41 protein-coding genes and 12 pseudogenes (1 of these 53 only partly in view) are annotated in these 57,671 nt (G+C 56.1%); 22 read left to right on the plus strand and 31 right to left on the minus strand.

The window, feature by feature from the left end; translation table 11 throughout:
* Nucleotides 1-88 precede the first annotated feature (88 nt).
* The 4 genes and pseudogenes from CUJ84_RS33920 to CUJ84_RS38495 form a co-directional block, all read right to left on the minus strand.
* A pseudogene (locus CUJ84_RS33920) lies at nt 89-545 on the minus strand (IS66 family transposase); the annotation flags it as partial.
* A 293-nt stretch (nt 546-838) separates the two neighbouring features.
* On the minus strand, nt 839-1,918 hold the full coding sequence (locus CUJ84_RS33925; RefSeq protein WP_105009891.1) for a lysine-2,3-aminomutase-like protein: 1,080 nt from the start codon (nt 1,916-1,918) through the stop codon (nt 839-841).
* A 242-nt stretch (nt 1,919-2,160) separates the two neighbouring features.
* A pseudogene (locus CUJ84_RS33930) lies at nt 2,161-2,343 on the minus strand (ATP-binding protein); the annotation flags it as partial.
* A gap of 46 nt (nt 2,344-2,389) precedes the next feature.
* A pseudogene (locus tag CUJ84_RS38495) lies at nt 2,390-2,569 on the minus strand (IS3 family transposase); the annotation flags it as partial.
* Nucleotides 2,570-2,911: 342 nt separating this feature from the next.
* Between CUJ84_RS38495 and CUJ84_RS38500 the strand changes: the two are divergent.
* Entirely contained in the window at nt 2,912-3,109 is a 198-nt protein-coding gene (locus tag CUJ84_RS38500) for a hypothetical protein (protein WP_197728458.1), read from the plus strand.
* Complete coding sequence (locus CUJ84_RS33940) at nt 3,099-5,162, plus strand: recombinase family protein (RefSeq protein ID WP_105009893.1); 2,064 nt, start codon at nt 3,099-3,101, stop codon at nt 5,160-5,162. Before CUJ84_RS38500 ends, CUJ84_RS33940 begins: the two co-directional genes overlap by 11 nt.
* Before the next feature lie 23 nt (nt 5,163-5,185).
* Here CUJ84_RS33940 and CUJ84_RS33945 read toward each other — a convergent pair.
* The 14 genes and pseudogenes from CUJ84_RS33945 to CUJ84_RS34015 all read right to left on the minus strand — a co-directional run.
* A pseudogene (locus CUJ84_RS33945) lies at nt 5,186-6,094 on the minus strand (IS3 family transposase); the annotation flags it as partial.
* 415 nt (nt 6,095-6,509) lie between these two features.
* Complete coding sequence (locus CUJ84_RS33955) at nt 6,510-7,745, minus strand: ATP-grasp domain-containing protein (RefSeq protein WP_105009896.1); 1,236 nt, start codon at nt 7,743-7,745, stop codon at nt 6,510-6,512.
* A gap of 107 nt (nt 7,746-7,852) precedes the next feature.
* Nucleotides 7,853-8,944: a KamA family radical SAM protein gene (locus tag CUJ84_RS33960; protein WP_245457629.1), complete on the minus strand. Its 1,092-nt coding sequence runs from the start codon at nt 8,942-8,944 to the stop codon at nt 7,853-7,855.
* Between the two features lie 165 nt (nt 8,945-9,109).
* On the minus strand, nt 9,110-10,381 hold the full coding sequence (locus CUJ84_RS33965; RefSeq protein ID WP_105009897.1) for an ATP-grasp domain-containing protein: 1,272 nt from the start codon (nt 10,379-10,381) through the stop codon (nt 9,110-9,112).
* A gap of 345 nt (nt 10,382-10,726) precedes the next feature.
* Nucleotides 10,727-12,361 carry an MFS transporter gene (locus CUJ84_RS33970; RefSeq protein ID WP_105009898.1) on the minus strand — a complete coding sequence of 545 codons (1,635 nt, stop codon included), beginning with the start codon at nt 12,359-12,361 and terminating at the stop codon, nt 10,727-10,729.
* Nucleotides 12,362-12,608: 247 nt separating this feature from the next.
* Nucleotides 12,609-13,073 (minus strand): annotated as a pseudogene (locus CUJ84_RS33975) (UPF0262 family protein).
* A gap of 365 nt (nt 13,074-13,438) precedes the next feature.
* Entirely contained in the window at nt 13,439-15,082 is a 1,644-nt protein-coding gene (locus CUJ84_RS33980; RefSeq protein ID WP_105009899.1) for an MFS transporter, read from the minus strand.
* A 946-nt stretch (nt 15,083-16,028) separates the two neighbouring features.
* Nucleotides 16,029-16,756: pseudogene (locus CUJ84_RS33985) on the minus strand (acetyl-CoA C-acetyltransferase); the annotation flags it as partial.
* Nucleotides 16,755-17,102 (minus strand): annotated as a pseudogene (locus tag CUJ84_RS33990) (CoA transferase subunit A); the annotation flags it as partial. The pseudogenes CUJ84_RS33990 and CUJ84_RS33985, both read right to left, overlap by 2 nt.
* Nucleotides 17,103-17,471: 369 nt before the next feature.
* Nucleotides 17,472-18,653, minus strand: a complete 1,182-nt coding sequence (locus CUJ84_RS33995; protein WP_105009900.1) for a M24 family metallopeptidase — start codon at nt 18,651-18,653, stop codon at nt 17,472-17,474.
* Between the two features lie 32 nt (nt 18,654-18,685).
* Entirely contained in the window at nt 18,686-18,994 is a 309-nt protein-coding gene (locus CUJ84_RS39060; protein WP_245457630.1) for a hypothetical protein, read from the minus strand.
* Between the two features lie 570 nt (nt 18,995-19,564).
* Nucleotides 19,565-20,746, minus strand: a complete 1,182-nt coding sequence (locus CUJ84_RS34005; protein ID WP_105009901.1) for a M20 family metallopeptidase — start codon at nt 20,744-20,746, stop codon at nt 19,565-19,567.
* A gap of 190 nt (nt 20,747-20,936) precedes the next feature.
* Entirely contained in the window at nt 20,937-21,488 is a 552-nt protein-coding gene (locus CUJ84_RS34010) for a carboxymuconolactone decarboxylase family protein (protein ID WP_105009902.1), read from the minus strand.
* 9 nt (nt 21,489-21,497) lie between these two features.
* Nucleotides 21,498-22,823 carry an aspartate aminotransferase family protein gene (locus tag CUJ84_RS34015; RefSeq protein ID WP_105010024.1) on the minus strand — a complete coding sequence of 442 codons (1,326 nt, stop codon included), beginning with the start codon at nt 22,821-22,823 and terminating at the stop codon, nt 21,498-21,500.
* Between the two features lie 230 nt (nt 22,824-23,053).
* Between CUJ84_RS34015 and CUJ84_RS34020 the strand changes: the two genes are divergently transcribed.
* From CUJ84_RS34020 to tnpC (CUJ84_RS34035), 4 genes are all read left to right on the plus strand, one after another.
* The gene (locus tag CUJ84_RS34020; protein WP_105009903.1) at nt 23,054-23,938 is read left to right on the plus strand and encodes a MurR/RpiR family transcriptional regulator; all 885 of its coding nucleotides are present in this window, start codon (nt 23,054-23,056) and stop codon (nt 23,936-23,938) included.
* A gap of 576 nt (nt 23,939-24,514) precedes the next feature.
* Nucleotides 24,515-24,922: a transposase gene (locus CUJ84_RS34025; RefSeq protein ID WP_245457544.1), complete on the plus strand. Its 408-nt coding sequence runs from the start codon at nt 24,515-24,517 to the stop codon at nt 24,920-24,922.
* Entirely contained in the window at nt 24,919-25,263 is a 345-nt protein-coding gene (gene tnpB, locus CUJ84_RS34030; protein ID WP_105005955.1) for an IS66 family insertion sequence element accessory protein TnpB, read from the plus strand. Before CUJ84_RS34025 ends, tnpB (CUJ84_RS34030) begins: the two co-directional genes overlap by 4 nt.
* Nucleotides 25,264-25,338: 75 nt before the next feature.
* Complete coding sequence (gene tnpC, locus CUJ84_RS34035; protein WP_105005954.1) at nt 25,339-26,958, plus strand: IS66 family transposase; 1,620 nt, start codon at nt 25,339-25,341, stop codon at nt 26,956-26,958.
* A 66-nt stretch (nt 26,959-27,024) separates the two neighbouring features.
* Here tnpC (CUJ84_RS34035) and CUJ84_RS34040 read toward each other — a convergent pair.
* Nucleotides 27,025-28,107 (minus strand): annotated as a pseudogene (locus CUJ84_RS34040) (IS4 family transposase); the annotation flags it as partial.
* Nucleotides 28,085-28,606 (minus strand): annotated as a pseudogene (locus CUJ84_RS34045) (IS110 family transposase); the annotation flags it as partial. The pseudogenes CUJ84_RS34045 and CUJ84_RS34040, both read right to left, overlap by 23 nt.
* 85 nt (nt 28,607-28,691) lie before the next feature.
* Between CUJ84_RS34045 and CUJ84_RS34050 the strand changes: the two are divergent.
* Nucleotides 28,692-28,882: pseudogene (locus tag CUJ84_RS34050) on the plus strand (ISNCY family transposase); the annotation flags it as partial.
* A 48-nt stretch (nt 28,883-28,930) separates the two neighbouring features.
* Here CUJ84_RS34050 and CUJ84_RS34055 read toward each other — a convergent pair.
* The 3 genes from CUJ84_RS34055 to CUJ84_RS34065 are packed head-to-tail and all read right to left on the minus strand — an operon-like array spanning nt 28,931 to nt 33,505.
* Nucleotides 28,931-30,076: a response regulator gene (locus CUJ84_RS34055; RefSeq protein WP_105009904.1), complete on the minus strand. Its 1,146-nt coding sequence runs from the start codon at nt 30,074-30,076 to the stop codon at nt 28,931-28,933.
* A complete protein-coding gene (locus tag CUJ84_RS34060) occupies nt 30,057-30,530 on the minus strand; it encodes a response regulator (RefSeq protein ID WP_105009905.1) in 474 nt (157 codons plus the stop codon). Before CUJ84_RS34060 ends, CUJ84_RS34055 begins: the two co-directional genes overlap by 20 nt.
* Nucleotides 30,527-33,505 carry a hypothetical protein gene (locus tag CUJ84_RS34065; RefSeq protein WP_158687006.1) on the minus strand — a complete coding sequence of 993 codons (2,979 nt, stop codon included), beginning with the start codon at nt 33,503-33,505 and terminating at the stop codon, nt 30,527-30,529. Before CUJ84_RS34065 ends, CUJ84_RS34060 begins: the two co-directional genes overlap by 4 nt.
* Nucleotides 33,506-33,942: 437 nt before the next feature.
* Between CUJ84_RS34065 and CUJ84_RS39065 the strand changes: the two are divergent.
* From CUJ84_RS39065 to nifT, 12 genes and pseudogenes are all read left to right on the plus strand, one after another.
* Nucleotides 33,943-34,630: pseudogene (locus tag CUJ84_RS39065) on the plus strand (IS66 family transposase); the annotation flags it as partial.
* Between the two features lie 413 nt (nt 34,631-35,043).
* Nucleotides 35,044-36,252, plus strand: a complete 1,209-nt coding sequence (locus tag CUJ84_RS34080; protein WP_105009909.1) for an aspartate transaminase — start codon at nt 35,044-35,046, stop codon at nt 36,250-36,252.
* A gap of 418 nt (nt 36,253-36,670) precedes the next feature.
* Nucleotides 36,671-38,194, plus strand: coding sequence for an AAA family ATPase (locus CUJ84_RS39070; protein WP_245457631.1), 1,524 nt, complete (start codon nt 36,671-36,673; stop codon nt 38,192-38,194).
* A 248-nt stretch (nt 38,195-38,442) separates the two neighbouring features.
* On the plus strand, nt 38,443-38,739 hold the full coding sequence (locus CUJ84_RS39075) for a TlpA family protein disulfide reductase (RefSeq protein ID WP_105009910.1): 297 nt from the start codon (nt 38,443-38,445) through the stop codon (nt 38,737-38,739).
* Between the two features lie 116 nt (nt 38,740-38,855).
* A complete protein-coding gene (locus tag CUJ84_RS34095) occupies nt 38,856-39,707 on the plus strand; it encodes an electron transfer flavoprotein subunit beta/FixA family protein (RefSeq protein WP_105009911.1) in 852 nt (283 codons plus the stop codon).
* A 17-nt stretch (nt 39,708-39,724) separates the two neighbouring features.
* Entirely contained in the window at nt 39,725-40,825 is a 1,101-nt protein-coding gene (locus CUJ84_RS34100) for an electron transfer flavoprotein subunit alpha/FixB family protein (protein ID WP_105009912.1), read from the plus strand.
* 18 nt (nt 40,826-40,843) lie between these two features.
* Nucleotides 40,844-42,151, plus strand: coding sequence for an NAD(P)-binding protein (locus CUJ84_RS34105; RefSeq protein ID WP_105009913.1), 1,308 nt, complete (start codon nt 40,844-40,846; stop codon nt 42,149-42,151).
* 12 nt (nt 42,152-42,163) lie between these two features.
* Nucleotides 42,164-42,460, plus strand: a complete 297-nt coding sequence (locus tag CUJ84_RS34110; RefSeq protein WP_105009914.1) for a ferredoxin family protein — start codon at nt 42,164-42,166, stop codon at nt 42,458-42,460.
* Nucleotides 42,461-42,650: 190 nt separating this feature from the next.
* Nucleotides 42,651-44,210: a nif-specific transcriptional activator NifA gene (gene nifA / locus CUJ84_RS34115; protein ID WP_105009915.1), complete on the plus strand. Its 1,560-nt coding sequence runs from the start codon at nt 42,651-42,653 to the stop codon at nt 44,208-44,210.
* A 197-nt stretch (nt 44,211-44,407) separates the two neighbouring features.
* The gene (nifB, locus tag CUJ84_RS34120) at nt 44,408-45,886 is read left to right on the plus strand and encodes a nitrogenase cofactor biosynthesis protein NifB (RefSeq protein WP_105009916.1); all 1,479 of its coding nucleotides are present in this window, start codon (nt 44,408-44,410) and stop codon (nt 45,884-45,886) included.
* A 29-nt stretch (nt 45,887-45,915) separates the two neighbouring features.
* Complete coding sequence (locus CUJ84_RS34125) at nt 45,916-46,110, plus strand: 4Fe-4S binding protein (protein WP_017958634.1); 195 nt, start codon at nt 45,916-45,918, stop codon at nt 46,108-46,110.
* Nucleotides 46,111-46,369: 259 nt separating this feature from the next.
* Entirely contained in the window at nt 46,370-46,576 is a 207-nt protein-coding gene (nifT, locus tag CUJ84_RS34130; RefSeq protein ID WP_027667872.1) for a putative nitrogen fixation protein NifT, read from the plus strand.
* A 214-nt stretch (nt 46,577-46,790) separates the two neighbouring features.
* Here nifT and CUJ84_RS39340 read toward each other — a convergent pair whose 3' ends face one another.
* The 4 genes from CUJ84_RS39340 to tnpA form a co-directional block, all read right to left on the minus strand.
* Nucleotides 46,791-47,096 (minus strand): hypothetical protein, encoded by a 306-nt coding sequence (locus CUJ84_RS39340; protein ID WP_105009805.1) that lies wholly within the window; start codon nt 47,094-47,096, stop codon nt 46,791-46,793.
* Nucleotides 47,096-48,661 (minus strand): IS66 family transposase, encoded by a 1,566-nt coding sequence (gene tnpC / locus CUJ84_RS34145; RefSeq protein WP_105010013.1) that lies wholly within the window; start codon nt 48,659-48,661, stop codon nt 47,096-47,098. Before tnpC (CUJ84_RS34145) ends, CUJ84_RS39340 begins: the two co-directional genes overlap by 1 nt.
* A gap of 72 nt (nt 48,662-48,733) precedes the next feature.
* Nucleotides 48,734-49,081 (minus strand): IS66 family insertion sequence element accessory protein TnpB, encoded by a 348-nt coding sequence (tnpB, locus tag CUJ84_RS34150; RefSeq protein ID WP_105009804.1) that lies wholly within the window; start codon nt 49,079-49,081, stop codon nt 48,734-48,736.
* Nucleotides 49,078-49,458 carry an IS66-like element accessory protein TnpA gene (gene tnpA, locus CUJ84_RS39470; protein ID WP_105009803.1) on the minus strand — a complete coding sequence of 127 codons (381 nt, stop codon included), beginning with the start codon at nt 49,456-49,458 and terminating at the stop codon, nt 49,078-49,080. The genes tnpB (CUJ84_RS34150) and tnpA overlap by 4 nt, the downstream gene beginning before the upstream one ends.
* 21 nt (nt 49,459-49,479) lie before the next feature.
* Between tnpA and CUJ84_RS34160 the strand changes: the two genes are divergently transcribed.
* Nucleotides 49,480-50,571, plus strand: coding sequence for a class I SAM-dependent methyltransferase (locus CUJ84_RS34160; protein ID WP_432444936.1), 1,092 nt, complete (start codon nt 49,480-49,482; stop codon nt 50,569-50,571).
* 83 nt (nt 50,572-50,654) lie between these two features.
* Here CUJ84_RS34160 and CUJ84_RS39080 read toward each other — a convergent pair.
* Nucleotides 50,655-50,913, minus strand: a pseudogene (locus CUJ84_RS39080) (DUF982 domain-containing protein); the annotation flags it as partial.
* Between the two features lie 1,038 nt (nt 50,914-51,951).
* On the opposite strand from CUJ84_RS39080, the gene CUJ84_RS34175 reads away from it, so the two are divergent.
* Both CUJ84_RS34175 and CUJ84_RS34180 read left to right on the plus strand, forming a co-directional pair.
* On the plus strand, nt 51,952-53,055 hold the full coding sequence (locus tag CUJ84_RS34175) for a pyridoxal phosphate-dependent aminotransferase (RefSeq protein ID WP_105010026.1): 1,104 nt from the start codon (nt 51,952-51,954) through the stop codon (nt 53,053-53,055).
* 411 nt (nt 53,056-53,466) lie between these two features.
* Complete coding sequence (locus tag CUJ84_RS34180; RefSeq protein WP_105009920.1) at nt 53,467-54,495, plus strand: LLM class flavin-dependent oxidoreductase; 1,029 nt, start codon at nt 53,467-53,469, stop codon at nt 54,493-54,495.
* Nucleotides 54,496-55,115: 620 nt separating this feature from the next.
* Here CUJ84_RS34180 and CUJ84_RS34185 read toward each other — a convergent pair.
* The 3 genes in view from CUJ84_RS34185 to nodC are tightly spaced (at most 37 nt apart) and all read right to left on the minus strand, a layout consistent with a single transcriptional unit that may run on beyond the window.
* Nucleotides 55,116-55,895 (minus strand): ABC transporter permease, encoded by a 780-nt coding sequence (locus tag CUJ84_RS34185; RefSeq protein ID WP_105009921.1) that lies wholly within the window; start codon nt 55,893-55,895, stop codon nt 55,116-55,118.
* A 3-nt stretch (nt 55,896-55,898) separates the two neighbouring features.
* Complete coding sequence (gene nodI / locus CUJ84_RS34190; protein ID WP_105010027.1) at nt 55,899-56,933, minus strand: nodulation factor ABC transporter ATP-binding protein NodI; 1,035 nt, start codon at nt 56,931-56,933, stop codon at nt 55,899-55,901.
* A 37-nt stretch (nt 56,934-56,970) separates the two neighbouring features.
* Nucleotides 56,971-57,671 carry the 3' portion of a chitooligosaccharide synthase NodC gene (gene nodC, locus CUJ84_RS34195; RefSeq protein WP_105009922.1) on the minus strand. 577 nt of this gene lie beyond the right edge of the window, so only the last 701 of its 1,278 coding nucleotides appear in the window; the start codon falls outside the window, past its right edge — the gene reads right to left on this strand; it ends in the stop codon at nt 56,971-56,973.

Raw genomic sequence — 57,671 nt, forward strand, 5'->3', positions numbered from 1 at the left:
AGACAAGCCTCAGGCTATGTAAAGCTCGTACTGATCGCCGCCCTGCAATTCTTATGTCAGCTCGTTGCCTGCCCAAGCGGGCGTCAGTGACGCGGGCACGATGATGGGTGGGCCAGGTCCGCATGTCCGCGATTAACGGTGTTGATCGTTTCTCCCTTTCGGCCAGCCGGACGTCGGGGGAACTGCGCAACTCGGCTTCGACGCGATAGAGTTCACCGATCCGCTTCACAGCGTCCTCAGCAACCGGCGCTGAGCCGGTGCGGGTGATCTCGGCCAGCTTGCGCCGGGCATGTGCCCAACAATAGGCGAGCCTGATCGCACAGGACGGACACGGTCCTTTGCGATCAGGCGGTTGTATCGGCATAGCCGTCCACCTGCAGAACACCTGAGAAACCCTGCAATGTTCGTTCGGCGTGCAGTCCTCTGCGAGCGGGCGCATAGGTAAAGGCGACTCCTGGAGGTGCTGTGCCGCCCCATGGACGGTCATCACGCGCCAGCGCCCAGAAATACCCTGTCGTGGTTTTGCGGGAACCGGGATCAAGCACCGTTTATCGGCTGTCGCAAGCATGATGAGCCTCCGGAAAGATTTTAGCGAAGCCACTCTGACACGGTGCAGGACGTTATCCACTCTCCATAGGATCTTGTGGTGAAAACGTCGCCGGAAGCGCGGTGTAGGCGGACCCTTAAAGCCCCGCTCCATTATTTTGTATTGCTCGACGAATTTCGTCAGTCGTCGTGGCGCGCCCCGTGTAAAATACGGTACAGCTTCCCTCTACGACAAAGAAAATGATGCGCTATCAAAACCCGGATCGAACATCTAAATGAGTGAATTATCTACTCAATCTGCAGGCGGATAGGCATGCCCACGGCCCTTGAAGTCCGAGACCGTAAAGCAACCTGCATAGTCCTGCCGGATGGCATTCGGTCCGATCACCGCCTTCCCGTGCCCACCTGGAATGTCGAGGATGTAGGTCGGCTGGCACAGTCCCGAAATCCGACCTCTCAGGCCTGCGACCAGAGCCCTGCCTTGCTCGATGGTCAGACGGAAATGGCCTGTGCCGAGAGCAAGGTCCGGATGGTGGAGATAATACGGCTTTACCCTCGCTTCCACGAAGGCGCGCATGAGGGCTGCGAGCGTGTCGGGGTCGGCGTTGACGCCCTTCAGCAGAACCGACTGACTAACCATCACAATGCCTGAATCGACGAGCCGGCCGCAGGCCGCCCGAGCCGCGGGCGTAAGCTCGCGCGCATGATTGGCGTGGAGAGCCACATAGACCGCTTTCCCGCATGACTTCACGGCCGCAATCAAAGCCGAATCAATCCGCTCTGGCTCGATCACAGGAACGCGGGTATGGAAACGAACGATCTTCACGTGATCGAAAGCAGCCAGCCTCTGCATGATTTTCGCGAGGCGGCGGGGCGAGATCATGAATGGTTCCCCGCCGGTGAGGATGACCTCCGAGATATCTATGTGATCGGCGATATAGCCCAAGGCCCTGTTCATAGCCTCGGGTGATAGGGTGCCGAGCCCCTGCGGGCCCACCATTTCGCGGCGGAAGCAGAAGCGGCAATAAACCGGACAGACATGGACGGCCTTGAGCAGCACCCGATCGGGATAGCGGTGAACGATGCCTTCAACGGGGCTATGCGCCAGATCCCCAATGGGGTCGTCGCGCTCCTCGGCCGTCGCGTTCAGCTCAGCCGCATCCGGCACGAATTGACGTGCGATGGGGTCGTTCGGATCGTCCCGGTCGATCAGCGCAGCCATGGCAGGGCTGATCGCTATGGCATAGCGCTGTGCTACGGCCTCAATACCTGCAAGGTCTTCAGCCTTGACGAGGCCAGTCTCGACCAGCTCCGCAGGCGTGCGGATGGAACGGGCGCTGGTCGGCTCAACATGAGGGCGTTCTCCTGACATTTTACTCTCCTCTCATTTTTCGGCCAATGCGCTATGAGTTACGCGATGACTGCCAGATGCAGCTGCGGCCACCGTTTAAAATGTTGCAAAGTTCGTGCCAATCTCGTGGCTTGAGCCGATGCGGGCAAGATCGTATTGGGATTCATATTGGGACTGGTATTGTCATCGACTTGAGCCCCTCTTCTGCTTGTCAAGCGAAGTGAAGATTTGACCCCGTAGGCGAAACGAAGAACTGACCCCCTTCATTGATTTGCTGTTTCGTTTGTCTCGAGCGCCGTTCCGACCTTCTGCAGAAGGCCGGAACGGCGCTTTTCGCGAAGCCTGTAGCTATCACCTCGGATGGTGATCACTGTCGAATGGTGCAGCAGGCGGTCCAATATCGCGGTGGCGACGACAGGGTCTCTGAAGACGCTCCCCCACTCTCCCTCAAAGGGCCACACGCCTGTTAAAAGCTGACCTTGCCCCCAAGTTTTATCCAGTTTTGAGTTCGCTCCAGCGGTTTTTGGTTGCTGTTGTTGGGTCGGTAGCGGCGGGTTGCGGTGCGGAGCCATTTCGGCTGCGCAGCACCGCATCACGTCGCGGATTGATGGTCTGAGCGAACTCGGCGGGCGTCAGCCAGCCAAGGCCGGAGTGCGGTCGATGATCGTTGTACAACACGACGACAGAACACTCACGGGACCGAGGTTCGCGAGCTTTTGTATCCGTGGCACCCCTGGTCGGGGCGGCTCGTTCACGTCCATGAGGCGCTGTCCAAAGGGACGCATATTTTCCGCTGCAGCCTTTCTGGTTCTTCTTGTGATCGACTTCTTGAAGTCCCGGCATGGATGTTCGACCGCTCCGTGAGCGGATATTGGCGCAGCCTGCCGGTTCCGCACGTCGATCTCGCAACCCTTCATGCTTTGGCAAAGTTACTGGAAGACGCTGATGCCTCATCGCAAACAGCGGTAATGGGCGCAGCATTGGTCTCTCACGAAACGAGTCGGAGAGATGTCCATGCCTCGCCAGTCCATGACATACCAGTTCGATCTGTTCTCGGCCCCGCAGCGCGGGAAGACGGCAGGGACGCCGCAATGGCCGGAGTTGCCGGAGGAGACCCGCCAAACGCTGACGGTGCTCATCGTGCGGCTGTTCGTCGATCACGCAAACTGCGGGCGCGTCTCCCAGCAGAAGGAGACCGGTCATGATGCATGAGAAGATCGGACCGCACCATCTCGAGCGGAAGGCCATCCTCTATGTTCGGCAGTCCTCAGCTCACCAGGTTCTGCACAATCGCGAAAGCAGCGCCCTGCAGTATGCCATGCGGGACCGACTGGCAGCACTCGGATGGTCACATATAGAGACGGTGGATGATGACCTTGGTCGTTCGGCCGCCGGCGGCGTGACCCGCGCTGGATTTGACCGGATGGTGGCGGAAGTCTGCCTTGGCAAGGTGGGCGCCGTGGCCGCGCGTGAGGTATCGCGCTTCGCCCGGAACAGCCGGGACTGGCAGCAACTCATCGAGATGTGCCGTGTTGTCGATACCGTTCTGGTCGATCAGGAAGCGGTTTATGCGCCCCGCCAGGGCAACGACCGCCTGCTCTTGGGTTTGAAGGGCAGTCTCAACGAGTATGAGCTCGATCTCTTGCGTCAGCGTTCCCTTTCCGCCCGCTATGAGAAGGCTCGCCGCGGTGAACTCGTCGTCGCTGTTCCCGTCGGTTTTGTAAAGGCCGGTGACAGGATCGAGAAGGATCCCGACCGACGCATCCAGGAAGCCATTGCACTCGTCTTCAACAAGGTTGCCGAACTCGGCAGTGCGCGGCAGGCTCTGCTATGGTTCCTCGAACAGGGGCTGGACCTGCCGGTCAGGTACGCCAATGGTGACGTCATCTGGCGCAGGCCAAATTATGCTACCATCCACCGGATGATTGCGAACCCGATCTACGGCGGAGCATACGCTTATGGTAAGAGTCGCGCCGTGCCGGGATACGATGGCCGATCTGGAATTCGTCGCAAGACGCGTGATGAATGGTTGGCGCTGATCCCGGATGCACACGAAGGTTACGTCAGTTGGGAACGGGCGGAGGAGATCCGCAAGATGGTCAGCAACAATGTGCCGTCCAGCCGCCATCACGGAGCGCCGAAGCATGGTGACGCTCTGCTTACCGGCCTTTTCCGTTGCAAGAGGTGCGGTCGGAAGCTGACGGTCCGGTACACCGGAAACAATCATAATATTCCGCGCTATTCCTGCTGGCGTGGTCTGCTCGATAATGGCGAGCCCCGCTGCATTGCTTTCGGCGGTCTGCGGGTCGATGACGCGATCGAAGAGGCACTGCTTGGCGTGGTCGAACCAGGAGCCGTTACCGCCGCCATCGAGGCGGAACGTAATATGGCCAGCCAACGCGACCAGGTTCAGGATGCCCTTCTGCGCGACCTCGAGGCGGCGCGCTATGTCGCCGACCGGGCATTCCGACAATACGACGCGGCTGATCCGGAGAACAGGCTGGTGACGTCGGAGCTCGAAGCGCCCTGGAATAAGGCGCTTGCTCGCGTCGGCGAGATCGAGGCCAAGATTGCCAAACATCGGACAGTTACGCCGCAGCCGTTCGCCATGTCCGCATCACAGGTAACCGCACTTGCGGGAAACCTTCGCACTGTCTGGACGGCGCCGACAACCGATGCAAGGCTTAAGAAGCGCATCGTGCGCACGCTCATCAATGAAGTAGTCGCCGATCTCGATGATGGAACCTCTGAGATTGTCCTCGTCATTCATTGGGTTGGTGGTGTCCACACCGAGCTGCGTCTGCCGAAGCGGCGCCGCGGGCAAAGAAACGCGACGCCTGACGATATTGTCGACGCCGTACGACAGCTTGTCCTTATCGCCAATGACGATGTGATTGCCGGTGTCCTCAATCGCAACGGACTGACGACCGGCAATGGCAATCGCTGGACACGGGAGCGGGTCACTGCGCTGAGGTCATATCGCAAGATTCCGGTCTTCCGCCCCCAGATCGACGGGGTCGAGCCGTGGCTTAATCTGGGCGGGGCGGCGAAGTTGCTCGGGATAACGCCAAAGACGCTGCGTCTGGCGGCCGAGGCCGGCGAGATTGAGGGGACTCATCCGCTACCCGATGGCCCATGGATCTTCAGCCGTTCAAAACTCGCGACCTCACAAGCACGTCAGATCCTCGATCGCGCCCGGCAGAACCCTCGACACCCCACAGGATCGCATCCAGATCAGGAAAGCTTATTCCCTTCAACAACATAGAAAGATGGGCGTTATGAAACAGGATTGTAATCGCTGCGCCAGTCTGAAAGAGCTGATCGAGCGTGGGTCAGTGACGAGAAGAGCGTTTCATTCAAGAGTTCGTCGCGCAGCCGACCATTGAAGCTTTCGATGAAGGCGTTCTGGATCGGTTTGCCTGGTGCGATGTAGTGCCAATCGACTTTGGTCCGGCCGGCCCATTGCAGGATCGCGTTGCTGGTGAACTCGCTGCCATTGTCACTGACGATCATCTTGGGTTTGCCACGTTCCTCGATAATCCGATCAAGCTCACGGGCAACCCGCAGGCCGGAAAGCGAGGTATCCGCGACGAGGCCAAGGCATTCTCTGGTGCAATCGTCGACGACCGTCAAAACCCGGAACCTGCGACCATCGGTGAACTGATCCGACACGAAGTCCAACGACCAACGGTCGTTGGACGCCATCGGAACCAGCATCGGTGCTCGTGTGCCTATCGCTCGCTTTCGGCCGCCACGCTTGCGCACCGTCAGCTTCTCCTCGCGATAGAGCCGGAAGGGCTTCTTGTGGTTCACAAGGTGTCCCTCGCGCCTGAGCAGCACATGAAGGCCCTGATCGTCGCTGCGTTTAGTGTCATAACGGATCGTCATCCGGCAAAAACCGATGGCTTTACACGCCCGCCGTTCGCTCATCGCATGTTGGTTCATGAGATGTGCGACAGCTTTCCGCTGGGCTGCGGGCGTCACCACTTCTTTCCCAAAAGGTCTTTCAAAGCGGCATTGTCGAGCATGGCATCCGCCAGAAGCCGCTTCAGCTTCGTGTTCTCACTTGGCTTTCCATTTATAGATGCTGGCATCGATGACACCGTGCTTGCGGCAAAGCTCCGCGACCGGCGTGCCCGCCTCGTGCTCCTTCAGAATGCCGATGATCTGTTCGTCCGTGAAACGGTTGCGCTTCATTCTCTGGTCCTCTCAATGGGCCAGAGCTTACTTCAAAATGGATTATTTCAACGGGGCAAGGTCACGCACAGTGAACGAGTGAACGGGAGCTGAGCAGCGTCGCAGCCAGGCGGCCCACGCGAGCCTAGGTACTTTCGGTCTTTCTCCAGCGCCACCCGACCGGAAACGGGCGGCACTGGTGCCAGGTTTTCACCAGCGGCGAAGCCGCTTCATCTCAGAGAGCATCCGACCGGCGTATTTTTACACCTGCATTTTTGCTAGATGCGATGCGAGTGATGGTCCTTGTGTCGAAGCTGGCAGTTTGCATATTGGCTGCATTGGCTACACCTTGTATGTCCATCATCGGGGCTACAGCATGAAATACCACCTGTCCTGTGGCAATGCTGCGCGGGTGTGTTAAGGGCGCGAATTGGTCCTACTCAACAAGGGCCGGAAATGGTGTGATCGACCAGCCAATTAGGTCCACGGCGCGCTGAAGTGTCGCCTTCGTCGCAGCTGGGCTCGTTGAAGCGGCGATGACATGTCCGATCATGTCCTGGTAATCCCCTTTCCTGACGATCGGCGTGTTGGGTGCGACATAAAGTCTGACATCAACCACACCGGGTACAGCAGCCGCCAGACCGGTGCCCTCGATCCGATCTAGAATGCCATCTCGATCAGGAACCAGGAAGCGCGCGGCCGCAGTGCGGGAATGCCTTGCGCGCAAGTCGCATTCGTCGCCGATGACAAGCTTGATATGCTCATTGACAAGATCGATGCCGTAGGCGAGCTCAATGAGCCGAGGTGTGGTCCAACCCGGTAGACGCGGATTGACTTCAATGACGACGGGGCCGCGCCTTGTCCATCGGAATTCAATGTTGGTTGGTCCCCAGCTAAGGCCGAGAGCTTGCAAGCAGCTCAGCGAAACATCAACGATACGCGCATGCTCGTCTTCAGTCAGCGGAGCCGGAAACATGCTCCCGCAAGGGACGAAGTGCGGCAGGCGGTTGAAGTCGGCGTGGCCAGCCGCAATGACCGCTTTGCCCATTGTATCAGTGCTATAGAGTGGGCCATGCGCAAATTCTTCGACCAGAATCCGGGGCGCTGACTGGGATACGTGCGTCCCGACCAACAGATAATTCGTATGGTCAGACACCTCATCGATGGTGCGGCACAATCGGACACCGCTGCTGCCGCTGCCGACGGCTGGCTTAACGATCACCGGCAAGCCGATCTCTGCGGCGGCGCCTTCGGCCTCTACCGCATTTGCTGCCAAGCGGTAAGCCGGCATCGGAACGCCGGCTTGCGCGAGGAGCTGACGTTGAACGTACTTGTCGCAGCATTGTTCTATGGACGCGGGGTCGGGCCCCGGCAGATTGAAATGCCGGCAGAGCTTGCCAACTGTCACATAGAGCGACTCTTCGAAGCCCGGAAAGCCTGTAATGCCGGCAATGTCACACGTCGCACGCAGCCGAGAACACTCGCTGATCAGCGCCTCGAGATCGTTGGTATCAACCCGGATGGCTTGGCTGCCTTCTGCCACGAGATAGTCGTACTGAGCTGGATCAGTCGCCAGGGTAATTGGATGAAGACCGAGACGCTTAGCCTCTCGGACGTAGAGCGGACCATTGCCCTTCGAACCTTCAAGCAGGATGAGTGCTCGTTTAGCCATTGGTAATGACCTTTCGTTGTGTTCAATAATGTGCTCGGAGCGCAAACTGACATCGGCTTTTTATTCTGGGCATTTGGGTGCCAATTAGCGCAGCACGCCTTTCGGTCTCATGCTTCCGGCAAATCGTCCAACCAGCAGGCGCCCTCCAGGTATGGTCGGGAGAACACCTTTCCGATCTCTTGTGAGCACTTGTTCTGATGGTACCGCATATACAACCGGCCATCTGCTCCAAGGTCGAGAATCTCGATCTTTCCTGTATAGTGGGACATGATGTATTTAAATGTCTTTTCCATTCCGCTGACACGTTGATTGATGGCGTGGGCAATCTCCAGTCCGCGGCGGAGGGGAACCTGAAAATGTGACCCGCCTTTCACCGGCCTGCCTTGAAAGAGGTAATAGGGGCGGACACCCATTTGATGGCACTTAGCGAAGGTAGCAGCCAAGATTTCGGGATCATCATTGACCTTGGCGAGAAGCACAGACTGATTGAGGAACTGCACACCTAGTGCGCGTAACGAGCGAATGTTGCGCTCCGCATCGACCGAGATTTCACCGATGTGGTCGAAATGGGTCACTATCACTGCGGCCTTACTTGCTTCATGGATTCGTCGGAAAAAAAACGCGAGGGTTGGATCCTCAAACCGTTTGGGCTCGTAGGCGACCATTTTTGTGCCAATGCGAATGGAATTCAAATGTGGAATAGGCAGCAGATAATCGAGAATTTCATCGAGCTTGGTAGTGCTAAGCACGAATGGATCGCCCCCTGATAGGAGCACATTCGTTAACTCAGGATGACAGCCAATATATCGCGCAATCTGGGCAAAGTCAGTTGCAATTTCCTCGGAGTCTTTGCCAACAATGCGTTTGCGAAAGCAATAGCGGCAATATGAAGCGCAACGGTCAGTTACCAACACTAACCCCGTCTCAGCGTACTTGTGCTGAAATCCGGGCACAACCGTGTTGTCGTGCTCGCCACTCGTATCCAAATCACCGTGGCTCTTGAACTCTTCGAATGAGGGCTCGACAATGTGCTTGAGCTGCTCGTAATAGCCACTGTTGGTGATCTGTTCCCGATAGAATTCTGTAGTCTTATAAAGAGTAAAGCTGTTCGCTTGCAGCTCACGCAGGGCAACAGCGCGCGTCCCCTCAAGGAACTTGATGACCTTGAGATCGGTTCGGTTTTTTCGAGCAGTTTTCATATAAACCCCTAAGCCTGAGACGGAACAGTCGCAGCAGTTCCTACTGTGTTTAAGGAAGGTGTTCAGGTCGGCTGCATGCGGCAACCAAGTTTCACGGCGAAGTCGGCAGTTTGCATATTGGCTGCATTGGCTACACCTTGCATGTCCATCATCGGCACATACCACCTATCGCCTGCGCGGGTGTGATGAGGGTGCGAATTGGTCCTGCTCATCAAGGGTCGGAACTGGTGTGATCGACCAGGTAACCATGTCGACGGCTCTTTGAAGTATGGCCTTCGTCTGAGCTGGGCTCGTTGAAGCGGCGATGACATGTCCGATCATGTCCCGGTCGTTGCCTTTCCTAACGATCGGCGTTTTGGGTGCGACATAAAGTCTGACATCAACGACACCTGGTACAGCAGCCGCCAGACCGGTGCCCTCGATCCGATCGAGAACGCCATCTCGATCAGGAACCAGGAACCGCGCTGCTGCAGTGCGGGAATGCTTTGCGCGCAAATCGCATTCGTCGCCGATGACAAGCTTGATATGCTCATTGACAAGATCGATGCCGTAGGCGAGCTGAACCAGTTCAGATTCTCCAGTCGCAAGACGCGGATTGACTTCAATGACGACGGGGCCACGCCTCGTCCATCGGAATTCAATGTTGGTTGGTCCCCAGCTAAGGCCGAGAGCTTGCAAGCAGCTCAGCGAAACATCAACGATACGCGCGTGCTCGTCTTCAGTTAGAGGGGCAGGAAAAAGGTATTCACAAAAGACGAAATGCGGTGGAGGGCCGAAGGCCGCGGTGCCAACCGCAATGACCTCAATTCCCATTATGTTGGCGCCGTAATATGAGCCTTGTGCGAATTCTTCGACTAAAATCCGGGGCGCTGACTGCCATACGTGCGTCCCGTGCAATAGATAGGTCGCATGGTCAGACACCTCATGGATGGTGCGGCACAATCGAACACCGTTGCTGCCGTTGCCGACAGCTGGCTTAATAACTACCGGTAAGCCGATCTCTGCGGCGGCGCCTTCGACCTCTCTCGCATTTGCTGCCAAGCGGTAAGCCGGCATCGGAACGCCGGCTTGCGCGAGGAGCTGACGTTGAACGTACTTGTCGCAGCATTGTTCTATGGACGCGGGGTCAGGCCCCGGCAGATTGAAATGCCGGCAGAGCTTGCCAACTGTTACAAAGATCGACTCGCCAGGGTTTGCAAAGCCTGTAATGCCGGCAATGTCACACGTCGCACGCAGCCGAGAACACTCGCTGATCAGCGCCTCGAGATCGTTGGTATCAACCCGGATGGCCTGGCTGCCTTCTGCCACGAGATAGTCGTACTGAGCTGGATCAGTCGCCAGGGTAATTGGATGAAGACCAAGACGCTTAGCCTCTCGGACGTAGAGCGGACCATTGCCCTTCGAACCTTCAAGCAGGATGAGTGCTCGTTTAGCCATTGGTAATGACCTTTCGTTGTTTCCCCACTCCCCTCAGAGCAAGGCCCGTGCCACTTTGGCGAATTGAGCCTCACAAGACATTCTTCTTCCTGGTCAACGATTTAGGCTGAGCCAAACGAGGCAATTCACCAACTCGATCGCGCGGCCCAGACAAAACCCGACAGCTGATCTCCGGCTTGCCGACATTTGTCGAGAGGACGGACGCGGCGTGATGCCCTGGACTGGCGTGCTGCGCGCCGGCATTGTAGGTGGTGCGAACGCGGCAACCCCATTGGGTCACATGCCACATTGTGATCCTCCAAGGCATCAGCGCGGCTGCAATGGTTGGCTGAGCCCATACCTACATCACCTCACGGACGCGAAAATCGCCCGCTCGACCGGCTTGGCGTTCGCCGTTCGCTCGATTGCAAGATCGGTTTGAGGGGGGCGGTCGCCTTCATGTAGAGCGGAAAGGAGTTCCGATATCTCCTGATCCGCCGGCGAGAGCCGATGGTTCAGCCGCAGGAAGTCCATCCAGGTCGGTGTGCGGAATGTCTCCGCCCATTGCGCGGGGGTTCGAATGTCTCGCTGGAGTGTCCAATCACGCGCTCCCGCTCGGCTCATGGCGAACCGGCGTGCCCGCATGTGACTAAGAAACGTCTCGAGGCTCTCCTCCGCGATGAGATAAACCGTCCTTGCTGCGATTGGGCCACTGCGGGGTTTCAGGTCAAGCGCCAGTTGCGGGGCGGGAAATTCGGAGCCCTGCTGGTCGCCATCAGCACCGAGAAAGACTGGCAAAACAAACCCGAGAGCTCCTACGAGGAACAGGGCTAAGGCGGACAACTCGAAAGACGACGCCAAGGAGTAGGATTGTGCGACAGTGCCCCAGATCCAACTGCCGGCTGCTATGCCGCCAGAAAGGCAGGCACAGTAGATGGAGAGAGTGCGACCAACGACCCATCTTGGGCTTGCCAGTTGGACCCATACATCGAAACCGGTCCAAGTTATGACCCAGCCTGCGCCGCCGAAAACCAATGCAAGGGTGGCAATAAACGGGTTGGAGGTGAAGGCGAGTGAGAGGCAGCAGAGAGCACAAGCGATTGACGCAAGCGCCATCAACCACTCCTGCGGGACCACCTCCCTCAGGACTCGGTTGCTCAATCCGGCGATGCAGGCGCCAGTCCCAAAGCCCGCGAACAGAATGCCGTAGAGGATGGGGCCGCCAGCCAGACGATCTCGGGCAACAACGGGTAGAAGTGCGAGGATCGATATGGCGGCGAGCCCGAACAGGGTCGCGCGAATGATCGCCGCCCTTATACCTGACGACAGCGCGGTGAACCGCATTCCATCGTGAATGGCCGTTGCGATCCGCTCCCGCGGCAGGGGAGACGGACGTACATGCCATTTGTTTTGCAACACGGAACTGAGAGGCGCCAGATTGGTAACTGCCGCAAAGCCGAAAGCGGCCAACGGCCCGAGGAAAGCCAGAATCGCTCCGCTCAATGCGGGTCCTATGCTTCGCGTCATGTTGTAGCCGAGCGAATTAAGCGTTACTGCCGCTGGGATATCTCGCTTGTCGAGGATATCCCCCACCGAAGCATGCCAAGCAGGATCATAAAGCGCGAAGCCGCAGCCAGCCAGAAACCCCAATCCGAGAATGAGCCAGGGACTGACAAGGAAAAAGCCGGCAGAAAGCAACAGCACGATTGAGGCAAGCGCGATCAGAAAGAGGCCAGCGATCATCACCGACCGGCGGCTGAAATTGTCTACAACTGCTCCAGCCACGATCGAGAGGATGAACGCTGGCAGGGTGGTTGATGCCTGAACAAGCGCGATCATCAGGTCGGATGTGGAAATCGTCGCCATGAGCCAACTAATTGCGACCGTTTGCACGAGCCAACCAAGATTGGCGACCTGTATGGAGGTCCAGATCGACCGAAACGCCGCATTGTGGAGGGGAGCGAAAGTCGAGCTCGCTATAGGGAGGTCTTCGCGCCGCATTTCTGTGACTTTCCAAAACAATTAACTAGGCGTGGCATGATCAGCAGAAATCATGCCAGTCGTAGAGTTCTTTAAAATGGTCAAGTTGCTTTTCTTCCAGACAGTTAGATGGGTAAATTGAACATATGGTCGAGGCGATCTGTGTCGCGGAGCCGACAAGGCGACGGACAATGTCCCCGGGTCGTTACGCCCCGGACGGCAAAGGTCCAAAGTTCGATGGGGCGGAAGGCATTTGCCTTCTGGCTCGTCATCGTCGAACAAGTTGGTCGACGAGCGAAGCGGATCGTACGCTTTTCGGCCGCAGTGGTTCTAAGAGCAGCTCGGATGCTTGGCTGTGAATGGCCCGGCGCCCCATGTCGATGGCCTCGAGCCTCTAGGGCTCCGAGCCGGCCATTGCATCAGAGTAGCTGTCGCAGACAAGACTGTAATCCCTAAGCAGCCGGCGGAAGGAGGTGAGCGAGAAATGGTGACAAAGGACTGGCGCCCCGTTCTGGGTGGTGACGGTCATGACCAGCCGCCTGTCGGCCAAGACTAGGCACAGCCGATAGGGTCCACCGTCGTGACCAACGGGTGCAAAGCTATTGTTGTCCAGAAGGTCGAAGATCGCGACACCCTGTTCACGTTTTTGGTCTTTGTCCGACTGCCTTCCGAAAGACCCGTCGAGAGAGACCGCGGAAAGCCGAAAGCTGAATGGAGATGTGGTCGCTGTCATCGAACGCTCCGGTTGGGTGCTTCGGTTGCCTTTACGTGTTCGCCAAACCGTCTTGCGATGCGGTGAGACGTGGCTGCCGTCGCAACTGGTCCGACGACAGCCACCTTGCCTTGGGGGCGGACGGGAAAGAAGATCTGGTTGAGCTTAGCGCTGCCTCAACGCACCGAGAAAAAGCGGCTGCCGTTGGAAGAGGATCAACGGCAGCCGAGTGGCCCTGCGAGGCATGGGGTATTGCCATCCGCAGGTCAGGAGCTGAAGCAGGCGACGTTGTATCGGCTTTGGTCGAAGTGATGTTCGCCAGACTTCCGCGGCCGGAAGCCCGCTGCAAGCCCAGCTGTTCATTGGTTGATGGGATCATGTCGACATCACCTCAGGGGCCGCGAAATGACTTCGACGGGCCGGGTGCGGGCTGCGTCCACCGTACGCTCGATCGAAAGCACCGTCTGCGGCGGACGCTCCCCATCATGCAGGACCTGGAGCTGCTCGACGAGGTCCTTATCGGCTGCCGTAAGCCGATGGTTGAGGCGAAGAAAATCCATCCAGGTTGGCGTGCGGAATGTCTCCGTCCAAACTGACGGCATTTGCAGGTTGCGCTGCAGCGTCCAGTTTCGGGCACCGGCACGGCTTTGAACATGCCGTCTGGAGCGCATGCAAGCCAGAAACGCCTTGATGTTCTCTTCGGATATGGAATACTCGATTTTGACGCCGATCGGACCACTCCTGGGCTTCAGATCGAGCGCCAGATTGGGGGCAAGGAAATCCGAACTTTCCTGGTCCGCTTCTTCCCATGGACGCACGGGGAACAGCAGTCCCGCTGCCGCGACCAGCAGCAGAGCCCCCGCCGCGCCCTCCAGAGCCCAGGTCAGGGAGTAGTTCTGGGCGGCGGTTCCCCAGACCCAACTGCCGGCCGCCATGCCGCCAGCGCTCAAGGCGTAGTAGATGGAGAGTGTGCGGCCGACAACCCATCTTGGACTGGCCAGCTGCACCGAGACGTCGATGCCCGTCCAGGTAATCAGCCATCCGGCACCCCCGAGTGCTAGGGTAAAAGCCGCCACCGCAACCGACGACGTCAGGCCAAGGGAAAGGCAGCACGCTGCACAGGCAACAGAGGCGACCGCCACCAGCTTGTTTTGAGACATGATCCGCCGGAGGAAGTTGTTGCACACGCCCGCGGCGAAAGCCCCGCCGCCGAAGCCGGCCAACAGAATGCCATAGACGATTGGCCCGCTTACCAACTGGTCGCGGACGACGAGAGGCAGCAGTGCGAGGATAGAGATGCTGGCCAAGCCGAACAGGGTCGCCCGGACGACCGCTGATCTGATCTCGAAGGACATTGCCGTGAAGCGCAGACCGTCATGGATTGCCGTGGTCATTTTCTCACGTGGGAGAGGCGAAGCGCGAACGTGCCATTTGGTGCGCCAGATGGCACCAAGCGGCGTCAGATCGCACAGCGCGGCCAAGGCGAAAGCGGTGAGTGGTCCGAAGAAAGCCAGGATTACGCCCCCAAGAGCCGGACCAACGCTGCGCACGATGTTGTATCCGACAGACGTCAGCGTCACCGCGGCCGGAATGTCGCGCTTGTGCAGGATATCGCCGATGGAAGCGTGCCAGGCAGGATCATTCAAGGCGAAGCCGCTGCCGGCGAGGAAACCCAGTCCGAGGATGAGCCAGGGACTGATAAATCCCATTCCCACAGAAATCACCAGCGTCGTCGACGCCAGCGCCAACAGGCAGTGTCCTGCAAACATCACCCATCGGCGGCTAAAATTGTCGGCGATGGCGCCGGCGAGGATCGACAGGAAAAATACCGGCAATGTCGAAGCAGTCTGCACCAGGGCAACCATCAGGTCGGACGCCGAAATAGTCGCCATCAGCCAACTGATGGCAACCGTTTGCACGAGCCATCCGAGACTGGAAATTTGCGAGGCCGTCCAGATCGCGCGAAACGCGGGATTCCGGAGAGGAGCCAACGTAGTCGAAACACCGGACTGCGGATCAGCATGCTGCATTTCGTCGTGTCTCTTTCAAACTCCCGAGGCGTCGCTGCGATGCAGCAGATTACCCAACATCCGAGAGCGGATTTCGCCGTTTTGTAGCCTATCGCTGCAGGAACTCTGCATTAAACGTCTCCAAAAGCACGCGATAGCGGCCGATAGGGTACTGAGATCTTCTGACTAGCTTTTCGGTGCCATAGGCGACAATACCCGGCCTTGCGCTCCTTTACTCACCGGCATACTGCAGGGGGATGTTCGGCGAACTGCACGACTGGCTTCAAACCGAGCGGGCAAAACTGTCGCGCAGTTCTCCCGTCGCCGCGGCGATCGCCTACATCTGAGACCCGCCGCGTAAAGGCGACGAACACAGACCTGGGATGCAAGCGGCAATGAACTTCCACTTCATTGCCGACATGGGCAGAATGAACGGTGATGGCGCTCGGAGGTAAGGCATGGCTCTTCGCGGATCCCGCCGCCCTTGACGCTAAGCCGGATAATCTGCGGCCTTCACCAATCCTGACCGGATGGTTACGGGAGCTGTGCTAACTTATTCGTTGAGGCAAGTGCCGCTAATGTTCCGGTTCAGAGGAAATCTGATTTTCAGCGGCGGATAAGTTACAGCGGCGAGAATTACTGAGGGATCAAGGTCTGCTATTTGCACGCAGCCAATTACAAAACTTTGCGACTTCCTTGCGGGGCTTCGTGTCATTTAGTCGAACGAGATAGTATTGAAATCCCGGTCGGATGGGGGCTGATCTGAGAATAGCCTAACCAATCGACCGGCCTCTATGTCAATTGCAGCAATTCTGCTGCTAAGTGCGATACCAAACCCAGAGATCGCAGCATCTAATGCCATCATCTCGCTTGTAAATCTACGACCTGAGCATCAGGGTGCGAGATATTCGCCGCTTTTAACCACATTTACCATGAGGATATATTCGTCCTGATCGACGGTTACGTCGCCCAAGATCTTCGGATCGACGCCGGCCGTTGCCCACGACACGATGCGCGCCAGGGGCTGAATGGCGCGGCGCGCAGCTTCCGCTTCGGTGATCAACAGCGCGGCCGCCGCCCCGTCGTTGAGGCCGGAAGCATTGGCCGCGGTGACCGTGCCTTCCTTGTCGAAGGCGGGTCGCAGCTTGGTCATCGATTCCAGCGTCGCGCCATGGCCTTTTCGACTGGTAATCACAAAGGGAACGATCTCGTCGGCAAAACGGCCGGCCTTCTGCCCGGCCTCGGCCTTGTTCTGCGAGCCAAGGGCAAACTGGTCCTGATCGTCGCGCGACAACTGCCATTGCTTGGCGACATTTTTTGCCGTGATGCCCATGTGGTAGCCGTTAGAAGGCATCGGTCAGGCCGTCCTTGATCATCGTATCGATCATTTGAAATCACCCATCTTCACACCTGAACGCAGATGGCCGCAATGGGGGCCATAGACATGGATTCCATGCCGCCGGGAACGATGATCCTGGCATTGCCTGTGGCGATCTGCTGCATGCCGAGTGCGACGGCACGCAGGCCGGAGCCGCAGAGATGGTTCATACCCCAGGCGGTTGCCTCGTGCGGAACGCCTGCCTTCATCGCCGCCTGACGGGCCGGGTTCTGTCCCTCGCCTGCGCCCAGCACCTGCCCGAGAATGACCTCATCGACCTCGGCTGCCTCGACACCGGCTCGCGACAGCACGGCTCTTGAGCACCTTGCCTTCTGCAACCACCGTACCGACGCCAGTCTTGGTGTAGAAGCCGGCGATCCCAGCGCCCCCTGCCCGCATGCGTTCGGCGAGCGTGCCTTGCGGATTGAACTCGAGCTCAAGTTCACCGCTCAGATACTGCCGCATGAACTCCGCGTTCTCGCCAACGTAAGACGAGATCATCTTACGGATCTGTTTTCTCTTCAGCAGCACGCCAAGGCCAAAGTCATCAACGCCGCAGTTGTTCGAAGCTATTGTCAGATCCTTGGCGCCAGCCTCACGGATGGCATCGATCAGCAGCTCCGGGATGCCGCAGAGGCCGAAGCCTCCAGCCGCGATGAACATCCCGTCGAAAATCACGCCGTCGAGGGCGGCCTGCGGGCTTTCACAGATCTTATTCACAATCTCCCCTTGAGTTGCGCCAGATGCATTTCCGCCCCGCCTCTTCGCTTCGAAGGACCGAAGAGCATCCAGCGCTGAGCCGCAATTCAAGTGTTCCGTTGACTGCACAAGGAGCAGATTGCAGCCTGTGATGGGAGGCCAAGGATTGCTGCCCTTGTTCGCAACGCCGGGGGCTGCATGTCAGGGCCAGGCCCTAACGGAGCGAGCCCATATTCTCAAGATGCCGCAGATGCGCAGCGTTCATCCGTGTACCGGTTGGGGTGCATTCCGCGACAATGCTCCTCTGTCAATTGCATTCTGAAGCTCCTGCTATCAGTCGATAACAAGCAGCTTGCGAGGAACACTCGAGAGAAACTCGACGCCACCCTCGGCAATAAGAAAGCTCTCTGTGATTTCGATTCCCCAGTCGCCGTACCATAATCCGGACATAAAGTGGAACGCCATTCCTGGCCGCAGCTCCGTTGTGTCGCCCGTTCTAAAGCTTGCAGAGTTTTCTCCCCACGCCGGAGGATAGCCGATGCCAATCGGGTATCCCGACCTGCTCGTCTTCTCGAACCCATACCGCGCCAACGCCGCCGCGTAGGCCTTCGCAATGTCTTCGCAGCAATTTCCAGCAACCGCTTTCTCAAGACCAGCTTCCATACCGTCCAGAACTGCTGTTTCCGCGTCGAGTACCTGAGGCGTTGGCTTGCCCAGATAATAAGTCCTTGAAAGCGGGCAATGATAGCGCTTATGCACGCCTGCTAGTTCGAAGAAAATGGCTTCGTCGCCTCGTATGGGCTGGTCGGTCCATGTAAGGTGCGGAGCCGAAGCATCCGCACCGGCACCTAGGTTCGGCACGCATGCCGGATAGTCGCCCCAGTAGCCATCGACGCCTCGCGTTCCCACGAGCGAAAGCTCAGCAATCACGTCAGACTGCTTGATCCCAGGGCGCAAGACCTCCGAAATTCGTTGATACATTGCTTCAACGATTTTCCCCGCACCACGCATATAATCGATCTCTCGAGGTGATTTGACGAGGCGCTGCCAATTTATGAGCCTATCGGCCTTCTGAAATCTCGCGTTGGGCAAGGATGCAGCAAGGGCCTCGGAGGAGGCAGCAGAAAAGCAGGGGCTGTCTTTCTCAACACCAATGATCGACGAGCCATACCCTTCATTTGAAATAATCTCACCAAGAGCGGACATTGCGTGGAGAGTATCGGATTGTACGTATTCATCACCGTACCACCTGATCCTATCCTCGCTGATATACGCGGTGCGGCGACAACCGTTTGCGTCCATGCGTCGCCCGAACCACAATGGATCATCGCTCTTCGTCACGACCACGCACTGAGGCACGTAATAAGAGCATCCGTCGTAGCCGGTAAGCCAATGCATGTTCGCCGGATCGGTGACAACCAAAAGATCCAAACCGGACTGCTCCATTGCGTTGCGAGCCTTATTCAGGCGTATTTTGTATTCGGACAGTTCGAACCGAAGCGTCTCAGCGCTCATTTCTAAATCCTTTATTAATATTATCAGAAGAGCTAAATCAGATCCCGATTGACCACAGTGGATAGCGTCAGTTTGCAAAGATCCGTAATGTCGTAGATTGGAAGCCGTGTTTTGCGCCGCAGCGCTTTCGCGACGATTGGAAAACCTGTGCACTCGAAGAGTAACATGGCAATTTCGGAATGGTAAGCACGAAGACCCGCAATCCGATCACCAACTTCCTGTTCGATATGATCGACATCGGTCGGTACAAAGGGATGCGCCAATGCATTGCGCATATACGCACTGTCTTGGAGCCCACCTACGACTGTCCGCTCGCGGTCGACCACATCTTGGATACCCAAGAGGTCGTCGCTTAAATGCCGTGAATCAGCTGTTAAGACGGCGAGCTTTCTTCCAGGAGCTAGTTGGCGAAGCAGACTCGGTATGAGGAGGAGGCTCGAGGTTATCACTGGCACATCCACTGCTGCGGAAATCGCTACCTGATGACGGATTTAAAAGCCGCAGTCCGCGGCAACTACGCTGGCGCCTCGCTCTGCGAGCCTTTTAGCGGCGGCTACGCAGGTTGTTTCAAGTGAGGTGTCACCTCGGATGACAACCTCAGCCAACGCACCTTTCACCATTTCGGTTATTATGGGTCGTCCAAATGTCGAGGGATTCTCAGAGATCCATCGCGCGGAGCAGTAGAATAGCTCTCTGGCTGCAAACCTTCGTCAAGCTCGAGAATACCAAGAATAGCACCGGTTTGCGAAGGCATGAATTAGCTCCTTGTTCAAAGACTGTTACCCAGTTCAATTGATCAATAACCAGCTTCTGCATTCCGAGTAGCCGGTCGCGATCATCCAAATCACCACTAAGTCGACGCTCTTACGCAGCGCTCCTCGTGGGCGGTATTTAGGACGCCAGTCAGCAATCTACGAGCGCAAGAGCTCCAAGCAGTATCTGATCGCTACCTCTGTCGTCGGAATCAAAGTTGTGTCGGAAACACCGAACGTCGGAGTGTGGACGCCGGATTCGTTGCCAGGCTCCTTACTGCCGAACCAGAAATAGATCGACGGAAGACACCCGGCATAGAAGCCAAAATCATCGCTGCCGGAGCTGGCTGAGCCTTCAACAAACATTTGCTCGCCCACGGATTGCACGATGATCTGCCGGAAAAGAGCGACCATCGCCCCGTCGTTTACAACAGGTGGCTCGCCGGCGTGTGAGCTAAAATTCGCTCGGCCCCTGTGTACTGCGGCGATACCCTCGGCAATCTCGCGCACACGCTCGACGAGCAGCATCCGGCGCTCCGCGCTGCGTGTTCGGATGGTGCCTGTCAACGTCACCAAAGGGCAGATGATGTTGGTAGCCTCCCCGCCATGAATGGTGCCGATGGTAACGATAGCCCCATCGTCAACGGGAATTTCCCTCGAAACGACTTTTTGCACTTCATTGATGAACGCACCGGTTATGGCAATTGCATCCACCCCGAGGTGGGGTTTAGCACCGTGTGCCATCGTGCCGGCAAATTCGACAGAGAACTGGTCGGCCGACTTCGTCACAGCGCCCGCGCGGGCGCCGTACGAGCCGGCAGGAATGTCCGTGCGAACATGAAAACCAACTGCCGCGTCGAAGCCTCCCAGGAGATTTTCTTCTACGACCGTTCTCCCGCCAAGCGGCTCTGCTTCTTCAGCCGGTTGGAAGAATACGCGCACCCTTCCAGAGAAGTTCTCGCGCATGCGATGAAGCGCAAGGGATGTTCCTAGCGCAATTGACCCATGCATGTCGTGGCCACACGCGTGCATAACGCCGGGTACCTGAGATCGGTAAGATAGGTCATCGCGTTCTTCCTGAATCGGAAGAGCATCGATGTCGCCGCGCAACGCAATCGACCGTTTAGGGCCGCCGGCGGCCCCTTCTATGTCAACGTACACGCCGGTCTTGTGAAACTTGTTTACCTTTGTCAGACCGAAACGTGCCAGCGTCTCGATAATTCGCTTCTGAGTATTCCACTCATTGTTTGAGAGCTCAGGCTCCCGATGCATCGCGTGCCGCATTTGCACGACTGCTTCACGTTCGGCTTCGGAGGTGAGTTCGTCGATTGGCATCTTCATCTTGGATATCAACCTCTATTTGACGAACAGTTTGCGGGGGTAAGAGTCAATGGTTCAAAACCGGTGGCGGAAATCACGAAGCTCTGCGTTATCGTAATCCCAACGTTGCCGAGCCAGAGACCTGGCATCATATGAAAGGCCATGCCAGGCTTTAGCACCGTTTCGTCATCACTGGATTCTGTTCATAATTTCAAACCGAGCGCTTTGCGATCTCATCTGCAATGAATTCATCGATAGGCGTGTTGAAGGTCATCAATATGTAGCCGAGCACAGAATAGAACCCGACCGTCGCCATGAGGTCGAATACTGCTTGTTTTCCCAAGGCTGCCGAAATCTCATGCTCGATATCTGGCGTCAGGCGTCCTGCATCGAAAAGAGCATCGACCGCGCGCGCAATTAGCCCGTCCTCTCCAACAGGAGAGGCGCGCAAATCGCAAATTCGAGCATCCGAAATACCTAAGGCACGAGCGCGGCTGACATGGTGTGCCCATTCATATGCAGAGCCTATCCGATGGGCCGCTCGCAGGATAACAAGTTCAGACCGGACCGGCCCCAAAGCGCTGCCTTTGACGATATGCTGGCGTAATGGAGCCCAGGCCCTCAACAATGCCGGATGGTGGGCCATGGTGCGGTATATATTGAGGTCTCCCGCAAATCCTGCCCTCATATCCGCGATTTCGGCCGGCCAGTTTTCGTCGGCTATCGGCAGACAATGCGATTTCGTCTTATGTGAGATACTCATGGCAACGCCTCAGCTTGCGATGGCGGCATTGATTGCCGCAGCAAGCCGCTCCACAATCATGTCGATCTGCTCGGGCTGAATGATGTAAGGAGGTGCCAGCAGTACGTGGTCGCCATGGACCCCGTCAATGGTTCCCCCCATCGGGTAGCACATCAGACCTCGTTGCATTGCTTCCTTCTTGATCTTGAAATGGATTGTGCGAGTGGGGTCAAAAGGTTCTTTCGTATCCTTGTCCGCCACAATTTCCACACCACGAAAAAGGCCGCGACCACGGATGTCGCCAACGTAGGGAGATTGACCAAGCGCGGCATCAAGTCCCGCCTGGAACCGTTCGCCCATCTTGATGACGTTGGCCATGACATCCGGACGTTTGAGGATCTCGACCACCTTGTTGGCGGCGGCCGCAGCAATAGGATGACCGATGTAGGTATGTCCGTGCTGGAACAGACCTGATCCTTCCGCAAATGCACGATAGATTTTTTCAGATAGGAGCACTGCGCCAATCGGCTGAAAACCACCGCCCAAGCCCTTCGCAATGGTCAACAGATCGGGAACTATCCCCTCCTGTTCCACCGCGAAAATCGTACCAGTGCGTCCCATGCCGCACATTACTTCGTCGAGGATCAGCAAGATGCCGTACTTGTCACAGATCTGGCGGACCCGCTTGAAGTAGTCAGCGACGGGCCCCACGGCACCGAGTGTCGCACCCACCACGGGTTCAGCCACGAACGCCATGACCTTGTCGGTCCCCAACTCGACAATTTTAGCTTCGAGCTCGGTGGCAAGCCTCTCGGCGTATGCCTCAGGTGTTTCGCCCGGTTGCATATCGCGATAGGCGTAGCAAGGAGAAACATGATGGGTCTCCGGTAAGATCGGCTTGAACTGCGCGCGTCGCCATGCATTTCCACCAGTTGCGAGAGCGCCGATCGTGTTTCCGTGATAGCTCTGCCGGCGTGCGATGATATGACGTCGCTGAGACTGGCCGATTTCCACAAAATATTGGCGTGCCATCTTCAACGCGGCCTCGACAGCTTCGGAACCGCCGGAGACCAAGTAAACATAGTCGAGGCCTTTCGGCGCCAGCTTCACAAGTTGCTCAGCAAGTTCTTCAGCGACATCAGTCGTAAAGAACGAGGTATGAGCATAAGCGATCCGGCCCATCTGCGCCTTCATCGCCTCTAGTACCTCTGGATGGTTGTGACCAAGGCAGCTCACAGCCGCCCCCCCTGAGCCATCGATATAGCTACGGCCTTCGCTGTCGCTGATGTGGATCCCGTCGCCGCCAACGGCTCTGGGCAAATTTGTACCGATCGAACGATGGAGAATTTTGGTCATACTTATCTCGGGCTGATTGTGGCCGACGCTCCGGCGCTTCATGTCTATTGATTTGCAGTTTTCGCAAAAAATTGCAACAAGTGTTTTACACGATCAATATCTGATGCATTTGTTTTCGACCCGATCCGGCAGGATACAGGCAATTTCGCGACTATAGAGTTTGTTGAGTTTGACTTTTGCGCGTGCCGGAGGGATGGTCCGGTTGATTTATCATAGCCATTGTGAGGCAAATGTTGCAAAAGGGTCCTCTCCACGCTCATATCATTGAGCGGTTTGACGATATGTCTGAGCAGTTACAGCAGGCAGCACGTCACATTCTCGAACATCCGCAGGAGGTAGCACTCGTTTCCATGCGAGAGTTGGCGCGTAATGCGGGCGTTCAGCCGTCCACCATGACGCGCCTCGCAAAGTTTCTTGGTTTCTCCGGATACGAAGACCTTCGCGGCCAGCACGCCGATGTTATTCGGGTCAGCGCGGATGGATTCGCCGCCCGCGCGATGCAAGGAGACGAAGCTGGAACGAGTGGTGAGGGTTTGGCGCATCGCATGCTCCAAAGCCTGTCGGCACAGATAGGCCGGCTTTGTGAACCTGAGGCGCTTTCCAGGCTGAGCCAGTTAGCAGAGCGGTTAGCCAGAGCCCGTAGGATCTACGTTCTCGGGCTACGGTCCTGTCATTCTGTAGCTTGGCACTTTCACTATGTGATGACGTTATTGGGCGAAAAGACCGTGCATCTAGATGGTCCCGCCGGTACGGGAGGCGATGCACTTATTCGCGCAACCGCCGATGATATTCTGCTTGCTATATCCATAAATCCCTACTCCCGTTACACGTTGGAAATCGCGGAAACAGCCCTTGAAAAAGGAATGGGGGTCGTTGCAATCACTGATAGCGAGGTTTCTCCTCTCGTAGCGATCGCGGAACACTCGGTTCTTTTCCCGACCGAGAGCCACACCTTTTTCCACACACTCACGCCAGCCTTGGCAATTTCGGAGGTCCTTTGTGGGCTTCTGGCAAGCCATGACCGTAAGGCTGCTCTTCAAGAACTTAAACGCGTCGATAGCTATCTCTCATCGATGAATACATACGCTGCGTCCATTCCACGTCGAAAAATTTAAAAAGCGAATGAAGGACCGTAAGTCGGTATGTCCATCTTCGTCCCTGAAGTGTCTCGCCCTACACTGTCCTTCCGAGGGTTGCTCGAATACGAGCCGGTTCCCGAGGAGGGCGAGATACGGCTTGCGAAGAATCGATCCTGGGGAGGTTTCGAACGCCTTTCTGTAAAGACGGATGTGCCAGTTACAGTATGCGGACTAGGACCCGCCAGAGTCAGGCCATCAGGGTAAAGTCATAGCCGTTGATGGCCCGCACTCCCAGCGCGTGACATTTAGATATTGGCACCGCTCGAACGCACGTAAGTTCAGTAGGTCTCGTTGACTTTGTCGGAAAAACTGGAAGCAGCCAGTCCCACTCTTTACAGTGGGACTGGCAGTCAGACTTTCGCATTTAAGGTAAGCATTCGGCGTAGCTTGCAATTACCCACATCTGAGTGTGGCCGCCATTTCGGTTCCGAGGCGAATGTCTGTCAGCCGGCTGAGGCCGCGCCAGACGACCGTATTTCCCGGTGGCGGATCTGATGTAAGCGCGTAGGCCATCCCACGTATCTTTCGGACTGCTGATCAGCGATTTTCTGCATGAATCATGCGGAGAATCCTATGAGCGATACTGTGAATCACCATCGAACCTTTGAGGTTTTGACGGCTGAGCCCGTGCGACAAAGACGCAAGCCCCGGGAATGGTCGGATGACGAAAAGACGCGGATCGTCGCCGCGGCGCTGCAGCCTGGGGCCAATGTCTCGGCGGTTGCCCGGTCTGAAGGCTTGGATCCCTCGCAGCTTTATGGGTGGCGTCGCAAGGCACTGGCATCGGGAGTTGTTGCGCCGCTGACGGAGGAAACGGGCAAGCAGATCAAGTTCGCGCGCGTTGAAACGGTAAGCAGCGGCTCGGTAGATATTGTCATTGCAGATATGGTGGTGCGCGTCGGCGGCGATTTTGACCCCGATCACCTGGTGAAGGTTCTGCGGGCGGTTCGCAAGGCATGATCGCGTCTGGTGTTGTGGTCTATGTGTCGTGCCAGCCAGTCGACTTCCGCAAGGGGTCCGCGTCTTTGATGGCGCTGGTGCGCGATGGCGGTCTCGATCCCTTCAATGGCGCGCTTTACGTCTTCCGGTCGAAACGGGCAGACAAAATTAAGATCGCGTGGTGGGATGGCAGCGGGGTCTGCCTCTATTTGAAAACCCTGGAAGATCAAGGCTTCTGCTGGCCGGGCATATCGGCGGCACGGATACGTCTTGACCATTCTCAGCTCATGGCGTTGCTGGCCGGAATGGATTGGAAAAAGATCCGCCCGACCAAGGTCAGGCGACCCTTGTTGACGGGCTGACAGCGCCTGCGGCAAGATGAATCATGCCGCTGTAATGGTTGGGAAAACGGCTGTTTTTGTGCTCTACTCATTCCCATGGATTTGCCCCTTCACGACCTGCCGGACGACGTTGACGCGCTGAAAGCGATGGTTCTTGCGCTGGCCCGCGAACAGGCCGCGAAGGAAGCCCGGCTTGTCACCGCGGCAGCCGAGATCGCCCGGTTGGAAGCGGTGGAGAAGAGTGCCAACGAGCGGATTGCCAACCTCACATCGATCCTGAAGGTTCTGCAGCGCACCCAACACGGCACCCGTTCCGAGCGACTGCGCCTTGGCGTCAATGACGAGCAGGTGTCCTTTGCCTTCGAGGAAGTCGAGACCGGCCTTTCGGCAATCCAGAGCGAGCTTGATTACGCGGCCAAAGACAAGCCGAAACGAGCACCACGTCCGCGCAAGGGTTTTGCCGCTCATCTCGAACGCATCGAGGAAGTGATCGAGCCAGAGATCCCGGCCGGCTGCGAGGGGCTGGAAAAGGTCCTGATCGGTGAGGATCGCTCCGAACGATTGGATGTCGTGCCGCCTCAGTTCAGGGTCATCGTGACGCGTCGCCCCAAATATGCCTTCCGGGGCAACGATGGCGTGATCCAGGCTTTGGCACCGGCACACATCATTGAAAGTGGCCTGCCAACAGAACGGCTGCTCGCCTATATCGCCGTCTCCAAATACGCCGACGGCCTTCCGCTTTACCGGCAGGAGGCAATCTATCTACGCGACGGTGTCGAGATCAGCCGATCGTTGATGGCCCAGTGGATGGGGCATCTGGGCTTCGAACTGCAGATATGCGCCGACTACATTCTTGAGCGCGTCAAGGAGGGCGACAGGGTCTTCGCCGACGAGACGACATTGCCTACCCTCGCACCGGGTTCGGGCAAGACGACGAAAGCCTGGCTTTGGGCCTATGCTCGCGATGATAGACCCTTTGGTGGAACCAGTCCGCCGATGGTGGCCTATCGGTTTGAGGATAGTAGGGGCGCAGATTGCGTGGCGCATCATCTCTCCGGGTTCAACGGCATCCTGCAAGTTGACGGATACTCGGCCTATACCAGTCTGGCCAAGACGCGTGCCAAAGCCGGCAGCAATGAAACGATCCAGCTCGCAGGGTGCTGGGCGCATCTTCGCCGCAAGTTTTACGATCTTCACATCAGCGGTGTCTCCAAGGCCGCAACGGACACGATCGTCGCGATGACCGAGTTGTGGGGCATCGAAGATGAGGCCCGCGGTCGGGATGCCGACAGCCGCTCCACGCTGCGTCAGAAGAAGTCGGTGACCATCGTCGCCAACCTCTTCGATCTTTGGGAAAAGGAACTGGGCAAGGTCTCTGGCAAGTCCAAGACCGCCGAAGCTATCCGCTACGCGCTCACCCGGCGCGAAGCACTGGAGCGCTTCCTGACGGACGGCCGGATCGAAATTGACTCCAATATCGTCGAGCGCGCAATCAGGCCCCAAACGATCACGAGGAAGAACAGTCTATTCGCCGGTAGCGAGGGCGGTGGACGGACATGGGCGACGCTGGCCACGCTTCTCCAGACGGCCAAAATGAACAATGTTGACCCGCTCGACTGGCTCTCCCAGACATTGACCCGCATCGCTAAAGGCTGGCCAGTATCCGAGCTCGAGGCGCTTATGCCATGGAACTTCAGGCCTGACGCCATCAGCTAACCGCTTACGATCTGATGTTCTTGCAAGGTAACCACCTAAACGAGCGAGTTTGGTGAGATAGAAGTTTAGCGATCCCGGCGTCGCTTGCCGGTTGCCTGCGTTGCTGACCATTTGATCGAGGATTTCAATTTCCTGTTCGGTGAGGGCCGCGGTTGGCGGTGTTTCGGGCGCTGTGCACGCGAGCATTGTCAACCAGAGCATTCTCCAGCTCATGATGCAAAACACGGCGACGAGGTTTGCCAGTCGATCGGCCGTTCGTAGTCTTGCATCTTCAGCCCGGCAACCGGACTTGAGGATCTTAGGGAAGACCTCAATCTTCCAGCGCATCGCGTACCATTTGATTTTTTCGACTGCCTCCTCGCAGCTATGCACCTCAAGATCCGTCAATAGCTTCCACTCGATGCGCTTGCGGCCGGCCGGAGGGTCGGGCTCTACCGCGTGGATGACGGTAAGGTCCAAAGCAGGGTATCGCTTCTTCTTGCCGATGGGCGGCAGCACCCGGATCCGTTTGAATCGGATGTCCAGGTGGACTTTGGTGACCTCATCGGTGTCGGCGCGAACTTCGATGAGATGCCGGCCGACAGTTTCAACATCGCGCATTTCAGCCGATATCGTGTGATCCCCGTTGCCAGCCAGCCGGTCGACGACGGTGCGCACGACGAAGTGCGTGCCAAGCTCCTTGGTCAGGCAGTAGAGTTCGTAGATATCACTTTCGCGATCGCCTACATGAATGCATCGGTCTGGCTGACCGAGAAGCGTGAGGGATTGGCACAGATTTTCAAGCCAACGGATGCTTTCCTTGGTTTCGATCGGAACACGTGTCGGATTGACCTTGCGTTTGAGCTGAGCCGTACCCTTGAACTTGTCGCGGCTCCAGAACTTGACGGCTGCCAACCCTAAGGGTAGCCCATCCAAGGTCACCGCAAGGCTCGAATGCATCAATATCCCGCAGACCGTATGGTGGCGCAGCCGCTCCTGTTTGTCACGGCCACTGTTGACGGTCTTCGTAAAGCCAACGGCATGCGGATTGCGGCGCTGATAGGTAAACTCGGTCGTGTCCTGCAGCACCAAGATCGGACCATTGGAAGCATCGTAGCGTTGAGCGGTCGCGGCGAAATGGCAGCGGCGGGATGACATCGTGATCACCATCTTCGACCAACGCGATAAGCATTCCGACGCCGGCAATGCCTTGTCGCGCCACGATGCCGAACTCGGCCAAGTGGCCGCGCAAGGCGTTCATAAGCATTGTCCGCTGCCGGATCAAAAGCTCGCGGACCCGATGCAGCATCAGCACACTCTGTTGCTCTTCGCTCTTCACCGGAACGAAGCGCATAGTTGGCCGCGTCACCGCCTCGCAGATCGCCTCGGCGTCGGTCGCATCGTTCTTCTGCCGCTTCACGTAAGGCTTGACGTAAGACGCCGGCATCAACCGAGCCTCGTGACCCAGTGCCATGAGAACCCGAGCCCAGTGGTGTCCGGTCGCGCAGGCCTCGATTCCGATCAGGCACGGCGGCGATGCCTTGAAGAATCCAACGACATCGTCGCGGCGAAGCCTGCGGCGGCACACGATCGCGCCAGCACCATTGACTCCGTGAACCTGAAATATCTGCTTAGCGATATCCAGACCAATTGTGGTAACCTTCTCCATGGACGCCTCTCCTGATGTGGCTTCGACTGCCACACTTTGGCATATTGCGATGCCGGGAGCGGAGGCCGTCCACCACATCAGGTCAGGCATGACCCAGTTCGGGCGTGCGCTCTCAGAGCTAAACATCGAGATTCTCCGCGCAAATTGCAGGCAGGTCAAGGGTCGCATCGAGCGGATGAACCGGACGGTGCAGGATCAACTGGTCAAGGAGTTACGGCTGGCTGATATCGGCGATGTGGAGACTGGCAACGCATTTTTCCTGGCTGCATGGAGCACAACTGAAAGTGCAGCCAAAAAGGAGGCCTGCGATTCTTAAACCTACGATCATCTCGCGCTCAAAAGGGCACGTAACGCTGTGATTGTGAATTGAGCGGAAACGAAGCTCCCATACTCATGCAATTCATCGTCTTTTGATTCATTTGCCTTATCAACCACCACTTTGCAGCTAAATACATTTGCTTTATTTATGGAGAGCTCTGCCGCACGATGAAATCCATATATTTCCATATCGATGCCTTGGATTTTTCGGTGTTGCTGCTTCACAGCTTCAAGGCGTTTTTCGCTTGCGATTACAGCTGATCCGCTGGAGAAAATCGCCATCTTGGGGTTAGATTTGATGCTCGGCCGCACCTCGCCTGCATATTCTTTCTCCAGTGTCTTCAAAAGATCAGTTTCCTCAACCAATTTCGCGAGCGTACCTCGTGTATTCTGATCGACACTAACCTGATAAGGTTCGGCTTCCATAATATCACCTAGCCACTTGCCTGACTGATATTCCCAGCAGAGATCTGTGACCAAGAGTTGACCGAGTTTCGCATCCCCAACCCCCGCACAAATACCGCTCATGGCAAGTACGCTCGGAGCGTACAGTTCAAGAATTCTTGCCGTGATCGCTGTCGCGTTTACTAATCCCATTCGCGGAAGTTTTACAATTGCACCTTGTCGACCATCAATCTCACAATCCCAAAGATCAAGGCCGTGGCGCTGTATGCTCTCAAATTTGAAGCTTGGATCGCTAGCAAATGCGTCGCGTTCCTTTTTGAGCGCGGCCACGACCACAAACTCGTAGCGACCGCGGTCTCTAGCTTGCGCGAGGAAGATGTCTAAAGCCCGAGACCATACATCACGATTCTCAAAATCGTAGATTATACAGCCTCTCGCGGCAAACTGTTCACGGTATCGTTCGGCCTCCTCCGGGAAAGCCGTGATAGCGAGTAAAGGTACTCTTTGACGGCCGGAATAATCAAGCATCCGAAGAATTTCTGGGCCCGAGGCTCTACGGGTACCCCCATCCATACCTGGCATCCGGATATCTATGATGCAAAGGTCGAAGTCCTTATCCCCGAGAAGAGCGAACTGAGAGACATTTTCCACCCGCAGTATGCTGTTACGGTTCACGCGCCGTTCGATAAGTGCATTTCGAACCGAGTCGAACTTGTTATGATCATCTTCAAAGACTACGACGCGCATTAAGAAGTCCTAGCAGGCCATCGAAGGCCGCTTCCCATTTCGGTGTGTTGAACGAATACAATACCCCTCCAAGAACGTTCTGCTCATATCGCTGAGATATAATCTTTGCGACATTTTGCAGCTTTACTTTTTCACCGTTCAAAATGATATCGGGATACTGGGTGACAATGATGATCGCGGCTCTCTTTCCTGAAGCTTGCATAGCGCGCAAAACTTCGACTCCGCCGACCGCTTGAGCTAATCCTCCTCCCCCCTCGTCCGGCCGGACTTTGGAGAAAGTCGGCAAAGCCATATCAAGTACGACGAGGTCAAAGGTTGTCGTTACCACCGCAAGGACCGCTTCGCGGACGCTTTGAGCAAACGTAAGGTCTGAATCGGCAACGCCGTGAACGCGAAGCCGGTTTTTCAAATCAACTGTCTTATGCTCTTCATCCTCTACAAGCAGTACTTTCACGCGGCCTCCTTGTTCCCCACCTCACCAAGCTCGACAGTGAGCAAGAATGAGATCGTACAATCATTTCCCTCAAGAGCGTATGAAACTGTTGCTCGTCCCTCGCTGTTTTGAGTGATGTACCTGACTTTTTTAATCCCTGTGTATCCCTCCTTAACCATCGAAGCACCTAGATCATCATCCTTGAAACTTTGCTCGAGGCGAGCGAGATGTTCACTCTTCTCAACGCCGTCGGTCAGCGTTGAGGTGACCGAAACGATAAGCTGCGCGATGTTGGCTTGTGAGATTGTCAGGCCCTCTACAGACACCTTGATCGGCGCGTCAGGGTTTCCGTACATTAAAGCGTTCCGAATAAGAACGGAAAGACAGTCGTACATCCTATGAACAGAAAGGCCCTCCATCATCAGATCGGCATTTGCGCCTATCCAGCTGATGGCTGGATTTCGTGAATCCGGGCGCTCAACAGCCTCAATTACGATCAGGTCGCCAAGCTGCCGTGTGTTTGCGCTGACAAAGCCGCTTTCTGGCTGGCGAAACCAACTCGACAACCTACTGAATCTCTCGTGAACGGCGTTGCGCAACTCGTGCCTGAAATGCTTCTGAGCATCATCGGTGAAGTCACCTAGCAACGATTCCATCGAAGAAACAGCATTGTTCAGCAGCTCAACGCCAATGTATTTAGCTGCAGCCTTCAATTGCGGGTCGATTTCCGTCCAGCAAAATCGAATAAGAAGGTCATTGAACAACTCGCTGCTGCGTGCCGATTGGTTCATATTGCGTAGCACAGTCAGGTTTGTTCGGGTTCCTTCGTCCTCAGCATTCAGTTCAGATCTAAAAATGCCCCGCGGTTTTTGCGGCGTCTTGAACTGAAGAAATTCTCTACGCATATCCTCGATCATTTCACGGTACTCATCGCGCCATCGAAGATAAGCATCCATGAATTGTTCATCATAGGTGAGAATTTGGTACTGCGGCTTCTCAAGAATCGACTCCACGCCCCCCCGCATGATGCCGGTCAGGGTGTTGTGCCGGATGCGCCTGCCAAGATATGATTCGATACCGAAATTCGTATTTGTGCAAAACTGGTGAAACGCGTTCTTTGCGATCTCGAACAGCACGTAATCGAACGACGCAAGGACGACGATTTCGGCACCTTGCGCATTATTCACGCTCTTGACCTTGATAGTAGTAACGTTATCTCCTGGATCAATTAATCGAAGATATTGTTGCGTATAAGAAGTTGGATTTTCAACCAGCCACGTTTTCATCGCAAATCCGTCTACGTACATTCTGCTATCGTCGAAGTATTTCTGTAGTTTCGAGACTTGTCTCTGAGCTTCTATCGAGTCAGCTTCGATATAATACTCAATCCGCTCTCGCTGCTTGCCGACTAATCGCAATATGTCCTGTCGAACACGATCAGCCTGATCCGGATTGTTGATCAGCCAATACATCTTCTGCAAAGTTGGTCGATCCAGGATAGAAAGAAGGAAATTTGCAACTTCCGGAGTGGAGGGCAATAGCCAGTTGAAGAACGCCGGTATACTCGCAGCAAAGCTCGCCTCAATTGTCATCGAGAGATTTAGTCGGAATTTGAAATCGACGTCATCGTTATTTGAGCGCGCCTTGTAGAGAGCTAACGCGAGAACCGTGACTAGCGGCTTTGATTCCTCATCCGCAGTGCCGTATAGGCGTTCCAGTTCGTGCTCGGTCATCAAAACAGCGAGCCCTGTCGTATGCTCAAAGATGAAGCGTATATCACGCTGGTCCAGAGCGGCGAGATCACGCGCTCCTTGGAGAAATATGAGGAAGTAAATCGTTCGCAAGAATTTTCCGCCAGCTTGAATATTGAGATAATCGTCTGCTCGGACAAAACCTAAAAGTGCTTTATTCAAATCTTTTCGAGATGGTATTTTGTAGTCTTTAATGGCGGGCTGTAGGTTTGAAATTGTTCGTAAGAATCGCGGACCTAGTACTCTGTCTACAAAGCTCCTGTACTTTGCTGGCCTAGCAAACTCGAGAAAAGCGCAAGACCTGCGATAATAGACGATATCTGCGTCTTCTTGATGGCAATCGTCGAATAGTTCTCGCTCATTGAACGCAACGGCCGAAAAATGTTCGAATGCGGCCCTGAGGGCCGGCGACATATGGCGATCAATCGTCGCGTTCAAGCTTGGCCACTGCTCGCTGAGATGTCGGATTGTCTGGACAGCCACTATCGTATCCACAAGCGACATTGAGCTTGCTTTGCGCAGGTATGAGCCAACGTCAGCCAGAGCGACAGGCACGGCAGCTATATTGTGTAACGGCAGCAATTGACGGAAGTCATCCTTCACATACTTCGCGACCAGTTGAACGCGACTTGCGGTGCCGTTGATCAGTGGAAATTCGTTATCGATCGCTTCCATCGCCGAAAAGAAGGGAACAGAGTATTCGCTCTGGTTGAGTAGCCCGGCGATTTTGGCTAGCTCCTCGGAAAGATCATTCCGGTTGGCGTCCTTTGAAACAATATACGCGATTTTCTTTGCGAGGAAATTTGATGCGCCGCACTGCTCCGCTAAAGTAAGCAGCGATTTTAGAGCATCTTTCGATCTAGCATGCACAATGTGCCTTAACTCGGAAATTAGTCCGATCGTCGCTTGCACCTCTTCGGCCCAGCCATTGAGATATCCAATAGTAAATGTCAGTTCTTCGTGGGGCGGGAGCTCGTTGAGAGAGTGAGGCTTGAGGAGCGATTGATAAGTGTTGCTTCTGTTTGGAAATGGAAACGCCCCGTCGTACCCAAGAAGCAGTTCAGCTGCGATCGCAAGATTTCGTCCGCAAGCGGCGTGCCGCAGCAGATTTACGCTGCTTGAAGAGATTGATCGTTCGGTTTCTCGAGAAATTATTCCGCGAAGCAGATTTCGAATTCGATCGTCTCGGATACGGCGTAGTTGCAAATAAAACGAGCGGTGGTGTGCATTCCCACCTTTGTTCACTATCTGTCTAAAGGGATTTCTTGATCTCATTTTGTCCGCGAATCAGTGCTTGCAACATTTATCTCTGCACGTTAATGACTGCTGCGAATGTTTCAACTTCTATTATGCGCAGTGCGTTTGCTGTCTTTGTGAAGTGTTGAGTTGTGCTTTAGCGGGTGAACATGATACTGGACTACCGGTCCGGAGAACCCTGCAAATCGCCACCGAAGCGGGAATGAAGATCCGACCAGGTCCTTAGTTTAAAATCTTTTTCCGAGGCTCTTCGGGCGCGAAAGCGATCGCTTCAATTTAACCTGCTGGGTGAGCTCGGCCAGCTGATCACGATCGGCAGGACGGAGGATGCCGCGGCTACGCTGTCGCCGCCAGGTGGGCATCGCCTGCCGCCTAGCGCCTTGATGACCCTAAGACACGTGTTCAACGACGCCGTTAGCGACGTGTCTTGCTGCCCGGGATGCGGGGGTTAATTGCGTCTTGTCAGTGAGGACGTTAGCGAAATCTTCGACATGAAAAACCGCGCAGATGGAAGTCTTTGAGGTTGCTCGACTAAAGAACTCCTGCCGCTGCTGCGAGAAAATGGTGCAGGTGGCACACCCAGCCGCCCGATACCGGCCAGTATGGCGGGCACTGGCCTCTTGGCGTACATTCTGGTCTCAAAGTTCGACGACTATTTGCCACTGTACCGTCTAAACGAGACCTTCGCCCGTAAGGGCGCCGACATTCCCGATAGCACGATGGTTGATCGGTGTGTTCATGCCATGCAGGTGCTTCAGCCTCTCATCGAGCGGATCGAAACGGCGATCATGACACGTGACCTCCGTCATGCCGACGACACCCGATCCGGGTGCCGGATCCCTCGCTGCCAGGCAAGGGCTGGGCAAGGGTGTGAAGAAGGGCAGGACCTGAACTTTGTCCGCGATCAGCGTCCATGAGTGGGGACTTCCCCCCCGGTGCAGTCTACCTTTTGCCCCTGACTCGAAAGAAGAGCGCTTCCACCGCCACTCAAGCAATCAAGCGGCATCCTTCAGGCTAACGGCTACAAAGGACACAACAAGCTATGCTTATCTGGAGCGGAGGCTTCCTCGCTGCAAAGTGGCTGCGTGCTGGGCGCATTGGCGACGGGGGTTCCTTGAAGCTCAGTTGTCGCGAATTGCCCATTTCATTGGCGGGGTTGTCGAACACTCAGACCGATTGCGCATGGAGTTTTGCCGAAGTTCTCCTCTAAGCTTTTGAACCAATTCGTAAGAATTCTCATCAGTACGACCCGTCAAAATAGGCACGGATTTTGCTGCCTGTAGAGCGAGCGGTTTAGGGGGTGGGTCTTCAAAGGGGCAATAACGCAATCTGGAACTTAAGTCCTGATGCTCTGAGTTCGTCGGGGGTCACCAGATTGGCAATCAACTTTCTCAAGCTTTCGGCGACCTTGATCCTGCCATCAACCATCACGGATTCGTCGACCTTTTCTGACCGGAAAGATGCGCGGCGAAACCGACGCCGTTCACTGAGGCCTATCCAGCCTCTCCAGAACCGAGGAAATCCCAATGAGCACCTTCGTGCCTGCATCGCGTGTGTCCAATATGAAGATCTCGCCGAGCACCGCTGCGGCAGCCCGGGCTCGCGAACTGAAGGCAGCCGGCCGCGATATCGTCGACCTGACGGTCGGCGAGCCGGACTTCGACACGCCAGACAGCATCAAGGCCGCGGCGCACGCAGCCATCGACAGGGGCGAAACCAAATATACCGCCGTCAACGGCACGCCGGCGCTACGCAAGGCAATCATCGGCGATATCAAGCGCCGGCTCGGCCTCAGCTACGCGGACAACGAAATCTGCGTGGGCGGTGGCGCCAAGCAGGTTCTGTTTCTGGCGCTGATGGCGAGCGTGGAAAACGATGCAGAGGTGATCATTCCCGCACCATACTGGGTTTCCTATCCCGATATGGTCATTGCCAACGAAGGCAAGCCGGTCATCATCGGATGCCCGCAGGAAGCAGGCTTCAAACTCACGCCGGAGGCTTTGGAAAAAGCGATCACGCCGAAGACCTTGTGGCTGGTTCTCAACGCGCCGTCCAATCCGACGGGCGCGGCATACGACAGGAGCGAACTCGAAGCCCTCGGCAAGGTGCTGCTGCGCCATCCCCACGTCTTCGTGCTCTCCGACGATATCTACGACCAGGTCTGGTTCAAGGACGAGCCGATGACGACGCTGGTTGCCGCCGTCCCGGAACTGAAGGAGCGTGTTCTGCTGACCAATGGCGTCTCAAAGTCCTACGCCATGACCGGATGGCGTATCGGCTACGCGGCGGGTCCGGCCGCCCTGATCGCAGCCATCAACAAGCTGCAGTCGCAGATGTCGTCCTGCCCATCGTCCGTCAGTCAGGCCGCCGCTGCCTATGCGCTGTCTTCGGACCAGTCATTCGTCGCGGAAAGCGTGAAGGTCTATAAGGAGCGACGCAATTATGCGTGCTCACGGCTCAATGCCGTGCCCGGCCTATCCTGCCTGGTGCCGGACGGAGCCTTCTATCTGTTTCCGAACTGTGCTGGTGTCATCGGCAAGAAGACGCCCGAAGGTAAGACAATCGAGACAGACCTCGATTTCGTGCTCTACCTGCTGGATGGCGTCGGGGTCGCGGCGCTGCAGGGTGCCGCCTTCGGGATATCGCCTCATTTCCGCCTCTCGATCGCAACGTCGATGGAGGTGATCACGCAGGCATGCGATCGCATCGAACGGGCCGTTGCCGACCTGTATTGACTGCAAAGCGGCGGTGGGATTTGCGCCCCACCGGCGGCGGTTTTGCGAAACGCGTCAAGCCGCTGATCTGCGGCTTATGGCGCAGCCGTCATGAATTGTCCGACTCGAAGCCTGTCGGACCGCCTCTCCGTCGCTGTAGTGATCGTGGGCGGATTGCGACACGACATGTCGGCAACCCTACAAGCCCTCCATATAGCGACAAAAAAAGATGTGCAATCTCGGAGGCTTGCCCGCGCAACCTGATTGGCACGAGTAGTGCTCAGAGTAGGCCGGGTCGCTAGGGACCTGATCCGATTTTGGGAGATCAAGCGACTATGCACACCGTGCCTGCCGCGACGTTTGGAGAGAAACCTGATGCGAGTGCTGCTTTCAAAGACCCAGGCGTTCCACCCCACTCCACTTTCAAAGGAACATCGTCATGAGTGAATCCGCTCGCTTTGTGTGGCAGAAACTTCTTCGCCATTTCAAGACCAATGATTTGGCAGTTCTCGTGAGCTCACGCCGGCAGTTTACCGCACATCTCCTGCCAGATCTTCAAACCATTATCGAGGACCAAGTCGCACCTTGGTCCCCTGAGCTCTTGGGCTTCCATCAATGGATCGAGTATTTCCCAATGAAGCTGTCAGACCTGACCACTTCCGAGGGAAAACACGCCGTGCAGCTGACGCCCGTGCAGTATCAGGACATCGACATTGGCGAAGATGAGCCATATGCTTCGATTAACAACGGTCTCTGGCTGATAATGATCGACGGCGACGTGCCTGCAGCAGTCATGTTGTCGAAGTTCAAAGTCCGGGGTGGTTCAAAGGTCCAGGTCGAAGTAGCTCACCTGCCCAATGACGTGGGTCATGACTTCGCCGAGGGCTTTCTGCGCACAATCGAGGCGCACGGCAAGAGCTCCCGATATTATCGCAACAAGGCCGTCTCTTTCGAGTCCACTGACTTCGAAGGCACGAACGAAACAATGCGCGTGCATAAGCTCCCTGCCGTAAGCCGGGACGACGTCGTGCTTTCAAAGGCGACTATGGCCCAGCTCGACACGCACGTCTTCGATTTTGTTAAATGCCGGGAGGAGTTGAAGCGCCTCGGCCAGTCAGGACAGAAAGGGATCCTGCTCTACGGAGAGCCTGGCACCGGCAAGACCCATGTCGTCCACTATATCGCTGCCAACCTGCCCGAGCACAGCACAATTCTGGTCACGGCTGAGCAGATGCTGGATATGGAGGAACACTTCGCGCTGGCTCGCGTCCTGCAGCCATGCATCATGGTGTTTGAGGATGTGGATCTGGTCGCCCGTTCACGCGATGATATTTCGGGCCAAAAGGCAGAAACCCGCCTGAACCGTCTGTTGAACGAGATGGACGGTCTCGGCACAGACGCGGACATCCTCATCCTCCTGACCACGAATCGGCCGAAATCCCTCGAGCAGGCACTCGCCACCCGTTCGGGCCGCGTAGATGCGGCTCTTGAGATCCCTCTCCCTGATGACGATTGCCGCAAGCGGCTGATCGAGCAATACGGTCATGCGCTGAACTTCCAGGGAGGAGCTTTGGCCGAAGCCGTCCTCCGTTCAAAGGGTGCCAGCGCCGCATATGTCAAGGAAATTGTGCGCCGCCTCGCCCAACGGAGCATTATGAGAGGTGTCGCCCCACTCGTCTCACGCGAGGATGTTGAGGCGGTCTTCGCCGACGCTGAAGCAGAGGCCAACTCCCTCAAGAGGAATGAGAAAACCGTAAGAAGACACATCGTAGAGCAAGGCGATGAAGACGATTGCTGTGGCAGGGGAAACGAAAGTGAGAACCTCACCCCAAGAGATCGCCGCCGAAGTCCTCCGGAGGCTAAGTCCCCGGCACCTGCGACTTACAGGCATCGCTTGCACGGCCCCGCGGCGTCCAACGCGGAGAAGCATAATCGGTGTTCACGACTAGTGGTAACTCTTTAATGACCTCCATCGACATCAAGGCTCGGTGTCTTCCTGTCACGACGGAGACATCGCCACCCTGCCAAAAGAAGGACATGCAATGGCCACCCGCACCCGCAGAAGCCATTTCAGAAAACGAGATCTCAAGCCTGCGTCCAACAGACGGAACATGCGCCGCGGTTCGAAATCGAAGCAACTCGACCTGACACCTAACACGCTCATTCCTGGCGCAACGAAGCGCCGGAAAAAATAGTGGCGGAGACCAAAACATGACCCCTGATTTGGGCATAGACTCTCCAGCTCCGTCCATCAAAGTGCAGCACTGGCTGCGCGGCGATCCGCTTTCCAACTTCCAGCTCGGCAAGATATACATCTTCGACTTTTTTGCGACTACCTGCGGTTATTGCCGGTCGTCGCTGTCCTACCTGGCGCAGCTGTCTGTCTCCGGGATTGTAATTCTCCCGGCTCATAGCGCAGCTGACGTTAATGGGCCGCCCTCTCCATCGATTAGTTATTGGCGGATTGCGACACGGCATGTTGGCAACCCTACAAAATCCTGTGCATAGCGACAAAGAAAGATGTGCAATCTCCAAGGCTTACCGGCGTAACCTGATTGGCACGAGCAGTGCTCAAAGCAAGCCGGGTCCTTAAAGCCAAAATCTGATTGGGAGCTTAAACGACTATGCACATCGTGGTCTGTATCAAACAGGTGCCGGACTCTGCGCAGATTCGCGTCCACCCGGTGACAAATACGATAATGCGCCAAGGTGTACCGACCATCATTAACCCTTTCGACCTTTTTGCTCTCGAAGAGGCACTCCAGGTTCGTGACCGTTATGGGGGCGAGGTGACTGTTCTCACGATGGGCCCGCCCATGGCTGAGCAAGCGCTACGCAAGGCGCTCACCCACGGCGCAGATCGCGCAGTGCTTCTGACCGACCGCCACTTTGCTGGATCTGACACGCTGGCGACCTCGTATGCTCTTTCTCAAGCAGTAGCGAAGATTGGCGAGAGCTATGGGGCGCCTGATATCGTCTTTACGGGAAAGCAGACAATTGACGGCGACACGGCCCAGGTCGGACCTGGAATTGCAAAGAGGCTGAACCTCCAGCAACTGACTTACGTAACGAAGATTGTCTCCATTGATCCCACTTCGCGCGAACTCATGGTTGAACGGCACGCGGAAAGCGGCACGCAGATGCTGAAGAGCACGTTGCCAAGTCTCATCACCGTGCTGGAAGGTGTCAATGCTATCCGCCGGGGCTCTCTTGATGACGCCTTCCGTGCCGCGCGAAGCCCGGTTCTTAAATGGGGGGCCTCTGACGCCGGCATTGGGGAGTTGACCAAATGCGGCCTAAGGGGATCGCCGACGGTCGTGAAGCGAGTATTCGCTCCCGGTCCGCGCGCCGAAAAAGCTATGCAAATGGACATTAACGACAAAACGTTGGCCGAGGTCGCCGCGGAGACGGTCGCTGCAATTTTTGCCCGCCAGCCCGTTTTGGAACGCAAGCTCACGTGCCATGGCAATCGGTGAACAGCGAGGAGTAGATTTTGGTCGCTAGAAAAAATGAAACGCCGGCAAACGCGGTCGGCCGCGCCAGCTCAGGGAAAAAGCTGCTTAAGTGTTTCGAAGATCACCGGCACGTCTGGGTCTTCATGGAACTTGAGCGCGGCAAGGTTCATCCCGTATCGATTGAACTCCTCGGCGAAGGCCGCAGGCTAGCTGACAAACTGGGTGTCCAACTTGCCGGGGTAATCCTCGGTTCGTCTGAAGGCGTGGGGACCAAGCCGGCCATTGAAGAGGCCTTCGCTTACGGAGCTGATATCGCCTATCTGGTAGAGTCGCCCCTCCTCGCCAACTATCGAAACGAACCCTTCACCAAGGCTTTGACGGATCTGGTCACTACTCACAAACCAGAAATTCTCCTTCTTGGCGCGACCACGCTCGGCCGCGACCTCGCCGGTGCTGTAGCAACGACCTTACAAACGGGGCTTACGGCTGATTGCACCGAGCTGGATGTTGATGGAGATGGTTCACTCGCAGCGACGCGGCCAACTTTCGGCGGGTCCTTGTTGTGCACGATTTACACGCTGAACAGCCGACCTCAGATGGCAACGGTGCGGCCCAGGGTCATGGCGACGCCGCAGCGTGCGGATAAGCCAATTGGACGCATTATCCAGCATGAACTCACAATGGTCGAGGAGGCGATCGTCACCAAAGTCCTCGCATTCCTCTGCAACGACGGTTCTGAGCAATCCAATCTGGCCAACTCCGACATCGTGGTTGGGGGCGGACTCGGCCTCGGCGCCGCAGGAAACCTGCAATACTTGAGAAACCTCGCAACGACGATCGGCGGGGGAGTCGGGTGCTCGCGCCCACTGGTCCAAAAAGGCTGGATGCCTGCTGATCGACAAATTGGTCAGTCCGGCCATACCATTAGACCCAAGCTCTACATCGCGGCGGGAATATCTGGCGCGGTCCAGCATCGCGTTGGCGTCGAAGGAGCCGATCTGATTGTCGCAATCAACCTCGACCAGAACGCTCCGATCTTTGACTTCGCCCACATCGGCGTTGTCGCTTGCGCGCTGGAGTTCTTGCCGGCGTTAACAGAAGCTTTCGCCAGGCGAATGCCACCGCACAACGCTATCTAGGGTATGGAGGAAGGCTAAATGACCAAGAGTAAGTTCGACGCGATCGTCATTGGTGCCGGTATGTCCGGTAACGCCGCAGCGTATTCGATGGCCAGTCGCGGTCTAAAAGTGCTGCAATTGGAGCGCGGAGAACATCCGGGCTCTAAGAATGTTCAAGGGGCTATATTGTACGCCAACATGTTGGAGGCGATTATCCCAAACTTCCGCGATGACGCTCCTCTTGAACGGCATCTGGTCGAGCAACGATTCTGGCTAATGGATGACTCGTCGCACACGGGCGTACACTATCGCTCTGATGACTTCAATGAACTTAAGCCAAACCGGTATACGATCATCCGTGCCCAGTTTGACAAGTGGTTCTCATCCAAGGTGCGCGAGGCGGGCGGCACAGTCCTTTGTGAAACGACAGCGACGAAACTCGCTCGAGATCAGAGCGGTAGAGTAATAGGCGTTTACACGGACCGAGAGGGCGGTGTGATCCTCGCGGACGTAGTCGTCCTCGCTGAGGGCGTGAACGGACTCCTTGGCACACGAGCCGGCTTACGCGATATGCCGAAGCCAGAAAATGTGGCACTCGCTGTCAAGGAAATGCATTTTATGCCGGAAGAGGTCATTGCAGAGCGCTTCGGCCTCACCGGTAGCGAAGGCTGTGTGATCGAAGCCGGCGGCACGATCTCACGCGGAATGGCCGGGCTGGGCTTCCTTTATACCAATAAAGAGTCGATCTCGGTGGGGATCGGCTGCCTCGTTTCCGGTTTAGCGGCAAGCATGGAAAATCCGTACCGCCTTCTTGACGCCTTCAAGCAACATCCCTCGATCCGACCATTACTGGCCGGATCAGATATCAAAGAATACGCCGCGCACCTTATTCCAGAGGGGGGCTTCAAGGCAATCCCGCAGCTCTTTGGCAACGGGTGGGTCGTCGTGGGCGACGCGGCGCAACTAAACAATGCCGTGCATCGCGAGGGATCAAACCTTGCGATGACATCAGGTCTCATGGCGGGTGAAGCGATCTTCCAGATAAAGAGCCGTGGCGGCTTGATGACGAAGCGCAATCTCTCTCTTTATAAAGGCATGCTGGATAAGTCGTTCGTCATGCGAGACCTGACGAAACACAAAGATCTTCCAGGCCTCCTCCACACTGACAGTCACAATTTTTTCATGACGTATCCAACGCTTATATCTCAGGCGGCGCAAAATTTTGTGCGCGTCGACGGTGCACCTAAAATCAACGGGGAGAAGGCCACAGCTGCCTCCTTTATCAACGCACGGTCCCGTTGGGGGTTGATTAGCGACGCGGTCCGCTCCGCCGTATCTTGGCGTTAAAGGAAAATTCGGATGAAGGCGACCATCATAGAGCGCATTGAAGATAAGCTGTACCAAAACCGATATCTCGTCGATACTGGACGTCCGCACATTGCGGTGCGACCGCATCTGTCGCCAAGCCCAAACCTCCTCGCCTTGACGCAAATCTGTCCGGCCAAATGCTACGAGCTTAACGAAATTGGTCAGGTGGCGATTGTTTCCGATGGCTGCTTGGAATGCGGCACATGCAGAGTGTTATGCGAAGCTAGTGGCGACATCAAGTGGAATTATCCCCGGGGCGGGTTCGGGGTCCTCTTCAAATTCGGATGAGGAGTACCTACCTCCGCCGCGATAGCAGCGACCGATCCAGTTGCATTAGCGGCGGCGATTGAATGTGCATCCACTCATCACCTTTCGAAAGGCTATGCCGTCGGGAACACGTATCTTTAACTTAGGAATATGCGTTAGCATATTTCGCGCACCAGGGTAAAAAGCAGTGCACCCTCCCCTGTTTGTAGGCATGATTAAACCAGAGGCGCGGCTCCATATACTCTACGACATATCCAAAGAGCTTATCCGTTCTTTTCCTCTAGACAACGTTCTGAAGGCTGCGATGAACGCCCTCGTCGAGCATCTGCTATTGCGCGATGGCGGAATCGTGATTCACGGCTCCGGAGGAGAGCCCTGGATCAACGTGCGGGCTCCCATTGGGCACGACGTTCGCTCACGTTCTCTTACGATTGAACAGGCGGACGCAATAAATCGCGTCATCGCTAGCGGTGAGAAGCACTTTGGGAAAAATTCTGCCGTTCTCCCCGTTAAAGTAAACCGGAAAGCAATTGGCGCATTGTGGATTGATTTCGCGCAGAAAAGCGGAGATCAGGACGAAACCCTTCTGGCAATGATTGCCGTCCTGATCGGCTTAACCTGCCAGCGCTATCGCGAATTGTGCAGCGATGGCGGCTCAGTCGCCGAGGTACAACAAGCAGGACAGATTGCGAAAATCAAGCTGAAGTCTCATCCCACCCAAATCGATAAAATCGACTGGATCGTTGGGGAGAGCCCAGCGATCAAGAGGGTATTAGCTACCACCGAGCTCGTGGCCGCGACGAACTCCGCGGTGCTCTTGAGAGGAGAGAGCGGCACTGGCAAGGAATGCGTTGCAAGAGCAATACACGAGTTATCGATGCGGAAAAGCAAGGCGTTTATTAAGTTGAATTGCGCCGCGCTGTCGGAAACCGTTCTGGAATCCGAATTGTTTGGCCATGAGAAGGGCGCTTTCACTGGCGCTCTCCTTCAACGAGCTGGACGTTTCGAACTGGCCAATGGCGGAACGCTATTGCTTGATGAAATTGGCGATGTATCACCACAATTCCAGGCGAAGTTATTGCGCGTGTTACAGGAAGGCGAATTCGAACGTCTCGGCGGAACGAAGACATTGAAAGTAGACGTTCGAGTTATATGCGCCACCAACAAAAACCTTGAAGTGGCCGTCCTTCGAGGGGAGTTCAGAGCCGACCTCTATTACCGGATCAATGTGGTGCCCATCATTTTGCCGCCACTTCGGCAGCGTGACGGTGACATTTCGCTTCTAGCGCAAGTGTTCCTCGAGCAATTCAACAAGGCAAATGATCGAAATTGCGACTTCGGACCGTCGGCAATAGACATTTTGTCGAAATGCGCCTTCCCCGGCAATGTTCGCGAGCTGGACAACTGCGTTCAAAGGACCGCCACTCTCGCCAGTTCAAATACCATCACTTCAACGGATTTTGCCTGTCAGCAAGACCAGTGTTCTTCGGCGCTCCTCCGGAAAGCCGACGGCGACGGTATTGGCAACGACGCGATGCATGGTCTCAACCCGCGAGATACAATGTCGGGCGGACTGGGCGCCCACGCAGGCACTCCCAGCGGTGCCGCAGCCACAATCGAGGCAGCGGGCCTCATCGAGCGTGATCCGCTGATCAAGGCAATGGAGAGGGCTGGTTGGGTACAGGCCAAAGCGGCTCGTATCCTGGGTAAAACGCCGCGGCAGGTCGGCTATGCGCTACGCCGGCATGGTATCGATGTGAAGAAGGAGTGACGGCGATCGCCAAGAACTCCGTAAGCGTGGCCCAACGACTTCGGGCGCGATCTATTTTCATTTCTACAAGACATCTCCGGCAGCAAGCGGGGAAACGAGCGGTAAGGCGACATAAGCGCTGAAACAATAATATCTCATCGACCGGAATCTCTCTTGCTTTTGGAGATCTAACCTTTCCTCAACAGTGGAACAGTGCGATGTGGGAACCGGAAATAAAGGTCGGGACGACCAGCAGTGCCCCCTCCCACCGGGCGCCCATGGCTCCTACTATGCCCGGTGGCCGCGCATCTTCGTCCTATGGCCTTTCGGTGACGGATGACATAGATGCGCGGAACTGGGAGAGAATTAAAGACCATCCCTGCTTTTCAGAGCAAGCACATCACTATTTCGCTCGCATGCATGTCGCGGTCGCACCTGCCTGCAACATCCAGTGCAACTACTGCAATCGCAAATATGATTGCTCCAACGAAAGCCGCCCCGGTGTCGCATCGGTGAAGTTAACTCCCGACCAGGCACTACGCAAGGTGCTTGCCGTCGCCAGCAAAGTGCCGGAGCTTTCGGTAATCGGCATCGCCGGACCGGGCGACGCTTGTTACGACTGGAGGAAGACAGTAGCGACGTTTGAGGGAGTTTCGAGAGAAATACCTGACATCAAGCTATGCATTTCTACCAATGGATTAGCGCTTCCCGACCATGTCGATGAGCTAGCTGATATGAACGTCGATCACGTGACGATCACTATCAACATGGTGGATCCCGAAGTCGGGGCGACGATCTATCCATGGATACTCCACGGGCATCGTCGATACACTGGCATAGAAGCGGCCAGGATCCTTCACGAGCGCCAAATGTTAGGTTTGGAAATGCTGACCAAACGCGGCATCCTCGCCAAGATCAATTCGGTAATGATTCCAGGCGTCAATGACACGCACCTCGTGGAAGTTAACCGATGGATCAGAGACCGCGGGGCGTTCATGCACAATGTGGTGCCCCTGATTTCCAAGCCTTCGCATGGTACTTATTACGGTCTCACGGGGCAGCGTTGCCCGGAGCAGTTCGAACTAGAGGCACTTCAAGACTGTCTCGATGGTAACGTTAAGCTTATGCGCCACTGCCAACAGTGCCGGGCCGACGCCATCGGTTTGCTGGGCGATGATCGCGAGCGAGAGTTTGCCCTCGACCAAATCTCCACCAAAGTTGATTACGATGCCAGCAAGCGCGAGGCATATCGGACGTTGGTCGAGCATGAGCGAGAGGATCAATTTGCAGCAAAATTGGGCGCGAGCAAAGCAGTCAAGTCACTAGGTTCTTCGGGAACCCTTGCTGTTGCCGTGGCGACTAAAGGTGGCGGCCGGATCAACGAACATTTCGGTCAGGCAAGAGAACTTCAAGTGTATGCAGTCTCACGAAAGGGGATCAACTTGGTGGGACACCGCAAGGTCGAGCAGTATTGCCTCGGTGGTAAAGGCGAGAGGGCCACTCTCGATCACACTATCGTTGCACTCGACGGCATCGACGTTCTGCTTTCTTGCAAAATCGGCGATTTCCCAAAGAAGCGGTTGGCAGAAACCGGCGTGAGAGCTACTGACGCATTTTCCTATGACTACATCGAGACTGCGATTGGCGCGCTATACGCCGCCGAGTTTGGCGGCAAACCGGCGATGCGGACGGCTTAGGCCCCGCTGACTGAATCAGGAGCTAAAACATGGCCTTCAAGATCATTGTATCCCAATGCACCCAGTGCGGCGCTTGCGAATTTGAATGTCCCTCAGATGCGATCAGTTTCAAAGGTGAGGGATATGTTGTGGATTCAAAAAAATGTACCGAGTGCAAGGGTGAGTTTGACACGCAACAATGCGCTTCGGTGTGTCCGATGCCGAAGACCTGCGTCCCTGCCTGATCGCCACCGACTAAAGCGCGAAGAATGAGACGAGCGGTCAGTGGTCTCCTGGGCGAACATGCGGTTAGAAAATTGCGTACAACCGGAACCACATCCAGTGTGCGATGCGCGTAACCTGGTAGCCGACGTGGGGCGTGCCGCCCAAATCTCAGACAGAGAACGGAGGTATCGGCCTGGGGCATATGTTGTACTAAAATAATAGACTTTGATAACGCTCGACTTTCGATCTCCAAAGCCGCAGTAGCGAGAAGGGACATGCATGAGAGTGACAATCAGCAGAACTGACGTCGGCTTATCGGTCTATATTCACAAGAAAGACCTTGAGGAACCGATCATCTCGGTTGAGCACAAAAACCTATGGGGCGGCTTCATTTTGCTTAAAAATGGATGGCGGATTGCCCTCCCCGATCTATCGCAGAACAGGCGGCTGCCCGTTACTGTCGACGCGAGGAGGCTACCCAGTTAGCGTGTGCGCGGCTTGATAGATGTGCGTGGATGCGAAGCGCAAGCGGGCATACACGCCGAATATAGGGCATCGAGTTCACGATCCCTTGAAGGCGGTCATCGGCAGGAGGCCGCCCATAAATCAGGAGGAATCCGATATGATGCAACTCAACGAAACCACGCTCAAGGACCGTGAGCGTCCGGCGAATGCATTTCTTGCGTCTACGAGGCGCGGTTTAGGACTTGCGCCTTAGCTCATCTGCTATGACGCGCTCGATTATCTCGGGATCGCATTGTTCATCGACGAGGAACTGGCGGATTCCACCATCCCACGTCCGTATGTCGGCCAGGAGATCTCGAAGGTCGTCAATTCCATTTTCGGTCAGGCCTTTTGTGCCATCTTCACTGCCATCGCGGACATATACCAATTCGCCTTCGGCGATATTGTCCGAGTTGGCGGTGACTTCCTCGAGTAGTTCAAGGTTCTCGCCGATCATGACGGCGACTTCTTTGAGCGTGTAGATGAACCTCGAGCGTGCCATCACGCAGCCTCGTATCGGTCTTTCGCCGGCACCCACTGCCACGGCAGCAATTCGTGGAGCCGATCCTTGGGATGGCTCTGGATCCGGGTCAGGACGTCTGTGAGATAGACCTCCGGATTGTGGCCATGGAGTTTGGCAGTCTCGACGATGGTCAGGATGTTGGCGATGCGCTCACCGCCCTTGTCTGACCCGGCGAAGAGCCAATTTTTTCTTCCCATTCCAAGCGGACGCATGGCTCGTTCAGCTATGTTGTTATCGATTTCAACACGGCCATCGTCGATGTAAACGCTCAACGCTGCCCATCGCGAGAGGGCATATCGCATCGCTTCCGCCAGCTTCTGCTTCTGTGGCAGGGTCGAAAGCGTCTCTTCTATCCAGCTCTTGAGGTCCGCCAGAAGGGGCCTGGCGTGTTGCTGGCGCAGTGTACGCCGCTCCTCAGCCGACATGCCGCGGATACGATCCTCGATATCGTAGAGCGCACCGATGCGCGACAGCGCTTCGTCAGCGATCGGAGATGGCTTCAGCTTAATCACATCGTGGAACTTGCGGCGTACATGCGCCATGCAGGCGGCCTCGATGATCTGGTTGCCGTAAAGCTTCTTATAGCCACCATAGCCGTCCGCGTGCATCACGCCGCTGAAGGCAGCGAGGTGGTCGGCTGGATGCGCGCCCTTGCGGTCGGGGCTATAGTAGTAGGCTATGGCTCTGGGCGTGGGATCTTGATAGCCGCTGCCATCGAAGACATAGACCCAGACCCGCCCGGTTTTTGTCTTCCCTCGCCCAGGGTCGAGGACATCGACTGGGGTATCGTCCGTATGTATTCGGTCGACCGCGGCGACATGGGCTCTGATTAGCAAGATGAGCGGCGCAAGCAGAACGGACACCCGGCCAACCCAGTCCGCCATCACCGACCGGGAGATGTCTATCCCCAGCCGGTCGTACATCTCGGATAGACGATAGAGCGGAATGTGATCGTCGAATTTGGCGACCATGATATGGGCGAGCAACCCCGGTCCGGGCTTGCCTCGCTCGATCGGCAAGGTCGGCATTTCGCCAGACACCGTTGTGTCGCAGTCCCTGCAGATCATGCGCTTTTCGACGTGCCGGACAATCTTTACGGATGCCGGTATATGCTCCATCACTTGGACGACCTTGTCAGCCGCCTTCAGGAAGGACGTGCCACCACAGCTCGGACAACTGCAGGGCGCCGCATAAACCAGCTCTTCTGTTGGAAGGCCATCCGGCAGCGGTCTGCGTTTGGGCTTACCCGGTGCGTCGTCCAACTCCGGTAAGGGGTTTTTTCCAGAACGCACCTCAGCCTCGGCGCGGGAAGCCTCGATCTCCTCCAGCATCAGTTCAAATTGCTCGATCTTCCGGTCGATCTTTTCCGAAGAAGGACCGTGCTGCCGATGTCGGAGCAAATCCAACTGCGCGCGCAGAAGACCGATAATGGAGTCGCGCTTGGTGACTTCTGCTTCTTGCTCCTCAAGTTTCGCCGTCTGTTCAGCGACGAGCGCGCGCAAAGCAGATAGCTCGGCCTGACTGTCCAGCGGCGTTGTTTCCATACCCGCGTACATAGCCGATTTGCGCCGGAAGTGCCAGCATTATGCCCCGGATGTCTTTGCAAAATATAGCTTTTAACCCGTTCGTCCGGGAGCAGAAGTCCACGCAGGTCGGCGCCAGTCGATCCCCTCAACAAGCATCGACAACTGAGCTTGCGTCAGATGCGCAACCCCATCTTTCGCCGTCGGCCAGGGAAAGTATCCGCGTTCCAAAATTTTGTAAAACAGGCAAAACCCCTGGCCATCCCACCATAAAAGTTTGATCCGATCAGCGCGTTTTCCGCGGAATCCGAAGATCGCGCCAGAACCCGGCGCTTCCTTTATGACTGCCTCGACCAACGCTGACAGACCATCAATGCCGCGCCGCATATCAGTCACCCCGCAGGCCAGATAAACCTGCACATTCCCCGAAGGCCCGATCATGCCGCCTCCACACAAGCGACCAGTGACGATAGCACTTCGAGATCCATGTCCGCTGCGATTCTCAGTAAGCGGCCGTTCCTTAGGACGATTTCAACGTCTTTCCATCTCGACCGAGCACTGCTCCTCTTGGAACCGTCACTCACGCTCTCCGACGCTCCGATAAGCGATACCGGGATGAACGATGCGGCCTGGGGAGATTCGGGTGGCAAGAGCTTCTTTCGCCAGGCGTAAATCTGCTGCGGAAGAACGTCATGCCGGCGCGCGACATCCGAAACGGTGCCATCCGCGCTGAACGCTTCTTGCAATATCGAAAGCTTCAGTTCCGTCGACCATCGCCGTTGTCGCTCGGCACCCGTCAGGATCTCAACCTTGGCCATTCATACCCTGTTACGTCACAAATGAATCTTCTGTGTCGTAACTTGAGCCAATCTCGCGCCCAACCAAAATCCGCTCACCGGACGCTCACCAAGGACCTCGTGGACCGCATCCTTGGCGATATTGGCGGAGCGGTCAGCGTGCCGCTGGTACGGATTGGAGATGCTCTGGGGCTATACAGGACACTTAAGGAGATCGGGCCGGTGAAGGCCCACGAACTTGCCGATGCTACGGGATGCGCACCTCGTTATGTGCGCGAGTGGCTGGTGGCACAGGCCGCCTCAGGTTATGTGCACCATCAGAAAGGATTGTTCTCGCTGACGCCCGAACAGGCCTTCGTATTTGCCGAGCCGGACAGCCCGGTCAATCTGATCGGCGCGTTCGATACCGCTGCTGCGATGGTCGGAAATCAGCCGAAGGTGCAGTCTGCATTCAGGACCGGTGAAGGCGTTGCCTGGGGCGACCAGGCTGGCTGCATGTTCTGCGCTGTCGCGCGACTGTTCCGCCCTGGTTACGTCAATGCGCTGGTCCAGGAGTGGCTGCCGGCGCTCGATGGTGTGATCGCCAAGTTGAAATCGGGTGCAACGGTGGCCGACGTCGGATGCGGGCACGGGGTATCAACGGTGCTGATGGCGCAGGCCTTTCCCAACTCCCGGTTCACGGGTTACGACTTCCATTTGGGCTCGGTCGCGGCTGCGAAAGCGCATGCTGAGGCGCACGGTTTGGCGAACGTGCAGTTCGAGGTGGGCCTGGCGCAGGACTTCGACGGAAGCGACTTCGATCTGATCACCTGCTTCGACTGCCTGCACGACATGGGCGACCCGAAAGCTGCGGCGTCTCATATCAGAAAGGCGCTGAAGGACGGCGGCACCTGGATGGTCGTCGAGCCGATCGCGGGAGATACGTTGGAGGAGAACATCAATCCGGTCGGGCGCCTCTACTACTCGGCGTCGACGATGATCTGCGTTCCCACCTCGCTTGCGCAGGAGACAGGGCTGGCGCTAGGCGCGCAGGCAGGCGAACGGCGGTTGACCGAGGTGATCCGGTCAGGCGGGTTCACACATATCAGGCGCGTGGCCGAGAGCTCGCTCAACATGGTGCTCGAAGCAACCTGATGGCAAGGAGTGGCGCGTCCGTGTCCGGCCAGCGCAAACTGATGTCGAAAGCGGGTAGCCTTTGAGATTCGGACTATCTTTGGGCTTGAGGGCAGATCCGGTCGTCGCGCTCCAACTCCCTGCCGGACGAGAGAGAGCGGCGATACCCGCCTCATCGGCCACATGCAGAAGCGCTTACCGGAGTAGTTCCGGGGCAGTCTTCCCGCTCAATGCGTCGACGCAACGGCAGCCACATATTCCTCGCCGTCATAGCGTCGTTGATCAAGAGACGCGCCGCGTTGCCAGCGTTCATCCGATCTTGCGAGATGCCGGGCCTCGCAACGCAACAACGCAAACCCGCATTCTTTCCCCAGCGTGCCTTGGGCCTTGCGTGCTTCGTCGTTGACTGTATCGCCTCTATCCTGCGCCATTTTGGCCGAATGGCTTTCTGACGGGACCGTAACGGTATTCGAGAGGCAATTGAAAGTGAGGCGAGACACCGTCCGAAGATGGCTCGCTCAGTTGTTGGGAATGATTTACGAACGCCCGCTTATGATGGTTTTCACGTCTGGCTGCCAATGTCTCGATTTAATGCCGAACATTGTGCAAGGCGTCTTTCGCCTCAGGCGTGATCGTTACTCCTCCCGCGCAACGGTTGTCGATCCTATGATCATAAACGCCGGTGATCGCTTATGTTTGGGAAGCGTCGTGGTCCGATTTATCGTCAGCTATAGCAACGATATCGAAAATCCCTGAACAATCTCAATGAAAGCCGTTCTGAAGTGTCGATAACCTACTGAGATTCTGTTCGAGTTCATCGCTTATCGGCTAGACTGGTAACACGACGACTGAAAAGATCATGGATTTCGATATTGCCAATCCGCTCGATTCAGACGGGGCAATGGAAGCCGGCGATTCAAAAAAGTTATCGCCTCAGCCCTCGGCGTTCTTGCCGCGCGAAGCGCACCTGGCAGCCGTTGTCGTACCCTTAGAAAGAACCCGTATGACGCGGAATTAGTTGTCGGCAAGGATTATGTCGAAGTCGATGTCATCGATTAGATGAGCCACGCCAATTGTATCGTAACGCTGGCCGGGTAAGTTCGAGAAGGCCATTTCGATCGACCAATCGCGCGCTGCCATTTTCGAAACATGTGCTCGCGGAAAGTCGGCAACGTCCTTGCTCTCCTGTCCCTTCGCGCACAGCGGAATCATTTGGGCAGCAAACTGACAGTGATCGCGGCCTGCCAGTCAATTGATAGCATGGATGGATGCCATGCATAGAAACGATTTTACCAACCGTATGAAAATCCAATAAAAAAGTCGCGAGTCGATATGGAATGGACGAATAGGAGTATTTGTACCGGCAATGTGATCGCCCCAGCGAATGAAACGGAGAAAAACATGTCTGACGCAAAATTACAGAGCGTGCTTTCGGCTCTTTCGGAAGTGCCCAGACAGCTGAACGCTCTGCCTTCCAGTAAGGCGCCGGATGCTGGTTGCATCAAGCTAAACACGAATGAAAATCCATTTGCGTTGCCGGCAGTTGTCATGCAGAGCGCTATTGCTGCCCTCGAACGGCAGTATCTGTATCCGGAAAATGACAACATCAGTCTGAGGGAAGCAGCCGCCCTTACCTATGACCTCTCCAGAGATCAGGTGATCGCCGGGAACGGATCATCTGAACTTCTCGGGCTTATCTACAGGGCATTCCTTGCTCCGGGTGACACTGTCGCGATGGTGTCGCCGGGGTTTTCATTCAACCGCAAACTGGCCTTTTTGCAAGGAGCTGATTTTCTGGAAATTGGGTGGGAGGAAATTCACTCATTGCCGTCAATGCAATCACTCCTCGGACCAGCAAAAGATGCCAAGTTCATTCTGTTGGCTAATCCGAACAACCCAACCGGAACATTTATTCCGATTGCTGACATCGAACTCCTTGTGGCACAATCGGATCGGTTGATTGTTTTGGATGAAGCCTATGTCGACTTTGCACCTGACGATGCTCTACGTCTGGTTAAGCGTCATGCGAACCTCCTGCTCTTAAGAACATTTTCGAAGAGCTATGCTGCTGCGGGCATTCGAGTTGGGCTCGGATTCGGTCATCCTGAGGTCATCGGCAGACTGCGAAACATACAGAACGTCTTCAACATGAACGTGATTGGCCATGCTGTTGGCGTCAGCATCCTTTCGAATCGGTCCGCCTACGACGAGAACCACAAGCAAATTAAGTATGAGAGACAGCGAGTGAGCGCAGCGCTCTCGCAATTTGGTTTCACCGTAACTCCCTCGCATGCAAACTTCCTGCTAGCCCGTGTGCCAGCAGGAAGAGACAGCGTCTGGTGGCAATCCTCCCTGGAGCGGAGAAAGATACTCATTGCTGTCTTCCCCGATAGAGGACTGGAATATTCCATCCGCGTTAGCATCGGTACAAAAGCGCAGATGGATGCATTTCTTGCGGCGGTCAGCGATATTTTGGGAGCTGAGGATCTCGAAGGTCGGCCTTAAAGCAACACTGCCACTGCTCTATGCGTTGCATAAACATGATATGGCGGGCAACGGGAGGCCGCTGCTCGATACTATCCGCCCGGTTTGGACCGGCCATCAAAGTCAAATCAGGAACCATCTTCACAAAAGGCGCGCGTCGGCGCGACCTGCAAAGCGTCGACGAAGCCACCGGGTCGGCATTCTCTAGGCCTTGGTGATGTAGAGCGGGCCGACGCCCGACGGTGGACTTTCGGCAACAGCAAAATCACAGATGGCTGCGGGCAATTTCGAGATCTCAATGATCTGCCCTCGCAGACGCAAAGCTCAGAGGTAAGTTCGCCCTGAGCATGAGATCATGTCCGCTCAGCAATCCAAGTCTTAGATCGTTTGGATCGGTGTCTGAAGGATGTGCATGAACGTTGGAGATACGGAATGAGAAACGCCTTTCCTGCAAAGCTAAGCTTCGGCATCTTTGATCATTTGGACGAGGATGGTCGCGACCTCGCACAACAATATGCAAATCGCCTGACGCTAGCAGAGACCTGCGATCGGCTCGGTTTTTATGCGTATCATCTCGCAGAGCACCATTGTACTCCGCATGGCAGAGGCCCATCGCCGAATTTGTTCTTATCGAGCGTGGCACAGCGCACTCGTCATCTTCGCGTCGGCCCCATGGTCATGCTGCTAAGCCTGTGTCATCCGCTACGCGCGTTTGAAGAGATCTGTATGCTTGACCAGTTGAGCGGTGGTAGGCTCGAGTTGGGCATAGGCCGCGGATCACTCCCAATCGAATTGGGTTACTTTGGAATTGATGCGGACGCGGTGCCGGAGCGTTACGTCGAAGCCAGTGAAATCCTTGTCAAGGCAATGAAGGGCGGTACGCTATCCTACCAAGGCGATCACTTTGAGCTAAACAACGTACCATTGACGCTGAAGCCTTATCAGCGTCCGCATCCGCCCATTTGGATCGCCACCAACCGGCCCGAGTCTGCAGCTTGGGCCGCCGCAAATGGCGCGAATATCGCGTGCCTAGGACCCGCGTCTGTTGTTCGCAAAATTACTGATGCCTTCCATTCCCATCGAGAGGACTACGATGGCACGGACGACCAAGCCTCATTTCTCGGATTGCTCCGAATGGTGGTGGTCGGACGTTCTGCCGCGCATGCCTATTCACTCGCGGCACCTGCTTACGAACGATGGGTTAAGAGCTTCAAATTTCTATACGATATCAATGCGATCCCAGTTCCGTCAAACCTGCCGCTGACCTTGGATGCCGCAATTGAGAGTGAATTGTGCGTAGTAGGAACGGCAGCCTCTGTGCGACGGTCTCTTCTTGATCAGTTGGAAGAGGCCGGCGCCAACTATCTTCTGTGTCAACTCGCGTTTGGAGATCTGCCATTGGACGCTTCAATATACACTGCTATGACCATTCAGTCCGACATTATGGATCGGGTTGGTTGACTTCGGCAACCACTTGGCGCGCCGCCTGACCTTTCCCCGTGGACTCCGCAACTAACACCAGTTATCCCATGCCGCCTCCACGACACCAATTGAATCAAGGAGTCGGCCCGAAGGAGCCCCGGCCGACCTTGCTCCAAAGTTTTTTCGGAGTTCCCTCCAACAGTTTTGTGACGTGGCGGATGTCGTCACTGATCAGATTAAGGCTGGCTTAGGGGAATTGCCAGGCTGTCTGTTGCTTTCTCTAGCCGAAAACGTGGCGGTTCCGGCCTAGTTTCTGTGGGTCATGCCATCGAGGATTGTGTCGTCCCTAGAAACCGCAAGATCGCGTACAGACCAACGGCTATCGCCGACCCTGATTGATCAGCTGACGGGGCTCGACAGCACGGTCGTCATCGGCGGCATCGCTGGGCTCACGCAGACCATGCTGGCCGAGGCCGGAAAAATGGTCGTTTGACCTTGGCATTAGGCCGCGCAATCGTAGTGAGGTGCTGACGGTGGCAGCCGTAGCAAATTGGTGAGGCGGCATCACGCCGCTGGAGCCGGGGGTCGTCGCTGCCCCAATATGGTTAGCGATGGCCGCGGAGACGCGATGCGCCCTTTTTCTTGCTAAGCAGCATTCTTCACCGCATCAGTCGCCGCCGAAGCAATGCGGTAGACAAGAAGAATGGTACGACTATGTAGATGCAGAGAACGCCGATGTGCAGGCAGACATTGGCGATTGGTTGGCCCAGCATCGTCGGGCGGATAACATCTATCGAATGTGCCAAGGGCAGGAAGGCCGCTATCTGTTGGAATGCTACGGGCAATTGGTCTATGGGAAAGACTGCGCCTGACAAAAACAACATCGGTGTGATGACAAGGGTTTGGTAAAATATGAAGTAATCGTAGCTGGGCGCGAGGGCCGTTACGACCATTCCAAGGCTCGCAAAGGCTAAGCCAGTTAGGGCGATGACCGGAAGCGCATAGAGAAGGCACAACCAGTGTGTGTACCCCAGCGTGGCGGCGACGATACCAATACCGGTGCCCGCCAGCGCCGCCTTAGTTGCTGCCCATGCCATTTCCCCAACGACGATATCCCCTAGCGTGAGCTGTGTGTACAACATTGCTTCCCAGGTGCGCTGGCCCTGCATTCGGCCAAAGGCGGCATAGATAGTCTCGAAGGTTGCAGCAGTCATCGCACTTGTCGCAATCATTCCAGCCGCCAAAAATGCAGTGTACGATACGCCGTCAACGCGCCCTACCATCACTCCCAATCCAGCGCCGAGCCCGAATAGATATATTATAGGGTCGGCTAGATTTCCCAGAATGGATGCCAGCGCCGCTTTTTTCCAGGCCAGATAGTTTCTGCGCCAAACTGCGAGCCAGTTCAAACCGCCGGCGGGTAATGCTGCTACGCTCATCGTCTACTTCTCCATCTCGCGTCCGGTTAACCGCAAGAAGACATCCTCTAGATTTGGTGGACGCTCCAGCAATCGCAGGCCCGAATATCTACGCAGTTGCGCGCGCACCTGCTCTGGATCTGGCGTGTAGCAGAACAGGGTCTCTCCACTGATCTCCAGTCGCCTAGCATTCGGCCTGATCAAAAGACTAAGCTCCTGCGGGTCGCCACCGAAAATTTCGATCACGGGACAGCCAATCTGCTCCTCGATCAGGGCATGTGGTCGGCCCTCGGCGATCTTTCGCCCAGCTTCAAGCACGCACAGCCTGTCGCACAAGCGCTCAGCCTCTTCCATGATATGGGTCGTTAGAAGAATTGTCTTGCCTCGTGCCAACAACGACCGAAGCCGCTCCCAGATCAAGTGGCGCGCGTGTGGGTCTAGACCAGTAGTCGGCTCGTCCAGAATGAGTAGCTGCGGGTCATTAATGAGCGCACGCGCCAAAGTGAGGCGCCGCTTCATCCCTCCAGATAGGTCAGCCACACGCGTATTCGTCTTGCTCTCAAGTCTCGCAAAATCAAGCAGCGACGGGATGACCGCTTCGATTTCTCGGGTACTCATGCTGAAGTAACGGCCGTATACCAAAAGGTTCTCGCGAACCGTGAATTCCAGGTCGAGATTATCGAACTGCGAGACGATCCCGATTTTTGCGCGTGCCAAGCGAACCTGGCCCGGGTCTTGCGCCCCGAGTACTGTAATCTTGCCTGCACTTGGCGACGTCATCCCTAGGATCATACGGGTGATCGTGCTTTTGCCTGCGCCGTTCGGTCCTAGAAGACCAAAACATTCTCCTGCAGCGATAGTAAACGACAAGTCATTGACGACGACTTTACCACCATATGATTTCGAAACGCCGGCCAGATCGATTGCAATTGGAGACAATGAGCCAGAAGCCGAATCCATTACCTTAATTTTCGAACGGTCCTGCCGCTCCGATGGGCTGATATGATCCTGGTGCGGATCAGCGATCGTCGTTTTCAAATTCGCTAATTGCCCGTTCATTTTTTGTCCCAAATTTTGAGCTGCGGTGACGCGATCATCACTCGCCACTATATGCAATTTCAGATGTCGCCCGCCCTGGCATTTTGGTAGCGCCCTGCTGACCAACAGTGGGCGCAACGGTGACTGATCCGCGCGACAGCCAGTCGCTATTGGATAAGGTACAAAGGGCATAGGCCTTCAAGGGAATTAACAGAAAGATGTTCACGAGCGTGTGGAGAGCAAAACCCAGGAACCTAAGTTCGCGGGCGCGATAGGCAGCCACGCTACACCGTACAAGAGTCATGGATCCAATGACCAGGATCGTCCACCAGGGTACTGTGGCGGTCAGCGCAAACTGGCCAATTCCTGTCAATACCGACAGCGCAAGAAGTAGCAGGCCGACATTTTGCCCGATTGCGTCCAGCGTGAGATACCGATCGAGGCCAGGCAGTAGAGGGAGCGCGAGCAATGTATCCCGAAAGGTGCTGCGTGCCCACCGTAGTTGTTGACGCAGATAAACACCCATTGTGTCAGGAACGACTGTCGCCGCGATGGCGCTTGGAACATACTCAGTTCGAAAGCCTGCGCTCAGCATGAGAATCGTCAAATGGCGATCTTCACCGAAGTCACTCGGCTTGCCGCGATAAAGCTGCGTCTCGTACTGATCGAGCAGCGAAAGCATAGCAGACCGACGGTACATCGCGCATGGGCCGCAGCAGCACATAACTGCACCGAAGCGAGCTTGTGCCGCGCGCTCCT

Source organism: Rhizobium leguminosarum, from assembly GCF_002953715.1.
In the GTDB taxonomy this organism is placed as follows: domain Bacteria; phylum Pseudomonadota; class Alphaproteobacteria; order Rhizobiales; family Rhizobiaceae; genus Rhizobium; species Rhizobium leguminosarum_V.

Excerpts from the sequence above, each read along its gene's own strand:
- nifB (WP_105009916.1), top strand. The coding sequence starts at position 44,408 with ATGTGGGAACCGGAAATAAAGGTCGGGACGACCAGCAGTGCCCCCTCC.
- CUJ84_RS33995 (WP_105009900.1), bottom strand. The coding sequence starts at position 18,653 with ATGAGCGCTGAGACGCTTCGGTTCGAACTGTCCGAATACAAAATACGC.
- tnpC (WP_105005954.1), top strand. The coding sequence starts at position 25,339 with ATGGATTTGCCCCTTCACGACCTGCCGGACGACGTTGACGCGCTGAAA.
- CUJ84_RS34080 (WP_105009909.1), top strand. The coding sequence starts at position 35,044 with ATGAGCACCTTCGTGCCTGCATCGCGTGTGTCCAATATGAAGATCTCG.
- CUJ84_RS34010 (WP_105009902.1), bottom strand. The coding sequence starts at position 21,488 with ATGAGTATCTCACATAAGACGAAATCGCATTGTCTGCCGATAGCCGAC.
- CUJ84_RS39340 (WP_105009805.1), bottom strand. The coding sequence starts at position 47,096 with ATGGCACGCTCGAGGTTCATCTACACGCTCAAAGAAGTCGCCGTCATG.
- nifA (WP_105009915.1), top strand. The coding sequence starts at position 42,651 with ATGATTAAACCAGAGGCGCGGCTCCATATACTCTACGACATATCCAAA.
- CUJ84_RS34095 (WP_105009911.1), top strand. The coding sequence starts at position 38,856 with ATGCACATCGTGGTCTGTATCAAACAGGTGCCGGACTCTGCGCAGATT.
- CUJ84_RS34175 (WP_105010026.1), top strand. The coding sequence starts at position 51,952 with ATGTCTGACGCAAAATTACAGAGCGTGCTTTCGGCTCTTTCGGAAGTG.
- CUJ84_RS34185 (WP_105009921.1), bottom strand. The coding sequence starts at position 55,895 with ATGAGCGTAGCAGCATTACCCGCCGGCGGTTTGAACTGGCTCGCAGTT.
- CUJ84_RS33980 (WP_105009899.1), bottom strand. The coding sequence starts at position 15,082 with ATGCAGCATGCTGATCCGCAGTCCGGTGTTTCGACTACGTTGGCTCCT.
- CUJ84_RS34015 (WP_105010024.1), bottom strand. The coding sequence starts at position 22,823 with ATGACCAAAATTCTCCATCGTTCGATCGGTACAAATTTGCCCAGAGCC.
- CUJ84_RS34180 (WP_105009920.1), top strand. The coding sequence starts at position 53,467 with ATGAGAAACGCCTTTCCTGCAAAGCTAAGCTTCGGCATCTTTGATCAT.
- CUJ84_RS33965 (WP_105009897.1), bottom strand. The coding sequence starts at position 10,381 with ATGGCTAAACGAGCACTCATCCTGCTTGAAGGTTCGAAGGGCAATGGT.
- CUJ84_RS33955 (WP_105009896.1), bottom strand. The coding sequence starts at position 7,745 with ATGGCTAAACGAGCACTCATCCTGCTTGAAGGTTCGAAGGGCAATGGT.
- CUJ84_RS34160 (WP_432444936.1), top strand. The coding sequence starts at position 49,480 with ATGAATCTTCTGTGTCGTAACTTGAGCCAATCTCGCGCCCAACCAAAA.
- tnpC (WP_105010013.1), bottom strand. The coding sequence starts at position 48,661 with ATGGAAACAACGCCGCTGGACAGTCAGGCCGAGCTATCTGCTTTGCGC.
- tnpA (WP_105009803.1), bottom strand. The coding sequence starts at position 49,458 with ATGGCCAAGGTTGAGATCCTGACGGGTGCCGAGCGACAACGGCGATGG.
- tnpB (WP_105005955.1), top strand. The coding sequence starts at position 24,919 with ATGATCGCGTCTGGTGTTGTGGTCTATGTGTCGTGCCAGCCAGTCGAC.
- tnpB (WP_105009804.1), bottom strand. The coding sequence starts at position 49,081 with ATGATCGGGCCTTCGGGGAATGTGCAGGTTTATCTGGCCTGCGGGGTG.
- CUJ84_RS39075 (WP_105009910.1), top strand. The coding sequence starts at position 38,443 with ATGACCCCTGATTTGGGCATAGACTCTCCAGCTCCGTCCATCAAAGTG.
- CUJ84_RS34055 (WP_105009904.1), bottom strand. The coding sequence starts at position 30,076 with ATGCGCGTCGTAGTCTTTGAAGATGATCATAACAAGTTCGACTCGGTT.
- CUJ84_RS39070 (WP_245457631.1), top strand. The coding sequence starts at position 36,671 with ATGAGTGAATCCGCTCGCTTTGTGTGGCAGAAACTTCTTCGCCATTTC.
- CUJ84_RS38500 (WP_197728458.1), top strand. The coding sequence starts at position 2,912 with ATGCCTCGCCAGTCCATGACATACCAGTTCGATCTGTTCTCGGCCCCG.
- CUJ84_RS33960 (WP_245457629.1), bottom strand. The coding sequence starts at position 8,944 with ATGAAAACTGCTCGAAAAAACCGAACCGATCTCAAGGTCATCAAGTTC.
- CUJ84_RS33925 (WP_105009891.1), bottom strand. The coding sequence starts at position 1,918 with ATGTCAGGAGAACGCCCTCATGTTGAGCCGACCAGCGCCCGTTCCATC.
- CUJ84_RS34110 (WP_105009914.1), top strand. The coding sequence starts at position 42,164 with ATGAAGGCGACCATCATAGAGCGCATTGAAGATAAGCTGTACCAAAAC.
- nodI (WP_105010027.1), bottom strand. The coding sequence starts at position 56,933 with ATGAACGGGCAATTAGCGAATTTGAAAACGACGATCGCTGATCCGCAC.
- CUJ84_RS34025 (WP_245457544.1), top strand. The coding sequence starts at position 24,515 with ATGAATCATGCGGAGAATCCTATGAGCGATACTGTGAATCACCATCGA.
- CUJ84_RS33970 (WP_105009898.1), bottom strand. The coding sequence starts at position 12,361 with ATGCGGCGCGAAGACCTCCCTATAGCGAGCTCGACTTTCGCTCCCCTC.
- CUJ84_RS34105 (WP_105009913.1), top strand. The coding sequence starts at position 40,844 with ATGACCAAGAGTAAGTTCGACGCGATCGTCATTGGTGCCGGTATGTCC.
- CUJ84_RS34125 (WP_017958634.1), top strand. The coding sequence starts at position 45,916 with ATGGCCTTCAAGATCATTGTATCCCAATGCACCCAGTGCGGCGCTTGC.
- CUJ84_RS34005 (WP_105009901.1), bottom strand. The coding sequence starts at position 20,746 with ATGAAGATGCCAATCGACGAACTCACCTCCGAAGCCGAACGTGAAGCA.
- nifT (WP_027667872.1), top strand. The coding sequence starts at position 46,370 with ATGAGAGTGACAATCAGCAGAACTGACGTCGGCTTATCGGTCTATATT.
- CUJ84_RS33940 (WP_105009893.1), top strand. The coding sequence starts at position 3,099 with ATGATGCATGAGAAGATCGGACCGCACCATCTCGAGCGGAAGGCCATC.
- CUJ84_RS34020 (WP_105009903.1), top strand. The coding sequence starts at position 23,054 with ATGTTGCAAAAGGGTCCTCTCCACGCTCATATCATTGAGCGGTTTGAC.